Origin of the sequence: Novosphingobium sp., assembly GCF_041915465.1 — a bacterium.
Taxonomy (GTDB): domain Bacteria; phylum Pseudomonadota; class Alphaproteobacteria; order Sphingomonadales; family Sphingomonadaceae; genus Novosphingobium.
In genome coordinates, this window is sequence record NZ_JAYSBK010000004.1 from 1 (window position 1) to 55,194 (window position 55,194).

At 64.8% G+C, this 55,194-nt stretch carries 56 protein-coding genes, 1 tRNA gene and 1 pseudogene (1 of these 58 only partly in view); 31 read left to right on the plus strand and 27 right to left on the minus strand.

Annotated elements, in window-relative coordinates:
* Positions 1-126 precede the first annotated feature (126 nt).
* Positions 127-1,089, plus strand: coding sequence for a PEP-CTERM sorting domain-containing protein (locus ACE3SN_RS01510; RefSeq protein WP_374526971.1), 963 nt, complete (start codon positions 127-129; stop codon positions 1,087-1,089).
* 147 nt (positions 1,090-1,236) lie between these two features.
* Here ACE3SN_RS01510 and acnA read toward each other — a convergent pair whose 3' ends face one another.
* The 8 genes and pseudogenes from acnA to ACE3SN_RS01550 all read right to left on the minus strand — a co-directional run bounded on the left by acnA (position 1,237) and on the right by ACE3SN_RS01550 (position 10,832).
* Positions 1,237-3,912 carry an aconitate hydratase AcnA gene (gene acnA / locus ACE3SN_RS01515; RefSeq protein ID WP_374526972.1) on the minus strand — a complete coding sequence of 892 codons (2,676 nt, stop codon included), beginning with the start codon at positions 3,910-3,912 and terminating at the stop codon, positions 1,237-1,239.
* Positions 3,913-4,051: 139 nt separating this feature from the next.
* Positions 4,052-4,960 (minus strand): DMT family transporter, encoded by a 909-nt coding sequence (locus ACE3SN_RS01520; protein ID WP_374526973.1) that lies wholly within the window; start codon positions 4,958-4,960, stop codon positions 4,052-4,054.
* Between the two features lie 40 nt (positions 4,961-5,000).
* Positions 5,001-5,876 (minus strand): annotated as a pseudogene (mmsB, locus tag ACE3SN_RS01525) (3-hydroxyisobutyrate dehydrogenase); the annotation flags it as partial.
* Positions 5,875-6,657: an enoyl-CoA hydratase-related protein gene (locus ACE3SN_RS01530; RefSeq protein WP_374526974.1), complete on the minus strand. Its 783-nt coding sequence runs from the start codon at positions 6,655-6,657 to the stop codon at positions 5,875-5,877. The gene ACE3SN_RS01530 and the pseudogene mmsB, both read right to left, overlap by 2 nt.
* Positions 6,654-7,721 (minus strand): enoyl-CoA hydratase/isomerase family protein, encoded by a 1,068-nt coding sequence (locus ACE3SN_RS01535; protein WP_374526975.1) that lies wholly within the window; start codon positions 7,719-7,721, stop codon positions 6,654-6,656. The genes ACE3SN_RS01530 and ACE3SN_RS01535 overlap by 4 nt, the downstream gene beginning before the upstream one ends.
* Entirely contained in the window at positions 7,718-8,863 is a 1,146-nt protein-coding gene (locus ACE3SN_RS01540; RefSeq protein WP_374526976.1) for an acyl-CoA dehydrogenase family protein, read from the minus strand. The genes ACE3SN_RS01535 and ACE3SN_RS01540 overlap by 4 nt, the downstream gene beginning before the upstream one ends.
* Before the next feature lie 3 nt (positions 8,864-8,866).
* Positions 8,867-9,328 (minus strand): hypothetical protein, encoded by a 462-nt coding sequence (locus tag ACE3SN_RS01545; protein ID WP_374526977.1) that lies wholly within the window; start codon positions 9,326-9,328, stop codon positions 8,867-8,869.
* A 4-nt stretch (positions 9,329-9,332) separates the two neighbouring features.
* On the minus strand, positions 9,333-10,832 hold the full coding sequence (locus ACE3SN_RS01550) for a CoA-acylating methylmalonate-semialdehyde dehydrogenase (protein ID WP_374526978.1): 1,500 nt from the start codon (positions 10,830-10,832) through the stop codon (positions 9,333-9,335).
* A gap of 92 nt (positions 10,833-10,924) precedes the next feature.
* Here ACE3SN_RS01550 and ACE3SN_RS01555 point away from each other — a divergent pair, with 92 nt between their 5' ends.
* The 3 genes from ACE3SN_RS01555 to ACE3SN_RS01565 are packed head-to-tail and all read left to right on the plus strand — an operon-like array spanning position 10,925 to position 13,382.
* Positions 10,925-11,824, plus strand: a complete 900-nt coding sequence (locus tag ACE3SN_RS01555) for a LysR substrate-binding domain-containing protein (protein WP_374526979.1) — start codon at positions 10,925-10,927, stop codon at positions 11,822-11,824.
* 38 nt (positions 11,825-11,862) lie between these two features.
* Positions 11,863-12,627, plus strand: coding sequence for a cytochrome b/b6 domain-containing protein (locus ACE3SN_RS01560; protein ID WP_374526980.1), 765 nt, complete (start codon positions 11,863-11,865; stop codon positions 12,625-12,627).
* The gene (locus tag ACE3SN_RS01565; protein ID WP_374526981.1) at positions 12,627-13,382 is read left to right on the plus strand and encodes a molybdopterin-dependent oxidoreductase; all 756 of its coding nucleotides are present in this window, start codon (positions 12,627-12,629) and stop codon (positions 13,380-13,382) included. Before ACE3SN_RS01560 ends, ACE3SN_RS01565 begins: the two co-directional genes overlap by 1 nt.
* Positions 13,383-13,397: 15 nt before the next feature.
* Here ACE3SN_RS01565 and ACE3SN_RS01570 read toward each other — a convergent pair whose 3' ends face one another.
* From ACE3SN_RS01570 to ACE3SN_RS01580, 3 genes are all read right to left on the minus strand, one after another.
* The gene (locus tag ACE3SN_RS01570; RefSeq protein ID WP_374526982.1) at positions 13,398-13,700 is read right to left on the minus strand and encodes a putative quinol monooxygenase; all 303 of its coding nucleotides are present in this window, start codon (positions 13,698-13,700) and stop codon (positions 13,398-13,400) included.
* Positions 13,701-13,753: 53 nt separating this feature from the next.
* Positions 13,754-14,143 (minus strand): thermonuclease family protein, encoded by a 390-nt coding sequence (locus ACE3SN_RS01575; protein WP_374526983.1) that lies wholly within the window; start codon positions 14,141-14,143, stop codon positions 13,754-13,756.
* Between the two features lie 94 nt (positions 14,144-14,237).
* Positions 14,238-15,473 (minus strand): NupC/NupG family nucleoside CNT transporter, encoded by a 1,236-nt coding sequence (locus ACE3SN_RS01580; protein ID WP_374526984.1) that lies wholly within the window; start codon positions 15,471-15,473, stop codon positions 14,238-14,240.
* A gap of 128 nt (positions 15,474-15,601) precedes the next feature.
* Here ACE3SN_RS01580 and ACE3SN_RS01585 point away from each other — a divergent pair, with 128 nt between their 5' ends.
* The 7 genes from ACE3SN_RS01585 (at position 15,602) to ACE3SN_RS01615 (ending at position 20,351) form a co-directional block, all read left to right on the plus strand.
* A complete protein-coding gene (locus ACE3SN_RS01585; RefSeq protein WP_374526985.1) occupies positions 15,602-16,273 on the plus strand; it encodes a queuosine precursor transporter in 672 nt (223 codons plus the stop codon).
* A gap of 43 nt (positions 16,274-16,316) precedes the next feature.
* Complete coding sequence (argB, locus tag ACE3SN_RS01590; protein ID WP_374526986.1) at positions 16,317-17,213, plus strand: acetylglutamate kinase; 897 nt, start codon at positions 16,317-16,319, stop codon at positions 17,211-17,213.
* Positions 17,210-17,713, plus strand: a complete 504-nt coding sequence (locus tag ACE3SN_RS01595; protein ID WP_374526987.1) for a hypothetical protein — start codon at positions 17,210-17,212, stop codon at positions 17,711-17,713. Before argB ends, ACE3SN_RS01595 begins: the two co-directional genes overlap by 4 nt.
* Positions 17,714-17,844: 131 nt before the next feature.
* A complete protein-coding gene (locus ACE3SN_RS01600) occupies positions 17,845-18,141 on the plus strand; it encodes a YggT family protein (RefSeq protein ID WP_374526988.1) in 297 nt (98 codons plus the stop codon).
* Positions 18,138-19,034, plus strand: coding sequence for a bifunctional methylenetetrahydrofolate dehydrogenase/methenyltetrahydrofolate cyclohydrolase FolD (gene folD / locus ACE3SN_RS01605; RefSeq protein ID WP_374526989.1), 897 nt, complete (start codon positions 18,138-18,140; stop codon positions 19,032-19,034). The genes ACE3SN_RS01600 and folD overlap by 4 nt, the downstream gene beginning before the upstream one ends.
* Before the next feature lie 10 nt (positions 19,035-19,044).
* A complete protein-coding gene (locus ACE3SN_RS01610) occupies positions 19,045-19,731 on the plus strand; it encodes a hypothetical protein (protein WP_374526990.1) in 687 nt (228 codons plus the stop codon).
* The gene (locus tag ACE3SN_RS01615) at positions 19,728-20,351 is read left to right on the plus strand and encodes a MarC family protein (RefSeq protein ID WP_374526991.1); all 624 of its coding nucleotides are present in this window, start codon (positions 19,728-19,730) and stop codon (positions 20,349-20,351) included. The genes ACE3SN_RS01610 and ACE3SN_RS01615 overlap by 4 nt, the downstream gene beginning before the upstream one ends.
* Before the next feature lie 3 nt (positions 20,352-20,354).
* Here ACE3SN_RS01615 and ACE3SN_RS01620 read toward each other — a convergent pair whose 3' ends face one another.
* Positions 20,355-20,960 (minus strand): LON peptidase substrate-binding domain-containing protein, encoded by a 606-nt coding sequence (locus ACE3SN_RS01620; protein ID WP_374526992.1) that lies wholly within the window; start codon positions 20,958-20,960, stop codon positions 20,355-20,357.
* Positions 20,961-20,977: 17 nt separating this feature from the next.
* Positions 20,978-21,877 carry a tetratricopeptide repeat protein gene (locus tag ACE3SN_RS01625; RefSeq protein ID WP_374527049.1) on the minus strand — a complete coding sequence of 300 codons (900 nt, stop codon included), beginning with the start codon at positions 21,875-21,877 and terminating at the stop codon, positions 20,978-20,980.
* A gap of 192 nt (positions 21,878-22,069) precedes the next feature.
* Here ACE3SN_RS01625 and ACE3SN_RS01630 point away from each other — a divergent pair.
* From ACE3SN_RS01630 to ACE3SN_RS01695, 14 genes are all read left to right on the plus strand, one after another.
* A tRNA-Gly gene (locus ACE3SN_RS01630) sits at positions 22,070-22,144 on the plus strand.
* A gap of 687 nt (positions 22,145-22,831) precedes the next feature.
* A complete protein-coding gene (locus ACE3SN_RS01635) occupies positions 22,832-24,544 on the plus strand; it encodes an FAD-dependent oxidoreductase (RefSeq protein WP_374526993.1) in 1,713 nt (570 codons plus the stop codon).
* A gap of 14 nt (positions 24,545-24,558) precedes the next feature.
* The gene (locus ACE3SN_RS01640) at positions 24,559-25,569 is read left to right on the plus strand and encodes a dihydrodipicolinate synthase family protein (RefSeq protein ID WP_374526994.1); all 1,011 of its coding nucleotides are present in this window, start codon (positions 24,559-24,561) and stop codon (positions 25,567-25,569) included.
* Positions 25,570-25,632: 63 nt separating this feature from the next.
* Positions 25,633-26,685: a gentisate 1,2-dioxygenase gene (gene gtdA / locus ACE3SN_RS01645; RefSeq protein ID WP_374526995.1), complete on the plus strand. Its 1,053-nt coding sequence runs from the start codon at positions 25,633-25,635 to the stop codon at positions 26,683-26,685.
* Positions 26,682-27,377 carry a fumarylacetoacetate hydrolase family protein gene (locus tag ACE3SN_RS01650; protein ID WP_374526996.1) on the plus strand — a complete coding sequence of 232 codons (696 nt, stop codon included), beginning with the start codon at positions 26,682-26,684 and terminating at the stop codon, positions 27,375-27,377. Before gtdA ends, ACE3SN_RS01650 begins: the two co-directional genes overlap by 4 nt.
* Positions 27,374-28,027 carry a maleylacetoacetate isomerase gene (maiA, locus tag ACE3SN_RS01655; RefSeq protein WP_374526997.1) on the plus strand — a complete coding sequence of 218 codons (654 nt, stop codon included), beginning with the start codon at positions 27,374-27,376 and terminating at the stop codon, positions 28,025-28,027. Before ACE3SN_RS01650 ends, maiA begins: the two co-directional genes overlap by 4 nt.
* Before the next feature lie 199 nt (positions 28,028-28,226).
* Positions 28,227-28,514: a hypothetical protein gene (locus ACE3SN_RS01660; protein ID WP_374526998.1), complete on the plus strand. Its 288-nt coding sequence runs from the start codon at positions 28,227-28,229 to the stop codon at positions 28,512-28,514.
* Positions 28,515-28,540: 26 nt separating this feature from the next.
* A complete protein-coding gene (locus ACE3SN_RS01665) occupies positions 28,541-29,374 on the plus strand; it encodes a protocatechuate 3,4-dioxygenase (RefSeq protein WP_374526999.1) in 834 nt (277 codons plus the stop codon).
* Positions 29,371-29,985, plus strand: a complete 615-nt coding sequence (locus ACE3SN_RS01670; RefSeq protein WP_374527000.1) for a 2-hydroxychromene-2-carboxylate isomerase — start codon at positions 29,371-29,373, stop codon at positions 29,983-29,985. Before ACE3SN_RS01665 ends, ACE3SN_RS01670 begins: the two co-directional genes overlap by 4 nt.
* 16 nt (positions 29,986-30,001) lie before the next feature.
* Positions 30,002-31,006 carry a dihydrodipicolinate synthase family protein gene (locus ACE3SN_RS01675; protein WP_374527001.1) on the plus strand — a complete coding sequence of 335 codons (1,005 nt, stop codon included), beginning with the start codon at positions 30,002-30,004 and terminating at the stop codon, positions 31,004-31,006.
* Between the two features lie 19 nt (positions 31,007-31,025).
* A complete protein-coding gene (locus ACE3SN_RS01680; RefSeq protein WP_374527002.1) occupies positions 31,026-32,540 on the plus strand; it encodes an aldehyde dehydrogenase in 1,515 nt (504 codons plus the stop codon).
* 30 nt (positions 32,541-32,570) lie between these two features.
* The gene (locus ACE3SN_RS01685; protein WP_374527003.1) at positions 32,571-33,611 is read left to right on the plus strand and encodes a Rieske 2Fe-2S domain-containing protein; all 1,041 of its coding nucleotides are present in this window, start codon (positions 32,571-32,573) and stop codon (positions 33,609-33,611) included.
* 80 nt (positions 33,612-33,691) lie between these two features.
* Positions 33,692-36,160, plus strand: a complete 2,469-nt coding sequence (locus tag ACE3SN_RS01690) for a TonB-dependent receptor (protein WP_374527004.1) — start codon at positions 33,692-33,694, stop codon at positions 36,158-36,160.
* A gap of 124 nt (positions 36,161-36,284) precedes the next feature.
* Complete coding sequence (locus ACE3SN_RS01695; RefSeq protein WP_374527005.1) at positions 36,285-36,773, plus strand: MarR family winged helix-turn-helix transcriptional regulator; 489 nt, start codon at positions 36,285-36,287, stop codon at positions 36,771-36,773.
* Positions 36,774-36,882: 109 nt separating this feature from the next.
* Here ACE3SN_RS01695 and ACE3SN_RS01700 read toward each other — a convergent pair whose 3' ends face one another.
* Positions 36,883-37,983, minus strand: coding sequence for an NAD(P)-dependent alcohol dehydrogenase (locus ACE3SN_RS01700; RefSeq protein WP_374527006.1), 1,101 nt, complete (start codon positions 37,981-37,983; stop codon positions 36,883-36,885).
* Positions 37,984-38,052: 69 nt separating this feature from the next.
* Positions 38,053-38,406: a non-heme iron oxygenase ferredoxin subunit gene (locus tag ACE3SN_RS01705; protein WP_374527007.1), complete on the minus strand. Its 354-nt coding sequence runs from the start codon at positions 38,404-38,406 to the stop codon at positions 38,053-38,055.
* 211 nt (positions 38,407-38,617) lie between these two features.
* On the opposite strand from ACE3SN_RS01705, the gene ACE3SN_RS01710 reads away from it, so the two are divergent.
* The 6 genes from ACE3SN_RS01710 (at position 38,618) to ACE3SN_RS01735 (ending at position 44,297) form a co-directional block, all read left to right on the plus strand.
* On the plus strand, positions 38,618-40,015 hold the full coding sequence (locus tag ACE3SN_RS01710) for a Rieske 2Fe-2S domain-containing protein (RefSeq protein ID WP_374527008.1): 1,398 nt from the start codon (positions 38,618-38,620) through the stop codon (positions 40,013-40,015).
* Complete coding sequence (locus ACE3SN_RS01715) at positions 40,012-40,506, plus strand: aromatic-ring-hydroxylating dioxygenase subunit beta (RefSeq protein WP_374527009.1); 495 nt, start codon at positions 40,012-40,014, stop codon at positions 40,504-40,506. Before ACE3SN_RS01710 ends, ACE3SN_RS01715 begins: the two co-directional genes overlap by 4 nt.
* Before the next feature lie 9 nt (positions 40,507-40,515).
* Positions 40,516-41,502, plus strand: a complete 987-nt coding sequence (locus tag ACE3SN_RS01720) for a PdxA family protein (RefSeq protein ID WP_374527010.1) — start codon at positions 40,516-40,518, stop codon at positions 41,500-41,502.
* Complete coding sequence (locus ACE3SN_RS01725; protein WP_374527011.1) at positions 41,495-42,739, plus strand: NAD(P)/FAD-dependent oxidoreductase; 1,245 nt, start codon at positions 41,495-41,497, stop codon at positions 42,737-42,739. Before ACE3SN_RS01720 ends, ACE3SN_RS01725 begins: the two co-directional genes overlap by 8 nt.
* Positions 42,736-43,191, plus strand: coding sequence for a hypothetical protein (locus ACE3SN_RS01730; RefSeq protein ID WP_374527012.1), 456 nt, complete (start codon positions 42,736-42,738; stop codon positions 43,189-43,191). Before ACE3SN_RS01725 ends, ACE3SN_RS01730 begins: the two co-directional genes overlap by 4 nt.
* Before the next feature lie 215 nt (positions 43,192-43,406).
* Positions 43,407-44,297, plus strand: a complete 891-nt coding sequence (locus ACE3SN_RS01735) for a LysR family transcriptional regulator (RefSeq protein ID WP_374527013.1) — start codon at positions 43,407-43,409, stop codon at positions 44,295-44,297.
* On the opposite strand, the gene ACE3SN_RS01740 is transcribed toward ACE3SN_RS01735, so the two are convergent.
* From ACE3SN_RS01740 to ACE3SN_RS01795, 12 genes are all read right to left on the minus strand, one after another.
* Entirely contained in the window at positions 44,285-44,512 is a 228-nt protein-coding gene (locus tag ACE3SN_RS01740) for a DUF2274 domain-containing protein (RefSeq protein WP_374527014.1), read from the minus strand. The genes ACE3SN_RS01735 and ACE3SN_RS01740 overlap by 13 nt on opposite strands.
* A complete protein-coding gene (locus ACE3SN_RS01745) occupies positions 44,509-45,714 on the minus strand; it encodes a TrbI/VirB10 family protein (protein WP_374527015.1) in 1,206 nt (401 codons plus the stop codon). The genes ACE3SN_RS01740 and ACE3SN_RS01745 overlap by 4 nt, the downstream gene beginning before the upstream one ends.
* Positions 45,711-46,745 (minus strand): P-type conjugative transfer protein TrbG, encoded by a 1,035-nt coding sequence (trbG, locus tag ACE3SN_RS01750; protein WP_374527017.1) that lies wholly within the window; start codon positions 46,743-46,745, stop codon positions 45,711-45,713. Before trbG ends, ACE3SN_RS01745 begins: the two co-directional genes overlap by 4 nt.
* The gene (gene trbF, locus ACE3SN_RS01755; protein ID WP_374527018.1) at positions 46,742-47,425 is read right to left on the minus strand and encodes a conjugal transfer protein TrbF; all 684 of its coding nucleotides are present in this window, start codon (positions 47,423-47,425) and stop codon (positions 46,742-46,744) included. Before trbF ends, trbG begins: the two co-directional genes overlap by 4 nt.
* Positions 47,426-47,428: 3 nt before the next feature.
* Positions 47,429-48,745, minus strand: a complete 1,317-nt coding sequence (gene trbL, locus ACE3SN_RS01760; protein ID WP_374527019.1) for a P-type conjugative transfer protein TrbL — start codon at positions 48,743-48,745, stop codon at positions 47,429-47,431.
* Between the two features lies 1 nt (position 48,746).
* Entirely contained in the window at positions 48,747-49,103 is a 357-nt protein-coding gene (gene trbK-alt / locus ACE3SN_RS01765) for a putative entry exclusion protein TrbK-alt (protein ID WP_374527020.1), read from the minus strand.
* A gap of 4 nt (positions 49,104-49,107) precedes the next feature.
* Positions 49,108-49,881, minus strand: coding sequence for a P-type conjugative transfer protein TrbJ (gene trbJ / locus ACE3SN_RS01770; RefSeq protein ID WP_374527021.1), 774 nt, complete (start codon positions 49,879-49,881; stop codon positions 49,108-49,110).
* Between the two features lie 4 nt (positions 49,882-49,885).
* Positions 49,886-52,342 carry a conjugal transfer protein TrbE gene (gene trbE, locus ACE3SN_RS01775; protein ID WP_374527022.1) on the minus strand — a complete coding sequence of 819 codons (2,457 nt, stop codon included), beginning with the start codon at positions 52,340-52,342 and terminating at the stop codon, positions 49,886-49,888.
* 4 nt (positions 52,343-52,346) lie between these two features.
* Positions 52,347-52,622, minus strand: coding sequence for a VirB3 family type IV secretion system protein (locus ACE3SN_RS01780; RefSeq protein WP_374527023.1), 276 nt, complete (start codon positions 52,620-52,622; stop codon positions 52,347-52,349).
* Complete coding sequence (locus ACE3SN_RS01785) at positions 52,622-52,942, minus strand: TrbC/VirB2 family protein (RefSeq protein WP_374527050.1); 321 nt, start codon at positions 52,940-52,942, stop codon at positions 52,622-52,624. The genes ACE3SN_RS01780 and ACE3SN_RS01785 overlap by 1 nt, the downstream gene beginning before the upstream one ends.
* A gap of 16 nt (positions 52,943-52,958) precedes the next feature.
* Positions 52,959-53,936 (minus strand): P-type conjugative transfer ATPase TrbB, encoded by a 978-nt coding sequence (gene trbB, locus ACE3SN_RS01790; protein ID WP_374527024.1) that lies wholly within the window; start codon positions 53,934-53,936, stop codon positions 52,959-52,961.
* Between the two features lie 287 nt (positions 53,937-54,223).
* Positions 54,224-55,194, minus strand: partial view of a hypothetical protein gene (locus ACE3SN_RS01795; RefSeq protein WP_374527025.1) — the final stretch only. 2,020 nt of this gene lie beyond the right edge of the window; only the last 971 of its 2,991 coding nucleotides appear in the window; its start codon lies beyond the right edge, outside the window — the gene reads right to left on this strand; its stop codon occupies positions 54,224-54,226.

Here is a 55,194-nt window from a genome sequence, read left to right on the forward strand (position 1 = left end):
GCAGCAGTTGCGCGCGATTTCCCCCAGGGAACAACAGAGAGCAAAGCTATGTCGGTTCGGATGGCCCTCACGAAACTTGCAGCCTTCGCTGCGGGCGGTGCTGTGATTGGCGGCGGCGCGGTTCACGTGGCCGAGACCCCGGCCAAGCAGGTCACCTACGTCAAGCATGCCAAGCCGGCGGCCAAGCCGCACAAGGCCAAGCGCGTCGTTGCGGCCAAGCCGCGCAAGGTGAAGCGCATCCGCCGCGTCGTGACCAAGACCTATACTTGCGAGCAGCCGGCCCAGCCGCAGTTCGCCGTGATGCCGGCCTACGCGCCGCCGCTTCCGCCCCAACCGATGCCCGAAAGCGGCAGCAGCAGCGGCACGGTCGTGATCGGCGGTTCGGGCGGCTTCGGCTTTGGCGGCGGCTTCTTTGGCGGCTTCTTCGGCGGCAGCTCGGGCGGATCCAGCGGCAGCGTCGTGATCACCTCGACCAGCACCGGTTCGACTTCCAGCTCGACCTCCGGCGGTTCGACTTCGACTTCGGGCGGCTCGACATCGTCGTCGACCGGCGGCCTGACCAGCACGACCACGACCGGCGGGATCTCGTCGAGCTCGACCACTTCGACCGGCGGCGTTTCGACTTCGACCGGCGGCGTTTCGACCTCCACTGGCGGTGTCTCGACCTCGAGCGGCGCGGTCAGTTCCAGCTCGTCGACTTCGACCAGCTCGGGCAACGTCTCGACCTCGTCGGGCAACTACAGCTCGTCTTCGTCGTCGACCTCGGGTAACGTCTCGTCCTCGACCTCTTCGTCGACCTCGTCGTCGTCCTCGACTTCGGGCAACGTGTCTTCGTCGACGTCGACCTCCTCGTCGACCTCGGGCAACATCACCTCGTCCACTTCGTCGAGCACTTCGAGCAGCGGCTCCTCGTCGACCTCGTCGTCGACCTCGACCAGTTCGGGCACCACCAGCGGGACGACGAGCGGCACCACCAGCGGCACCACCAGCGGTACCGAAGTTCCCGCCCCGCCGATGCTGCTGCTGTTCGGCGCAGCTGCCGCCGCCACCTTCAGCCGCCGCCGCAAGAAGGTGGCAGCGCAAGACTGATCAGTTCAGGGGCAGCGCCGGTTCCCGATCCGGCGCTGAAAACGAGACAGGCCCGGAAAACCACCGTGGGTTTTCCGGGCCTGTCTTGTCTTGCGCCTGTGCCGGGCGGATCGGGGCGGACCGCGGCCCGCCCCCTCCGCTGGCCGATCAGGCGGCCAGCTTGCGCAGCACGTACTGCAGGATGCCGCCGTTCATGAAGTATTCGACCTCGTTGGCGGTATCGATGCGGCACAGCGCGGTGAAGCTGAACTTCGAGCCGTCCTTGCGGGTCACTTCCACGGTCACGTCCTGACGCGGGGTCAGGTTCGCAACGCCGGTGATGGTGAAAGTGCAATCGCCATCGAGGCCCAGGCTCTGGCGGGTGTCGCCATCCTTGAACTGCAGCGGCAGCACGCCCATGCCGACCAGGTTCGAGCGGTGGATGCGCTCGAAGCTTTCGACGATCACGGCGCGCACGCCGAGCAGGTTGGTGCCCTTGGCCGCCCAGTCGCGCGACGAGCCGGTGCCGTATTCCTTGCCCGCGACGACGACCATCGGGGTGCCATCGGCCTTGTGCTTCATCGCCGCGTCATAGACCGGCATGACTTCGCCGTTGTAGCGGCTCATGCCGCCTTCGACGCCGGGGACCATTTCGTTTTTGATGCGGATGTTGGCAAAGGTGCCGCGCATCATCACTTCGTGGTGGCCGCGGCGCGCGCCGTAGGAGTTGAAGTCCGCCTTGGCGACCTGGTGCTCCATCAGCCACTGGCCAGCCGGGCTGTCAGCCTTGATGTTGCCGGCCGGGCTGATGTGGTCGGTGGTGATCGAATCGCCCAGGATCAGCAGCGGCTTGGCTTCGACGATGTCCTGCACCGGGGCCGGCTGCATGGTCATGCCTTCGAAGTAAGGCGGGTTGGCGACATAGGTCGACCCGGCGCGCCACGAATAGGTTTCGCTACCGGTGACGTTGATCGCCTGCCAGTGCTTGTCTCCCTTGTAGACGTCGGCATAGCGGGCCTGGAACATCGCGCGGTCCATGCACGAGGCCATGGTCGAGGCGACTTCCTGGTTGGTCGGCCAGATGTCCTTGAGGAACACGTCCTGGCCATCCTTGCCCTTGCCGATGGGGGTGGTGACGAAGTCGTCGATCACGGTGCCCTTGAGCGCATAGGCGACGACCAGCGGGGGCGAGGCCAGGAAGTTGGCGCGCACGTCGGGCGAAACGCGGCCTTCGAAGTTGCGGTTGCCCGAGATCACGGCCGCGGCGACGAGGCCGTTTTCGTTGATCGCCTTCGAGATCGGTTCGGCGAGCGGACCCGAGTTGCCGATGCAGGTGGTGCAGCCATAGCCGACCAGGTTGAAGCCGACATTGTCGAGGTGCGGCTGGAGGCCGGCCTTTTCGAGGTAGTCGGTGACGACCTGCGAGCCCGGGGCCAGCGAGGTCTTGACCCACGGCTTGGGCTTGAGGCCCAGCTCGTCGGCCTTCTTGGCGACGAGGCCAGCGGCAACCAGCACGCCCGGGTTCGAGGTGTTGGTGCAGCTGGTGATCGCCGCGATCATCACGTCGCCGTCGCCGATGTCGAAGTCCTTGCCTTCAACCGGAACGCGGGTGTTCGCCTTCTTGTAGGTTTCGGCCATGTCCTTGGCGAAGACATCGTCGACGTCTTCAAGGTTGACGCGATCCTGCGGACGCTTCGGACCCGCGAGCGAAGGCACCACGGTGCCCATGTCGAGTTCGAGGGTCGAGGAGAACACGGCGTCGGGCGCGGTCGGATCGATCCAGAAGCCCTGTTCCTTGGCATAGGCTTCGACGAGAGCCAGGGTGGCTTCGTCGCGGCCGGTCAGGCGCATATAGTCGAGCGTCTTGTCGTCGATCCCGAAGAAGCCGCAGGTCGCGCCGTATTCGGGGGCCATGTTGGCTAGCGTCGCGCGGTCGGCAAGGCTGAGCGAGGCAAGGCCCGGGCCGAAGTATTCGACGAAGCGGCCCACCACGCCGTGCTTGCGCAGCATGTTGGTGCAGGTCAGCACCAGGTCGGTCGCGGTCACGCCTTCGCGCAGGGCGCCGGTCAGCTTGAAGCCGACGACTTCGGGGATCAGCATCGAGACCGGCTGGCCAAGCATCGCGGCTTCGGCTTCGATCCCGCCGACGCCCCAGCCCAGCACGCCCAGGCCGTTGATCATCGTGGTGTGGCTGTCGGTGCCGACGCAGGTGTCGGGATAGGCCACGGTCGCGCCGCTCTGGTCCTGCGAGGTCCACACCGCCTGGGCGATGTTTTCGAGGTTCACCTGGTGGCAGATGCCGGTGCCTGGGGGCACGGCGTAGAAGTTGTTGAGCGACTTGGAACCCCACTTGAGGAAGTCATAGCGTTCCATGTTGCGGTGGTATTCGATCTCGACGTTTTCCTCGAAGGCCTTGGGGTGGCCGAATTCGTCGACCATCACCGAGTGGTCGATCACGAGGTTCACGGGAACCAGCGGGTTGATCTTGCTGGTGTCGCCGCCAAGCTTGGCGATGGCATCGCGCATCGCGGCAAGATCGACGACGCAGGGCACGCCGGTGAAGTCCTGCAGCAGCACGCGCGCGGGGCGATACTGGATTTCGTTGGTCGATTCGGTGGGGTTCTTCTGCCAGTCGACCAGCGCCTGGGCGTCGGCGGTCGAAACGGTGAAGCCGCCGTCTTCGAAGCGGAGCAGGTTTTCGAGCAGGACCTTCATGCTGAAGGGCAGGCGGCTGATGTCGCCCAGCTTGGCCGCGGCCTTCTTGAGCGAGTAGTACGCGTAATCCTTGCCGCCGACGGTAAGCGTGCTGCGCGTGCCGAGCGAGTCCTGTCCGACCTGGGTCATCCCTGCTGATCTCCTGAGTTTAGAAACCCTGCCCCGCGCGCCCTTTTCGCGAGTGCAGCAGGGCAAGTTGTCGGCGCCGCCGATGCGCGCGAATCCCCTTTACGTCAAGGGGGCGGGGCTGGATTGAGGCCGGATTCGACTAAAGTGCAGTCTGTTCGATGTGGCTTTTCCGCGGTGCGGCGATCCAGCAGCCGATCACGATCAGCGCCACGCCGATCACCGTGGGCAGGGTCAGCGCCTCGCCGAACATCAGCCAGCCCATTATCGCCGCCCAGATGAAGGCGGTATATTCGATCGGCAGCAGGGCCTGGGCCTCGGCCCGGCCATAGCCCCACGAGATCACCATCAGCGAAAGCATCGCCAGCACGGCCCCGGCAAAGATGTCGCGCAGGGCGGCGGGCGGCGGCATCACGGCCAGCCATGGCGCGGCCAGCCCGAGGAACAGCGCGACGAACACGGTCTGGAAGAAGGCCACTTCCGCGGGGCCTGCCAGCAGCGCCTGGCGCCGCTGCAGGATCAGGTTCCAGGCATAGAGCACGGCCGAGAACAGGATCATGCCGATGCCCCAGGCGGCATTGTCGCCCAGTTCGGCATCGCCCAGCCGGGCCGCGGCAATGACCGCCACCCCGGCGAGGCCCAGCACCGAGGCCAGGATCGCCCGCCCGCCGATCTTCTCGCCCAGCATCACGGCGGCGAGGTACAGCGCGATCAGCGGGGCGATGAACGACAGCGCGATGCCTTCGGCCATTGGCAGGTAGACAAGGCCCGCAAAAAAACTGGTGGCCATCGCCCCGCTCACCGCGCCGCGCAGTGCGTGCAGTTTCATCAGGGAGCGACTGGGCCAGGTGCCCTCGCGCCACTTCCAGACCGGATACATCAGCGCCGTGCCAAAGATGGAGCGCAGCAGCATTGCGCTATAGGCGCCGGCTGCCAGCGAGGCGCTTTTCATCAGCCCGTCCATCACGCTGAACAGCGCTATGCCGAGGGTGACCGCGATGAACGGGGCGAGGTGATGTTCGCGGTGGAGGGCGGAGGCAGGCTGTGACACCCGCCCCCCTTAGCCACTCGCCAGGGCCTTGTCGAAGGGCCTAGAGCGTCTTGATGATGCCTGAGAAGTCCATGCCGCCGTTCCCGGCCGCATTGAAGGCTGCATAGAGTTCTTCGGCGCGGCTGCCCATCGGCACCTGCGCGCCGGCGGTTTGGGCCGCTTCCATCGCCAGCTTGAGATCCTTCAGCATCAGCGCCGCGGCAAAGCCGCCCTGATAGCCGTTGTCCGCCGGGCTGGCCGGGCCGACGCCGGGGACCGGGCAGTACGAGGTCATCGACCACGACTGGCCCGAAGCCTTGCTGGAGATGTCGTAGAAGGTCTGGAGGTCCAGCCCCAGCTTCTCCGCCAGCGCAAAGGCCTCGCAGGTGGCGATCATCGTCGCGCCCAGGATCATGTTGTTGCAGATCTTGGCGGCCTGGCCCGCACCGGAGGCTCCGGCATGGATCACGGCCTTGCCCATTGCCGACAGGATCGGCTCGGCGCGGGCAAAGGCTTCGTCCGTGCCGCCGACCATGAAGGTCAGCGTTCCGCCATTGGCTGCCGCGATCCCGCCGGAGACGGGGGCGTCGACCATGGCATAGCCGGCCGCGCTGGCAGCCTCGGCCACCTTGCGCGCCGTCGCCACGTCGATGGTCGAGCAATCGAGCAGCAGGGCCGAGGTTGGCGCATGGCCGATCACGTCGGCACCATAGACGCTCTCCACGATCTTGCCGTTGGGCAGCATCGAGACGACCGCTTCGGCCCCAACTACGGCCTCGCGCACCGAGGTGTAGGCGGCGCAGCCGTTGTCCTTCGCGCGGGCGAGCGCTTCGGGCGAAAGGTCGAAGGCGTGGACGTCATGCCCGGCCTTCACCAGGTTCGCGGCCATCCCGCCGCCCATGTTGCCAAGGCCGATGAAAGCGATTTTCATGGGCTTACTTCCCCGTCCAGACGCCGGGGCGCTTTTCGATGAAGGCGGCCATGCCTTCCGCCTTGTCTTCGGTCGCGGTCAGGACCTGGAAGATGCGGCGTTCCATCAACAGGCCCTGGTCGAGCGTGGTTTCGAACGCGGCGTTGACCATTTCCTTGTTGGCGATGGCGGCCAGCGGCGGCATCGCGGCGATTTCGGTGGCGGTCTTGACCGCCTCCTCGATCAGCGAAGCCAGCGGCACGATGCGGGCGACGAGGCCGCTGCGTTCGGCCTCTTCGGCGCCCATCATGCGGCCGGTCAGGCACATTTCCATCGCCTTGGCCTTGCCGATCGCGCGGGTCAGGCGCTGGCTGCCGCCCATGCCGGGACCGACGCCGAGCTTGATCTCCGGCTGGCCGAACTTGGCGTTTTCGGACGCGATGATGAAGTCCGCCATCATCGCGAGTTCGCACCCGCCACCCAGCGCAAAGCCGTTGACCGCCGCGATCCACGGCTTGCGGGTGGTCTTGACGACATGGCTGGTCCAGCGGCTGAAGAAGTCCTGGGCATAGAATTCCGCCGCCGGCTTTTCAGCCATTTCCTTGATATCGGCGCCCGCGGCAAAGGCCTTTTCGCCAGCCCCGGTCAGCACCGCGCAGCGCTGCGCGGGATCGGCTTCGAACGCGGCGAATGCGGTGATGAGCTCTTCCAGCACGGCCGCGTTGAGCGCGTTCAGCGCCTGCGGACGGTTGAGCGTGATCAGGGTGACGGCGCCCCGCTGTTCGACGAGGATGTTTTCGAAGCTCATAGGGGTTTCCATTCTTCGTTATCAGGCAGCGGCGCGAAGATGCTGTCGAGCAGGGCATCGGTCACGCCTTCGGGAGTGGCAGGGTTCCACTGGGGATCGCCTGTCTTGTCGACGATCACCGCGCGCACGCCCTCGGCAAAGTCGGGCAGGGTCAGGACGCGGCTGGCGATGCGGTATTCCATCACCATGTTCGCGGCAAAGTCCACGCAGTCGAGGCTTTCCGTCAACTGCCGCAGCGCAACCTTGCAGGTCTGGGGCGACTTGGTGCGGAGCGTCGCCAGTTCCTTGGCCGCCCATTCGCTGTCATCGGCGGCCAGACTGGCGAGGATTTCCTCAAAGGTATCGTGGGTGAAATGCCGCGCGATGGCGCCGGAATTGGCGGTGAGCCTGGCCTCATCGGTCTTGTCGGCCAGCGCGGCGAGCACGGCGCCCGGCTCTTCGCCGCTGATCAGCCGGGCCTTGGCCTCGGCCAAGCTCGCGGAACGCAGGAAATGCGTGGCAAGCCCGGCCCAGAAACACTCGGACCCGTCGAGCCGCGCGCCGGTCAGCGCGAGGAACTGGCCAATCCCGCCCGGCAGGCGCGATAGATACCAGCCGCCGCCCACATCGGGGAACAGGCCGATCCCGGTTTCCGGCATGGCGAGACGGGTGTTCTCGGTCGCCACGTGGAAGCGCGCGGGCTGCGAAATGCCGACCCCGCCGCCCATGGTGATCCCGTCCATGAAAGCCACGATCGGCTTGGCATAGGTGAAGATCAGGTGGTTGAGCTGGTATTCGTCGTGGAAAAACTGGCGGCCTGAAACGCCGCCGTCGTTCAGCGCCGAATTGCGCAGGAAGGCGATGTCCCCGCCCGAACAGAACCCGCGCGACAGCTTGGGATCGCCGCCCGGATCGACCGCGTGGTCGATGATCACGGTCTGCACCTGCGGATCATCGCGCCAGGCCAGCAGCGCCTCGGTCATCGCGTGGACCATCGGCAGAGTCAGCGCGTGGATCGCCTTGGGGCGATTGAGCGAGAGGAACCCGGCGGCCCCGTCGCGGCGGATGATAACGTCTTCGGTCATTGGCGCAGCAGGTCCCGTCCCACGATCATCCGCATCACCTGGTTGGTCCCTTCGAGGATCGAATGGACCCGCAGGTCGCGCCAGAAGCGCTCGATCGGATAGTCCTTCAGATAGCCGTAACCGCCAAACAGCTGGAGCGCATCGTTGACGATTCTACTGCCGTTGTCGGTGGCGAGCCGCTTGGCCATGGCCGAAAAGCGCGACTTGTCAGGCGCGTTCGCGGAGACCTTGCAGGCGGCAAGGTACAGCAGCGCGCGCGCGGCTTCGAGATCGGTCGCCATGTCGGCCAGCATGAACTGGGTGTTCTGGAAATCGGCCACCGGCTGGCCGAACTGCTGGCGGTCCTTGGTATAGGCGATCGCTTCATCGAGGCAGCGCTGCGCCCCGCCAAGCGAGCAGGCCCCGATGTTGAGCCGGCCGCCATCAAGCCCCGCCATGGCGAAGCGGAACCCATCGCCTTCCGCGCCGACGCGGTTGGCCACCGGCACGCGGCAATCCTCGAAGATCACCTGCGCGGTCGGGCTGGCGTTCCAGCCAAGCTTCTTTTCGGGCGCGCCGAACGAAAGGCCGGGGGTGTCCTTGTCGACCACCAGGCAGGTGATGCCCTTGGACTTGTGATCGCCGGTGCGCACCATCACGACATAGACGTCGTTATAGCCCGAGCCCGAAATGAACTGCTTGGTGCCGTTGAGCACGTAGTGATCGCCGTCGAGGCGCGCCGTCGTCTTGAGCGCCGCGGCATCCGAACCCGAACCGGGTTCGGTCAGGCAATAGCTGGCGATCTTTTCCATGCTGACCAGCTCGGGCAGGTAGCGTTCCTTGAGGTCCGCCCCGCCGAAGGTGTCGATCATCCACGCGGCCATGTTGTGGATCGAGATGTAGGCCGAGGTCGCCGGGCAGCCATAAGCCATGGCTTCCATGATCAGCGCGGCTTCGAGCCGGCCAAGCCCGATCCCGCCGCTCTCTTCCGAAACATAGATCGCGCCAAAGCCCAGTTCGCCCGCAGCCTTCCAGACATCGACGGGGTAGTGATGCTCTTCGTCCCACTGGGCGGCGAAGGGCGTGATCCGGTCGGCGGTGAACTTGCGCGCCATGTCCTGGATGGCGAGCTGGTCAGCGGTGAGAGAGAACTGGTCGATCATAAACTACGCCTTGAACTCGTTCCTTGAGGGAAGGATCGATTTGCTGGATTGTTTGAAGCGAACGGCACCAAGAATGGCTGCCAAACCCAGTGAAACAAGCCAAAGATAAAATCCAGCGTACCAATGCGTGATTGGCTCCGTGCTGCCTGCTTCGTTGGCGAGTATCTCGCTTCGAGTCAGGTTTGCAATGACCGTCAGAAACAGAAAAACGATCATAGCGAGCCCAATGGTTCGATGGAGACCGCCAATCCATACCCACATCAGCACCACAAGAAGGATCGGATTCGCGAGCCAATCAAGGTAACCCGCCAAAAGCCCGGTCCACCCCCATTCAAGCAGTGTCCAGCCAAGCGGCGCGTCACCATTCTGACTGAAAAAGCTGGTTGTCAGGGTTTGAAAGCACAAGGAGGCGATCCAGACCGCAAGGGTCAGCAAGACCAGCAGTCTTTGGGTCGCCGCCTTCATGTGCCTACCCCATCGTCGGGATGACGAACGCGTTTGATCCATCGCCGCCGCCATCGGGCCAGCGGGCTGTGACCTTCTTCTTCTTGGTCCAGAAGCCGATGCCGTCCATGCCGTACTGGTCGGTGTCGCCAAAGCCCGAACGCTTCCACCCGCCGAACGAGTGATAGGCCACCGGCACCGGGATCGGCACGTTGATGCCGACCATGCCGACATTCACGCGGCTGGCGAATTCGCGCGCGGCGTGGCCGTTGCGGGTAAAGATCGCCACGCCATTGCCATACTGGTGCTTGCTCGGCAGGCTCAGCGCCTCTTCAAAGTCCTTTGCGCGGACGATCTGCAGCACCGGGCCGAAGATCTCGTTGTGATAGGACTGCATTTCGGGCGTGACATTGTCGAGCAGCGTCGGGCCGAGGAAATAGCCTTCCTCATGCCCCTGCATGGTATAGCCGCGCCCGTCGATCACCAGTTCGCTGCCTTCGTCGATCGCGGTCTGGATCCAGCGTTCGATGTTGGCCTTGTGCATCGCGGTGACGACGGGGCCATACTGCGCGTCGGGATCGGTCGAGATGCCGACCTTCAGTGCCTCGATCGCAGGGATCAGCTTGGCCTTGAGGCGCTCGGCGGTGTCTTCGCCCACCGGCACCACCACCGGCAGCGCCATGCAGCGTTCGCCCGCCGAACCGAAGGCCGCGCCGGTGAGGTCGTTCACCACCTGGTCAAGGTCCGCATCGGGCATGACGATGCCGTGGTTCTTGGCCCCGCCCATCGCCTGCACACGCTTTCCGGCGGCCACGCCGCGGTTGTAGACATAGTGCGCGATGTCGGATGAGCCGACGAAGCTGACCGCGCTGATCGCCGGGTGATCGAGGATCAGGTCGACCATTTCCTTGTCGCCGTGGACGACCTGGAAGATTCCTGCGGGTAGGCCCGCTTCGAGGAACAGTTCGGCCAGGCGCACCGGAACCGAGGGGTCGCGCTCGCTGGGCTTGAGGATGAAGGCATTGCCGACGCTGGTCGCCACCGCGCCCATCCACAGCGGGATCATCGCGGGGAAGTTGAACGGGGTGATGCCAGCACCGATGCCAAGCGGCTGGCGGAACGAGGTGACGTCGATGCCGGGACCGGCGCCCTGGGTATATTCACCCTTCAGCACGTGCGGCAGGCCGCAGCAGAATTCCACGACCTCAAGCCCGCGCTGGATGTCGCCCTTGGAATCGGCGATCACCTTGCCGTGTTCCGACGAGAGCATGTGGGCCAGCTCGTCCATGTGCTTTTCGACCAGCGCCTTGAAGTCGAACATCACGCGGGCGCGGCGCTGCGGGTTCATCGCGGCCCAGGCTGGCTGCGCGGCCTGGGCTGCGGCCACGGCGCGTTCCAGCGCATCGGCCCCGCCGAGCACGACTTCGGCCTGCTGGCCGCCGTTGTTGGGGTCCATCACCGCGCCCTTGCGGGTGGAGTTGAGGCCGGCGGTGCCGCCGACGATGAAGTGATCGATACTGCGCATGGGAATGGATCCTCTCGAGTCCTCTTGCAGCCAGCCCTGCACCTGCAAGGCAATGCAGACAAGGCGCAATTTTGCGGCTATGACCTGCAAATATGCAGGCAAACGACTGGAGCGACTTACAAGCCTTCCTCGCCATCGCCCGCGCGGGCCAGCTGGCGCGTGCGGCGGCCGCGATGAAGGTCGATGCAACCACGATGGGTCGGCGTCTGCGCCGGCTCGAGGCGCGGCTCGGCGCGACCCTGTTCGAGCAGACGCGCGAGGGCCAGGTGCTGACCGAGGCGGGCGAGGCGCTGCTCGCCCAGGTCGAGGCGATGGCCATTGCGGCCGCCGGGATTGGCGAAGGGGCCGGGGCGGGCGGAGGCCTGTCCGGAACGCTCCGGATCAGCGTCTCGGAAGGCTTCGGCAGCGCTTTCCTGCCTCGCCATATTCCCGCCTTTGCCGAAGCACACCCACGCCTGACGCTTGATCTGGTGGCCTCAAGCGGGTTCCTCTCGCTGTCCAAGCGCGAGGCGGACATTGCCGTAACCCTCTCGCGCCCCAAGGCCGGGCCGGTGATCGCGCGCAAGCTGTCGGACTATGCGCTGCGGCTTTATGCCAGCCCCGCTTATCTCGCCGAAGCGGGCCAGCCCGAGCGGCCCGCCGATCTGGCGCAGGGACACCGCCTCGTCGGGTACATCCCCGACCTGCTCTACGATCCGGTGCTGCGCTATCTGGATGAGGTCCATCCCGGCCTCACCGCCACGCTGCGCTCTTCCAGCATCAATGCCCAGCACCGCCTGATCACCGCGGGCGGGGGGATCGGGGTGCTGCCCTGCTTTATCGGCGATGGCGATCCGGGTCTGGTCCCGCTGCTGCCCGAACGGCGGATCCTGCGCAGCTTCTGGCTGGTGACGCACAAGGACACCCACAACCTTGCCCGGGTGCGCGCGGGCAAGGACTGGCTGGCCGATGCCGTCCAACGCCACCGCGAGGTGCTGTTGCCGCCCGCCTGATAGCGGCCTATCGTGCTCCCTGCTTAGGAGCCGCGCCGATGAGCGATCCCGTTGGAGCCAGTGTCGATCCCCAGCCGCCACGCGGCGGCGATCTGGTGCGTCGGCATCGCTGGCCCACGCGGCTGTGGCATTGGCTTAACGCGGGCACCCTGGCCGTGATGCTGATGAGCGGGTTGATGATCTTCAACGCCCACCCCCGGCTCTACTGGGGCGAATACGGCGCGAACCCGGACCCGGCCTGGCTCGACCTGTGGGGCGATGACGGGATTCCCTTTCCCGGCTGGATCACGATTCCCTCGGACTACAACCTGTCGGATGCGCGGCTGTGGCATTTCGGCTTTGCCTGGGTGCTGGTGGGGCTGAGCGCCGCCTATGGGCTGTGGTCGCTGCTGTCGGGCCATCTGCGCCGCGATCTGGCCCCGCGCCTTGGTGAGCTGGCCCCGGCACATCTTGCGCATGAAGTGGCCAGCCATGCCCGCCTGCAATTCCCGACTGGCGCAGCGGCGGCGCGGTATAACAGCCTGCAGAAATTGGCCTATTGCGCCGTGCTGCTAGGGCTGCTGCCGCTGGTGATCCTGACCGGCATGACCATGTCGCCAGCGCTCGATGCCGCATTCCCGGTGCTGCTCGACCTGTTCGGCGGACGGCAATCCGCGCGCTCGCTGCACTTTCTTGCGGCGGGAGGGCTGGTGGCCTTCTTCCTTATCCATATTGCGATGGTGCTGCTGGCCGGGCCGGTGAACGAAGTGCGCTCGATGCTGACGGGCTGGTACCGCCTGCCGCGCGAGCGGGAGGAGCGCTGATGGACCTGACCCGCCGCCGCCTGCTGGGCATGACCGCCGCCGGGGCCGGCGGGCTGCTGCTTTCGGGCTGCGACCGGCTCAATTCGTCGGAGCCGTTCCGCGCGGCGCTCGGCAGCGCCGAGGGGCTGAACCAGCGCGCCCAGCGCCTGCTGATGGGCGATGCCCTGGCGCGCGAATTTTCCGAGGCGGAGATGTCGCCGGTGTTCCGCGCCAATGGCAGCACCAAGGTGGCCGATCCGGTCTATCAGCGTCACCTTTCCAGCGGTTTCGCCCAGTGGCGGCTCGCGGTCGGCGGGCTGGTCCAGCGCCCGCTCTCCCTGCCGCTCTCCGCTTTGCAGGCCATGCCCCAGCGCACCCAGATCACCCGGCACGACTGCGTCGAGGGATGGAGCGCGATCGGCAAGTGGCAAGGGCCGCAACTTGGCAGGATTCTGGCGCAGGCGGGGCTGCTGCCCGAGGCGCGCTTCGCGGTGTTCCACTGCGCCGACACGATCGGCGGCGCGCCCTATTACGAATCGATCGACCTGATCGACGCCTTCCACGCCCAGACGATCCTTGCCTGGCGGATGAACGATGCGCCGCTCAGCGTGGCCCACGGCGCGCCGCTGCGCCTGCGGGTCGAGCGCCAATTGGGCTACAAGCAGGCCAAGTTCGTGATGCGGATCGAACTGGTATCGAGCCTTGCCGCGATCTTCGGCGGCAAGGGCGGGTTCTGGGAGGATAACCACGGCTACCAGTGGTACGCCGGGATCTGATCCTCCCAGTTCGCATTACATCAGCTTGCTGACTTCCTCGGCGTTATAGAGCCGCAGGTCCGCCCCTTCGACCTTCAAGGTCGCCATGGTCTTCTGGAATTCGGCCATGTGGGCGCTGGCCGAATGGGCGCCGAGCGCCGCCTGATCGCGCCAGCGTTCGGAAATGCGGATCAGGTCTGGATCGGCAATGTCCTGCGCGAAGGAATAGTGAATGCAGCCATCCTCGGCCAGCGTGGTGGCGACCATGACCTTGGCCTGATCGGCCAGTTTTGCGAATTCACCCGTTGCCAGCTTCAGCCAGCCTTCAATCAGCAGCATAGTTTTGTCCTCTCTCATGGCGCGAATCGCGCCGCGCTGGATCGGTAGCGCGCTCACTCGCGGCTTGCCAGCATCGCGCACCAGTTGCTGCGCCTGCCGTGCCAGGGTTCGGCCAGGCCTTCATCCACGAGCTGCGTCCCGATGCTCCGCCCGCCGCGCTCGACCACGCGCAAGGAGCGACCATAACGGTCGGTGGTGCGGCTGCCGCTGACTTTGAGCTCGAACGGCCCGGCGTTGAGCAGCACGATCAGCCGCCTGGTCGCGCGGTCGCCCAGTGCCTGTTCGGAAGCGCAGCCGGCGCCGTGGGTTTCGGGCGCGTTGATATCGGCAATGCGCACCTTTTCGCCATTGAGCCAGAAGGTATCGCCATCGACGACGCAGGTGGTGCGAGGCCCCTCGGCGCAGAGCGCAAAGGTGGCGGCGGCAAGCATGATGATGTCCATCCCCCTGCCAGACGGCAAACGGGGGCGGAAATGTATTCGGGAAACTACCTGGTTTTGCTCGATTCCGGAGGTTTAAATGCCGGAATTCCGCGCCTTAGGCGAGGGAGAGGAACAGCCCCGCCAGCGCCGCGCTCATCAGGTTAGAAAGGCTGCCAGCGGCTAGCGCCTTCAGCCCGAGCCGCGCGATCACCGGGCGCTGGTTGGGTGCAAGGCCCCCCGTCACCGCCATCTGGATCGCGATCGAGCTGAAGTTGGCAAAGCCGCACAGCGCGAAAGTGACGATCCCCATGGTCTGCGGCGAAAGGTCCTTGGCCGCGCCAAGGTCGATGAAGGCGACGAATTCGTTCAGCACCACTTTCGAGCCGAAAAAGCCGCCCGCGCGCATCGCTTCGGCCCAGTCGGGCGCGCCCAGCAGCAGGAACACCGGTGCGAAGACATAGCCCAGCACCATCTGGAACGAGAGGTCGGGATAGCCGGCGAGGCCGCCGAGCCAGCCCAGCACGCCGTTCGCCAGCGCCACCAGCGCCACGAAGGCCAGCACCATCGCGCCAACCGCAACGGCCAGCTTCACGCCGGTCTGCGCGCCCTGCGAAGCGGCCATGATGATGTTGGCGGGGCGTTCCTCGTCGAGGCTCTGCACCGGCACGTCGTCGGGCTCGATCAGCACTTCGCCTTTGGGATCGGGCATGATGATCTTGGCCATCAGGATCCCACCCGGGGCCGACATGAAGGCGGCAGCCACAAGGTAATCGATGCGGATGCCCATCGAGGCATAGGCCGCCAGAATCGTGCCCGCGACGCCCGCCATGCCCACGGTCATCAGGCAGAACAACTGGCTGGGCGTAAGCGCGGCAAGATAAGGCCGGATCACCAGCGGGCTTTCCGACTGGCCGACAAAGATATTCGATGCCGCCGACAGGCTTTCGACCTTGGTGATCCCGGTGATCTTTTCCAGGCCCCCGCCAATCCACTTGATCACCAGCTGCATGATCCCGAGGTAGTAAAGCACGGAAATCAGCGCGGCGAAGAAGATGATCACCGGCAGTGCCGAAATGGCGAAGCTCTTGCCGCCAATTTCGGGCGAGGCGAGCGGGCCGAACAGGAATTCGATCCCCGCATGGGCATATCCGAGCAGGCTTTCCACGCCGTGCGCCGCGCCCTGCAACATCGCATTGCCCCAGGGCACGTAGAGCACCAGCGCCGCGAACCCGGCCTGCAGCGCAAAGGCTGCGCCAACCACGCGCAGGCGGATCGCCTTGCGATCGGAGGAAAGCAGGAAGGCGACGGCAAGGATCAGCGCCATGCCGATCAGGCTCTTGACGATATGCATGGGTAGGAGGGTTCCCCGAGGAGTTGCTGACCCCAGAGGTAGCGCCTTTCCAAATTCAGTCAATTTCCCGGGCATTCCCGGCTGTTGAGGACTTGCCCGCGTCCAGCCGCGCGCTAATCCTTTTGCCCATGGAAACCCGCACCATCGCCATGCCGCGCTCGCTCTTCGCTTTTTCGCTGCTTTACGGGGGGCTGGCCGTGCTCGCCGGGGTGCTCGGCACCAAGCTGGCATCGCTTGGCCATTGGCCGCTGCTGGGCGATCTGGCGGTGGAAAGCGGGATCTTCGCCTTCCTGCTGCTGGTGGTGATGTCGAGCGCGGTGGCCGAACTGTTCGGGCAGGACATGGCGAACAAGCTGGTGCGCTTTGGCTTCGTGCCGCTGATCGTTTCGATGATCATGCTCACGCTGGTGATCCACGCCGTGCCGCCAGCGCCGTTCTGGCAGGATCAGGAAGCCTTTGCCCGGCTGCTGGGGCAGGGGGCGCGGATGCAGTTCGCGGGGCTGATTTCCTATGGCACTTCACAGACGCTCAACGTCTACCTGTTCAGCCGGATAGCGGGCGGGCAGGGCAAGGCACTGGTTTTGCGCGCTTGGATCGCCAGCCTGCTGTCGCAGATCGTCGACACGATCCTGTTCATCACGATCAGCTTCTATGGCCAGGACATGCCGCTGATGCAGATCATGGAAGGCCAGATCATTTCCAAGCTGGTGCTTTCCACCATCATGGTCCCGCCGCTGATCGTGGTGTTCGTGCGCCTGGGCAACTGGCTCGACCGCGCCCCCCTGCAGGCGAGGGCCTAAAAAAACTTCAATTCCGCGCGGAGGGGTCTAAAGGGCGCGCATTATGTCAAACTCACACGATCCCGCTCTGCTGGCCAAGGCCGAAACGCTGGTCGAGGCGCTGCCTTATCTCCAGCGCTATGCCGGGCGCACCTTCGTGGTGAAGTATGGCGGCCACGCAATGGGCGATCCCGACCTCGCGCACGACTTTGCCGAAGACGTGGTGCTGATGAAGGCCGTGGGGATCAACCCGGTGGTGGTCCATGGCGGCGGTCCGCAGATCGGCGCGATGCTCAAGAAGCTGGGCGTCGAAAGCCGCTTCGTCGATGGCCTGCGGGTGACCGATAAGGCCACGGCGGAAGTCGCCGAAATGGTCCTCTCGGGCGCGATCAATAAGGAAATCGTGCGCTGGATCGCGGGTGCGGGCGGCAAGGCGCTGGGCATTTCGGGCAAGGACGGCGGGCTCGTCACCGCGCGCAAGGTGCAGCGCACCACCCGCGATCCGGGCAGCCAGATCGAACAGGTGGTCGACCTCGGCTTCGTGGGCGAACCGCAAACGGTCGATGCCAAGGTGATCAAGACCATTTCCGATGCCGGGATGATTCCCGTCATTGCGCCGATCGCGGTGGGCGAGGACGGCGAGACCTACAACATCAACGCCGATACCATGGCGGGTGCGATTGCGGCGGCGCTCGGTGCGGCGCGGCTGTTCCTGCTGACCGACGTTTCAGGCGTGCTCGACAAGAACAAGCAGCTCCTCACCGACCTGCGCCCGGCCGACATCGAAAAGCTGCAGCAGGACGGCACGATCAGCGGGGGCATGATCCCCAAGCTGGAAACCTGCGTTCACGCGGTCGAGGCCGGGTGCGAGGCGGCGGTGGTGCTCGACGGGCGCGTGCCGCACGCAATGCTGCTCGAAATCTTCACCTCGCGCGGCGCGGGCACCCTGATCCGCGCATGATCCGGCGGGCCATCCCCGCGCTGGCGCTGCTCGTGCTGGCGGCCTGCGGGGACAAGGCCGAACAAGCGCCTTCGGCTCCCGCCACCACGGCGGCTGCGCCAGTTCCGGCACCGCCCGTTCCGGCACCGACCCCCAGCGCTGTGCCGCTTCCGTCCGAATCGCGCGATCCGCGCAAGGTGCTGCTCGAATGGGCCAAGGCCGTTTCGCTCAAGGACTGGGACGCGGCCTATCTCTATTGGGGCGAGCACGGCACGCGCAGCGGACAGAGCCTTGCCCAGTTCAAGGCGCGCTGGGGCAAGCTCAATGCCCCCGAACTCGAAGTGCGCGAAGGTCAGGCCGAAGGCGCGGCGGGATCGCTGTTCTATACCGCGCCGGTCACGATCATCGATGGCAAGCGGCGCATCATTGGCGAGGTCGTGCTGCGGCGGGTCAACAACGTGCCGGGCGCCAGCGCGGAGCAACTGCGCTGGCACATCGAAAGCGACAGTTTCGCATTCTGATTGCCGGCGCCAACGAGGACTGGACAAATTAGTAAGTGGTGCTTACAAAATTGTGCAGGGAACTCCGGTTGCCGGTGCGCATGCCCTTGGGCTATCAGCGCAGCCTTGCAAACCGGAACGAGGATAGGCCTGTGCTCGCTTACACACTGATCGACATTATCGGTTATCTGATCTCGATCATCGTCACGCTGGTCATCATCCAGTTCGTGATGTCACTACTGTTGCAGTTCAACGTCATCAATTATCACAACAATTTCGTGAATGCGGCCTGGCAGGCAATCAACGCGCTGCTGGAGCCGATCCTTGCCCCTGTTCGCCGGATCATGCCCGATACCGGCGCCATCGACTTTTCGCCGATGGTGCTGATCGTTGGCCTGACCATCCTTCAGAAAGTCCTATACGGACTTGCGATTGCGAGTGTGCAATGACGGCTTCGATTATCGACGGGAAAGCTTTTGCAGCCGGGCTTCGTGCCCGTGTGGCGGACTATGCCGCCACCTTTGAACAGGCCGCTGGCCGCAAGGCGGGCCTCGCCGTGGTGCTGGTGGGCGAAGACCCGGCCAGCCAGGTCTATGTTGCCTCCAAGGGCAAGGCCACGGTCGAATGCGGCATGGCCAGCTTCGAACACAAGCTGCCCGAAAGCACGACCCAGGAAGACCTGATCGCGCTGGTCGACCAGCTGAATGCCGATCCGATGGTCGACGGCATCCTCGTCCAGCTGCCGCTGCCAAAGCACCTCGACGAACAGGCCGTGGTCGAACGGATCAGCCCCGACAAGGACGTCGATGGCTTGACGCCGACCAGCACCGGCCGTCTCGCGCTGGGCCTGCCGGGTCTCGTACCCTGTACGCCGCTCGGCAGCCTGATGCTGCTGAAGGATCAGCTCGGCAGCCTTTCGGGCCTCGATGCGGTGGTGATCGGCCGTTCGATCCTGGTCGGCAAGCCGATGGCGCAGTTGCTGCTCGCCGAAAGCTGCACCGTTACCATCGCGCACAGCCGCACGAAGAACCTGCCCGACGTGGTCCGCCGCGCCGACATCGTCGTGGCCGCGGTCGGCCGGCCGGAAATGGTCAAGGGCGATTGGCTCAAGCCCGGCGCGACCGTGATCGACGTCGGTATCAACCGCCTGCCGCCTGCCGAGGGCAAGACCAAGGGGCGCCTGGTGGGCGACGTCGATTATGCCGAGGCGCGCGAAGTCGCTTCTGCCGTTACCCCGGTGCCGGGCGGCGTGGGGCCGATGACCATCGCCGTGCTGCTGCGCAATGCGCTGGTTGCCGCGCACCGCAATGCGGGGGTGGCGCTCGCCGAAGGGGCGCTCTAAACAGGCGCGCATGAAGCGTCTGTCTATAGCACTCGCCCTGGTTGCCCTATCGGGTGCCGCGATCGCCAAGGATCGCGGCCCGCAGGTCAATTATGCCAACCCCAGCGCCGCGATCGCGGCCGAGATCGCTTTTGCCCAGCTCGCGCAGGACAAGGGCCAGTGGACGGCGTTTCGCGCCACCGCGACCAAGGACGCGGTGATGTTCGCGCCGCAGCTGGTCTATGCGCAGGACTTCCTCAAGGACAAGCCTGACCCTGCCGTTGCCGTGAAGTGGCAGCCGCATCAGGTCTGGTCGAGCTGCGACGGTTCGATCGCAGTGACGCGCGGGGCCTGGCAGCGCCCCGATTCGACCGGCTATTTCACCACTGTCTGGCAGCGCCAGAACGACGGGACCTACAAGTGGGTGATGGATCAGGGCGATAACCTCGCCATGCCGCTCGACGCGCCGGAAATGATTGTCGCCAAGGTCGCCGATTGCCCCAAGGGCAAGCCTTCGCGTCCCATGAAGCGCGCCAAGATCAAGAAACTGCCACCGCTCGATCCCGCCCACCTCGCCGGTCAGTCGGATGACGGCACGCTGACCTATGAAGTCAACGTCCAGCCCAATGGCGCGCGTCAGTTCACCGTCAGCCTGATGCTGGGCGGGCAGCTTGCGCCGGTCCAGATGGTCGAAGTCGCCGCGCCCGAAGGCAAATGATCGACCTGTTCCTCTCGGCCTTCGTCACCCTGTTCGTGGTGATCGATCCACCCGGCTGCGCCCCGATCTATGCCGGTCTGGTCAGCGGTGCGAGCCACCGCCAGGCCGTGTCGATGGCAGTGCGGGCCTGCTTTATCGCGGCGCTGATCCTGCTGGTCTTTGCCTTGTTCGGCGAGAATCTGCTGGGTGCGCTGCACATCGAGCTCAATTCCTTCCGCATCGCGGGCGGCATCATGCTGTTCGTGATCGCGCTCGACATGGTCTTCGAAAAGCGCACCCAGCGCCGCGAGGAACGCGCCGACAAGATCCGCGAGGAGCATGTCGAGGACGTGTCGGTTTTTCCGATGGCCATGCCGATGATCGCCGGGCCCGGATCGATCGCGACGGTCATGCTGCTCACCGCGCGCGCTCACGGGACCGAGGAAACGCTGGTCGTGCTGGCCGCGCTTGGCGCGGTGCTGCTGCTGACGCTTGCCGCCCTCGCCGCGGCGGGGCCGTTGATGCGGCTGCTCGGCACGCGGGTCGAAGCGGTGATCACGCGCCTGCTGGGCGTGCTGCTGGCCGCGCTTGCCGCGCAATACGTGATCGACGGCGTCAAGGCCGTGCTGACCGCGGTTTGAACCTTACTGCAAGGTAACCCGGTCGTCGTCGCTGTCGCGCCGGCCGAAGAACTGCATCAGCTGGATCAGCAATTCGCAGCGCTCCGTCAACGTCCGGGTCTCCAGCAGCGCCTGCTTTGACGCGGGATCGAACGGCACGATCTGGCTGGTGCCGTCGATCAGCGATTCGTCGTCAAGCCGCGTCACCGCGTCCCAGTCCACCGAATAGCCCTGCATATCGGCAAAGCGGCGCGCCTCGCGCTCAAACCCGGCGCGTTCGATCGCGGAGAGGGAGGCTCCTTCCTCGTCCTCGATCAGTTCGGCCTCGACCTGCCGGAAGGGCGTGGTGACATCGAGCTCGCGAATGATGCGAAAACGCGCCTCGCCTTCCAGGATCAGGTTGAAGCGGCCATCCTCCAGCGCCTCGACCTCGTCGATCCGGCCAAGGCAGCCCACGGCATAGAGCGGCGCGCCTTCTGCCGCGCGCTGCGGCTGGATCATCCCGATCCGCCGATCGCGCGCCAGCGCATCCTTCACCAGAGCGCGGTAACGCGGCTCGAAGATGTGCAAGGGCAGCTGCAATCCCGGAAACAGGATCGCGCCCGGCAAGGGGAAGATCGAGATGCGCACGGCCCGCGCCCCCGGGCCTATCCGAACAGGATCAGCGACAGGCGGCGGCGCTGGGCAGCGACCCATGGATCCTCAAGGCCGACGACCTCGAAGATCTGCAGCAGCTTGGCCCGCGCCGCACCATCATTCCACGCTCGGTCGGCGCCGATCATGGCAAGCAAGGTGTCGGCGGCAGCATCGCGATTGCCTGCCGCAAAGGCGGCGTTGGCAAAGGCCAACTGCGCCTCCATGTCGGCCGGGCTTGCCTCGGCGGCAAGACGCAGCGCGGCAAGTTCGCTGTCCTCGGGCTTGTCCTTGGCAAGATCGAGCGCGGCCTTGGCGCGGGCGATTTCGGCGTCTGCGGCCATTTCGGGCGCGACGGCGCCCAGCATGGCCTCGGCGTGTTCGATTTCGCCGGCAGCCACCAGCGCGCGAATCAGGCCCGCCTGCGCTGCCGGATTGGTCGGCGCGGCTTCGGCGATCTGGGCGAACATGCCCGCCGCCTGCCCGGCATCGCCGCCGGCCAGCACTTCCTCGGCCATGGCAAGCAACTGGCTGACGTCTTCCTCGATCCCGCCGCCCGGCTGGACCGGCAGCTTGGCGAGCAACTGATCCAGCATCGACTTCAGTTGCGATTCGCTGCGCGCGTTGGTCAGGTCGGCAATCGGCTGGCCCTGGAACAGCGCATAGACCGTGGGGATCGAGCGCACCTGGAACTGCGCGGCAATGAACTGTTCCTCATCGACGTTGACCTTGGCCAGGACCACGCCCTTGTCGGCATATTCGGCCGCAACCTTTTCCAGCACCGGGGCCAGCGCCTTGCACGGTCCGCACCATTCAGCCCAGAAATCGAGGATGACGAGATTCGTCATCGAAGGTTCGACCACGTTCTTGCGGAATCGGTCGACCGCCTTCTGTTCGTCGAGGTTGAGGCCCATGCTTGCCAAGGGAAACTCCATCAGGATTTGGATGTCGGTCCCCAATGTGGGCCTTTGTGCGGGTTTGTGAAGGGAGAAAGCACTTCTTGCGCTTTCAGGCAATTTTCCCCTTGGCAAGCACGAACCCCGATGCTAACCGCGCGCCTCACCCCGGCCCACCAGCCACAAGGCAGGCGGGCCGCGAACGTCAGAGCGGGCGTAGCTCAGGGGTAGAGCACAACCTTGCCAAGGTTGGGGTCGAGGGTTCGAATCCCTTCGCCCGCTCCAGTTTTCTTCCACAATATCAGTAATTTAAACTCAGGAACGGGCTTCCGTCTTCGCTTACAGTCATGCAGCAGAACTGCGGTGTAACCAGAATGTAAGCGCGACAAAATGTGCTGATTAAGCGGCGGATTGCTGCGAAGCTTTGGCAACATCCCGCATGCCAAAGCCGAAGAGCGATACTACGGGATGCTGGACGACACACCCATGGCCGCATAATTTGAACCAAATGGCCTCCGGCAATCCCGGGGAGTGTGTGGATGCTCCTAGTTTAGCAAGATGATTTTCTGACGTAATGACGGCGTGGCGCTTCTATCGCTCGTGTGTCAGGCCCCTTGTTGTGGCCTGAAGGTTGCCACGGGCCGGTATGCAGTCCGAAGATCGCGGTCCACATCGGTTCAGCGAGCTTTTATGCTCGAGCCCCGGGACTGGTTTCCAGGTCCTGAACATTGAAGTCCTTGCCGCATAATCGTCAGTCGATCCCCTTGCGAGGGCTGCAAAGCCCTCAGGCGCGTAGCCCAATGGTTCGACCGCGAGGCGCACGGCCCCTGGCGGCAAGGCTGGTGAACGCCGACCTCGTCGAGGCGGACGTTCCGACTTCAGGCGTTATCACATTGCGCCTTGCCAATTAAGTCAGGCTAACTTACCATAAGGCATCTTGACGATAATGAGTCTTTTTCCGTGAGGGGAGCGATGGAGCAGGGAATGATTGAAGATCGGCACTCAGCGCAGGTGCTGATCGTTGGCGGTGGCATGGTGGGTATGATCGCGGCGCTGGATCTGGCGCAACGCGGGGTGGATGTCATACTCGCCGAGCAGGACTCCTCCGAGCCACCCATGGTCCCGCGCGCAAATCACTTGTCGGCGCGGACAATGGAGATTTTCCGTGGTCTCGGTATCGCGGACAAGGTTCGCAGCCAGGGTCTGCCGGACGGCTTCGCCAATGATGTGGCGTTTGTGACGACCCTAACCGGATACGAGCTTGCACGCCTTCGCATTCCCAGTCGGCGCAAGCGCTTTAACAGCATCGGCTATATTGATTCCGACTGGCCGACATCCGAACCGGCGCATCGTTGCAACCAGATGTATTTCGAGCCGACGGTTCGCCAGGAAGTCATCGGCAATCCCCGAATTCGCACGCTCTTTGGGACACGAATCGATAACTTCGAACAGGACGCCGCGGCGGTGTTCGCAACGGGGCGCAATGATGCTGAGAGGAAGGCGGTTAGCATCCGCGCCGACTACGTGATCGGATGCGATGGTGGCAGCTCGACGGTGCGCAAGAAGATCGGAGGGGTCTTCGAAGGCGTTGACGTCATTTCCCGCAATCGCATGGCCTTGGTGCGTTCGCCCGAGTTGCTTGGGCGGCTTACTATGGAGCCGGCCTGGATGACTTGGTTCATCCTGCCCGAGGGGCATGGTTCGGTTCACGCCATCGACGGTAAGGAACTGTGGTGCTTCCACTGCACGCTGCCCGAAGGCGAAGAGGACTTCGAGAAGCTGGATCGCGACAAGGTGATCCGGGCGGCGATGGGGCAGGACATACCCTATGAAATCGTTCATACTGAGGACTGGTTCGGCCGCCGCCTGATTTCGGACAGGTTTTCCGATGGTCGCATTTTCCTGAGCGGCGATGCCTCGCATATCTGGATCCCCATGGCGGGCTACGGCATGAATGCCGGCGTTTCCGACGTCACCAACCTGACGTGGAAGCTGGCGGCCGTGCTCGATGGCTGGGCCGATCCGGCGATCCTCGACAGCTATGCGGTCGAGCGTCGGCCAGTTACCGAGCAGGTCTCAAAGTTCGTGGCCAACATCGCCTACGAGAATTACGACGTGGACTTGCGGCAGAACCCGCCGCCGGAACTCTATGAGGACAGTGTCGAGGGTGAAGCAGTGCGCGCCGAGGCGTCGCGCTTCCTGACCGACGCAAACATGGGCCAGTTCAACTGTCCGGGGCTCAATTTCGGCGCGGTTTACGAAGGATCGTCGATCATCGTCCCCGACGGCGAGGCCCCGCCGCCGTTCGAGCTGGGCACCTACACGCCCACGACCATCCCCGGATGCCGCACGCCCCATTTTACGCTGGCCGACGGCACGCCGCTCTATGACCGGATGGGGCCGGGCTATACGCTGCTGCGAACCGATCCCGCCATTGACGTCGCAGCGCTTGTTGCTGCGGCCGAGGCGCGGAGCGTTCCGCTGACCGTGCTGGATATTTCCGCTGGTGCCGCCGATGGTGCCTATGCGCACAAGCTCGTCCTTTCACGGCCGGACCAATACGTCGCCTGGCGTGGCAATGCCCTGCCCGACGACGTGATGGCGCTCGTCGATGTCGTTCGCGGCGTCGTTCCGGCCAATGGCGGAGCCGGACGCAAAGCGGCCCTGGTGGCCACGGCTGGCTGAAGCGGAGAAAAGCAATGGGCAACAATCCCAAACTTCGGATCGAGGCCGAGGGCATCAACGGTCTCTGGCCGATCCTGTGCACGCCGGCGAAGGACAATGCGCCGGACTGGTCGCAGAGCGATACGGTCGACCTCGACGAGACGGCCCGCGTGGTCGAGGCGCTGATCGAAGCGGGCGTCGACGGGCTGCTGAGTCTCGGCACCTACGGCGAAGCGCACAGCCTCCTCTGGGAGGAAAAGAAGGCCCTTGTCGGCTGCATCCTGGAGACGATCCGGGGGCGCATTCCCTTCTTTGCCGGATCGACGGCGCTCAACACGCGCGAAGTGGTCGCCCAGACGCGTGCGTTCCACGACATGGGCGTCACCGGGACCATGCTCGGCGTGCCGATGTGGTGCAAGGCCGACGTGCCGACCGCCGTGCGCTTCTATCGGGACGTGACCGAGGCCTGCCCGGATACCGCGTTGGCGATCTATGCGAACAGCGAGGCGTTCAAGTTCGAGTTCGGCCGGCCGTTCTGGGCCGAGATCGGCAAACTGCCACAGGCAGTCGCGACCAAGTATCTCGGCATCGGGATGCTCGCGACCGATCTCGAACTCGCACCGCGCCTGCGCTTCCTACCGACCGAAGCCGATTACTATGCCGCCGCGCGGATTGATCCCGAACGGATCACGGCGTTCTGGTCGAGTGGCGCGTTGTGCGGTCCGGCGACGCAACTGGCGCTGCGCGACCGCGTCGCGGATGCCAGGCGCACTGGCGACTGGGCACCGGCCAAGGCCGTGGCGGACAAGATCCGCGCGGCCGACGACGGCCTGTTCCCGAACGGCAGCTTCGCGGACTTTTCCAAGTACAATGTCGGGCTCGAGAAGGGGCGGATGAACGCTGCCGGCTGGATGAAGGCCGGTCCCTCGCGCCCGCCCTATCATGTCGTACCCGAAGCTTATCTGGAAGGCGCGCAGCGCTCGGGGCGGGCCTTCGCGGCGTTGCACGCGGAGTTCTCGGCGCAAACGGCGGCCGAACTGGCATGAAGACGAAAGATCGCACGGGCGCGGTTGTGCCCTGGCGGGGTGTCGCGGGGAGGGGAAAGAGGAATGTCCGCAGTTCTCGATAACGACCGCAAGGCGCAACTGGCCGGGCTGTATGAAGAAATGCAGCCCGACCATCTCTTCCCCCTGTGGGAAGTGCTGGCGAAGCTGGTCGTCCCCGAGCCGCAATCGCCGGCCATGCCGGCCCGGTGGTCCTATGAAACGATCAGGCGCTTCCTGCTGCGTTCGGGCGACCTGATTTCGGCCGAGGAGGCCGAACGGCGCGTGTTGATCCTCGAGAATCCGGGGCTGCCGGGGCAGTCGGCGATCACGCCGCGACTCTATGCCGGCCTGCAACTGATCCTGCCCGGCGAAATCGCGCCCTGCCACCGGCACAGCCAGTCGGCGCTGCGCTTCGTGATGGAAGGCGAGGGCGCCTATACGGCCGTGGACGGCGAGAAGGCGTTCATGAATCGCTTCGACCTGATCCTCACGCCCAACGGCCGCTGGCACGACCATGGGCACCCCGGCAACAAGCCGATGATCTGGCTCGACGGGCTCGACATCCCGATCGTGCGCTACCTCGACGCCGGCTTTTCCGATCGTCTCGACCAGCCGAGCTTTCCCGAAAGCGCGCCGCCCGCGAGCACGCAGATGCACTATGGCCGCAACATGCGCCCGGTTCGCTCGATGGCCGCCGCCGACAAAGCGCCCGACGTGCCCTTGTTCCACTATCCTTACGCGCAATGGTCCGAGGCGCTTGCCGCCGTCTCGGCGCATGACGCACCCGATCCTTGGCTCGGCCACGCGCTCGAATTTCTCAACCCGGCCGATGGCGGACCGGTGATGGCGACCGTCTCGGTCGGTGTGCGGCTGATCCCGGCGGGCTTCGAGACCGGCCTGCGGCGCTCGACCGAAGGCGCCGTCTACGTCGTGGTCGAGGGGGCGGGACAGGTCGAGGTGGACGGCACGGCCATCGAACTGGCCGCTGGCGACATCGTCGTCGTGCCGAGCTGGTGCGCCGCGCGCTGGCAGGCGCGCCAGCAGCTCGTGCTGTTCACCTATTCCGATCGCGGCGTGCTGGAAAAGCTCAAACTCTACAAGGAAGCCCTTGCATGACCCTTCTGTTCGCGCCGCCGCCGCCGGTTCTCGTGCCGACCTCCGACGGGCATGACTATCCCGTTCGGCGCATATTCTGCGTAGGCCGCAACTATGCGGAGCACGCCCGCGAGATGGGATTCGATCCCGATCGCGAGCCGCCGTTCTTCTTCACCAAGTGGGCCGAGACCGTGGTCCTGTCGGACGCTGCCGTGCCCTATCCGCAGGCGACGTCGGACTTCCAGCACGAAGTCGAACTGGTGGTGGCGATCGGGAGCAGCGGTCGCGACATTCCCGTCGATGCGGCGCTCGACCACGTCTGGGGCTATGCCGTCGGGCTCGACATGACCCGGCGCGATCTGCAGATGGCCGCGCGCGCCAAGGGGCGGCCCTGGGATACCGGCAAGAACGTCGAGGCGTCCTCGCCGATCGGCACGCTACATCCGCGCGCCGCGCTCGGCGATGCGGCGAGCGGCACCATTGGCTTGACTGTCAACGGTGCGGTCCGCCAGAGAGCCGATCTTTCCATGCTGATCTGGAGCGTGCCCGAGGTCGTGGCCTTCCTGTCCGGCCTGTACCGGCTCGAGCCGGGAGACCTGATCTATACCGGTACGCCCGCCGGTGTCGCGCCGGTGGTTGCCGGCGACGTGCTCGAAGCCAGCATTGCCGGCCTTGCACCGTTGCGCGTCACGATAGCCCCCCCCGCGCCATGACAGGGCCAGTCGCCAACGGCGCCTTGACGCTGCACGGCTATTTCCGGTCGAGCGCTTCGTGGCGCGTGCGGATCGCGCTGGGCCTGAAGGGGCTGGCCTACGAGCAGCGGACATATCGGTTGCGCGAAGACGATCACCGCAGCGCGGAATTCCTCTCGATCAACCCGCAAGGGCTTGTGCCGGCCCTTGAGGTTGGTGGGATGGTGCTGACCCAGTCGCTCGCGATTTGCGAATATCTGGATGAGGCGGTGCCCGAACCGCCGCTGCTTCCTGACGGACTCGTCGAGCGAGCGCTGGTGCGGGCCTTCGCCCAGGTGATCGCATGCGACATTCATCCGGTGCAGAATCTCAAAATTCTGCGCCGACTCAGTTCGCTCTGCGTTGACGATGCGGCGGTGCAGGGCTGGGCGCGCGACGTCATCGGCGACGGACTGGAGGTTTGCCTGCGCCTTCTGCCCCGGGAACGCGGGCGCTTCTGCTTCGGCGACTCGCCAACGCTCGCGGACATCTGCCTAATTCCGCAGATGGCAAATGCACGGCGCTTTGGTGTCGAAATGATCTGGCCCGCTCTCGAGAGCATCGAACAGCATTGCATGGCGCTGCCTGCCTTCGCCGATGCCGTTCCCGGTCAACAACCAGATTGCGAATAATATCAAGCCATAACGATATATTACGAATCTGTCGGGGCAGCTGGGCATCGAGAAAAATATGTCAGGAAACCATATGGTCAGGTAACCTTTCTATATTGACGAAAGGACCGGAACTGGGGTAATCTTGAACAGTAGGAAAGCCGCCCTGGCTCGCATTGGAGCCGACAAGAACAAGGGCGGACGCTGGAGGAGGATGGCTGTGAGCAGCTATACGATTGAGAGCATTCTCTTTTCCCTGCAGTCGGATCCAGACTTCATGGCGCGGTTCAAGGCCGATCCTGAAGCCTCGATTCGCGACTATCCGCTGCGCGACGACGAAAGACAGGCGATCCTCGATTGGGACGTGCGGGCGATGTCGGATGCCGGCGTCAGCGCCATGTTGCTGATGGTCGCCTTTACCGCGCTCAACGGCCAGCAGGCGATGCCTGACTACATGCGGCGCATGAACATGCCCCCCTTGCGGCAGATCGCCAGCGTAACGGCATAAGAATAAGGCGGAGAAGGAAACGGGAAATGGCTCAGATCGTCGGTGGCTTCATTATGCCGCATGCACCCCACTCGGTGGCGACGCCACCGGCCCCGCCGCCGCAAGATAAGTTGGAAGCGTGCCAAGCGGCATTCGATCGGGTCAAGGAGCGCATACGGGAACTGGAGGTCGATACCGTCATCGTCATCGGTGATGACCATTACACTTTGCATGGCCCACACTGCATTCCGTCGGTCCTGATCGGGATTGGCGACGTATCTGGGCCGGTTGAACCATGGCTCGATGTACCGCGCGTACCGATCGTGAACAACGAACCGCTGGCGCGTCACATCATGAGTCATGGCCACAATCATGGTGTGGACTGGGCCTACGCGAAGTCGATGGTTCTTGATCACAGTTGCTATGTTCCATGGCATCACGCGATCCGCGGACTGGACGGCATCAGCATGATCCCAGTCTATCTAAACGCGGGCGTCGATCCGCTGATCCCGACGCGCCGGTGCTACGAAGTCGGTCAGGCAGTTGCTCGCGCTGTTGCCGAATATGAAGGCGCGGACCGGGTCGCGATCTACGGTACTGGCGGCATGAGCCACTGGCCAGGAATGGCGCGGATGGGGCAAGTCAACGAGGAATGGGATCGCCATCTCGTCGAATTGATCCGGGGCGGCGACGTCGAGGCGCTGATCGCACTGTCCGATCAGGCAATCCTTGCCGACGGCGGCAACGGCGGGCTCGAGCTGAAGAACTGGGTTTGTGCGATGGGCGCCTTCGGCGAATGCACCGGCGACATCATCGCCTATCAGGCGATGTATGAATGGGTGTGCGGTTGCGCCTGGGCGGAACTGAAGGAGGCCGCATGACCGACATTGTCTTCTATTTCGATTTCGGCAGTCCCTACGCCTATTTCGCCCGGCACAAGCTGGTCGAGATCGCCGCGCGGCATGGCTGCGGGATCGACTATCGTCCGATCGACCTGAAGCGCGCGAAGCTGGAGAGCGGTAACAATGGCCCGCCGACGGTGGCAATCCCCAACAAGCTGGCTTTCGCGAACAGGGATTTCGCGCGCTGGGCCGAACGGTATGGGGTGCCGTTCAAGTCGATCGGCGGGATCGAGGGCGTGCGCGAGCTCAATATCGGCGCGCTTTATGCGCTGAACCGGGGGCAGGGCGCGGCCTATATCGAACGTGTATTCGATCATTGCTGGGGCCATGGCGGCCGGCCGGACGACCAGGCATTCGTGGCCGGGCTGATCGCCGACATGGGCTGGGATGCCGACGATTTCCGCGCTTTCGTGGCCAGCGACGCGGCTGCCGCGAAGTACGAGAGCGTATTCCAGCTTGCCGTGGCCGATCACGTGTTCGGCGTGCCCGCTTTCGTGATCGGCGACGAGCTGTGGTGGGGCAACGACCGGCTGTTCATGGTCGACGAATACCTCGCCGAACGGGCGCCAGCGGTTCAGGCCGCCGGGTAACATTCTGGAGAATGCAATGACGAAGCGCCTTCGCGCCCCTGCCGACATCAATGGCGTCTGGGCCATCATTCCGACGCCGGCCACGCCCGATGCGGGGGATTGGCGCGCGACCGACACGGTCGACGTCGACGAGACCGCGCGCATTGTCGAACTGCTGATCGAGGGCGGCATCAGCGGCATCCTCTCGATGGGAACGCTCGGCGAGTGCGCGACGCTGACCTGGCCGGAAAAGCAGAAGTTCATGGCGGCGCTGGTGGAATCGGCGCGCGGACGCGTGCCGGTCTTTGTCGGCACGACCGCGAGCAATACGCGCGATACGATCGAGCAGTCGCGCTATGCCTATGACCTTGGCGCCGATGGCACGATGCTGGGCCTGCCGCATTGGTGTGCGATCTCGTTGCCCAACGCCGTGCAGTTCTATCGCGACGTTGCCGAGGGCGTTCCCGACCTCAACATCGCCGTCTACGCCAATGTCGAGGCGTTCAAGTTCGACTTCCCGACGCACTTCTGGGCGCAGATCGCCGACATCCCGCAAGTCGTGACGGCCAAGTACAGCGGCCCCGCCACCCTGCTGCAGGATCTCCACGCGGTGCAGGGCAAGATCAAGTTCCTGCCCAACGAATACGCCTATTACGGTTGCGCGCGCATGGACGACCGGATCGACTCGTTCTGGTCGAGCGGCGCGGTCTGCGGTCCCAACGTCGCGATCAGGCTCTACGATCTTGTCGCCGAAGCGCGGCGCACGGGCGACTGGAGCGCGGCGCAGGCCTTCGCCGGACGGCTGGGGCCTTCGGGAGCAGTGCTGTTCCCCGAAGGCAGCTTCAAGATCTTCTCGACCTACAACATCGCGCTCGAGAAGGTCCGCATGGCGGCGGGCGGGCTGATCAATCCCGGCCCGGTGCGCCCGCCCTATCGCATCACGCCCGAGCCCTATCTGCAGGGCGCGCGCCGCTCCGGCGAAATGTGGGCGGAAATCTCGAAGAGTCTGATTGCCGACGAACAGACCGTCGCGGCTGAGTGAAGCACAGGAAAGGCAGATCATGTCCGAAGTCATGGAACAGAAGGCCCCGGCCGCAGCGAACCCCTTCCAGGCCGAATACGGCCACCTGATCGGCGGCCAGTGGGTCGGTGGTTCGAGCGGCAAGCTGATCGACCAGTTCAACCCGGCGACCGGGCAGTTGCTCGGCCGGATCCAGGCGGGCAGCGTCGAGGATGCCCGCCGAGCGGTCCAGGCGGCAGCCGATGCCTTCCCGGCATGGTCGAAGACCTCGGCGGCGGAACGCCAGGCGATCCTGTTCGAAATGCTCCGCCGGCTGAAGGCGCGGGAAGCCGATTTCGCGCGCATGGAAACGCTCGGCAATGGCAAGCACATCGTCGAATCGACGCACTTCGACCTGGCGATGACCATCGACACGTTCGAATATTTCGCCGGTACGCCGTTCCTTGCCAACAGCGGCGACCTCGAGGCGACGAAGGACTACACGGCGATGATCTTCCGCCAGCCGATTGGCGTGTGCGCGCAGATCATCCCCTGGAACGTCCCGCTGCTGATGATGTCGATGAAGATCGCTCCGGCGCTGGCCTGCGGCAACACCGTGGTGCTCAAGCCTGCCGAAACGACCTCGCTGTCGGTGCTCGAGTTCTTCCGCGAAATGGAGGATCTCATCCCGCCCGGCGTGATCAACGTGCTGACCGGTTACGGCTCGGAGATCGGCGAGGCGCTGGTCACCAATCCGACGGTGCGCAAGGTTGCATTCACCGGCTCGACCATGACCGGCCGCAAGATCATCGAATACGCTTCGAAGAACATCATTCCCCAGACGCTCGAGCTAGGCGGGAAGTCGGCGCAGATCGTCTGCAAGTCGGCCAATATCGACGCCGCCGTCGAAGGCGTGACGGCCTCGACGGTGTTCAACAAGGGCGAGGTGTGCCTGGCTGGGTCGCGCGTTTTCGTGCACGAGGCGGTGCGCGACGAGTTCGTCGAGAAGCTGGTCGCGCAGATCCGCAAGATCCGCATCGGCGATCCGCTCGAGTGGAGTACGCAGCTTGGCGCGATGGCCTCGAAGGCCCAGTTCGAAAAGGTCAGTTCCTACCTCGACCTGGCGCAGGAGGAAGGCGCGGTGGCGCTGACCGGCGGCAGGCCCGCAGCGGTCGAGGGGCAGGAGCAGGGCTATTTCATCGAGCCGACCATCCTCGACAACGTCAACAACCAGATGCGCGTCGCGCGCGAGGAGATCTTCGGCCCCGTCACCAGCCTGCTGACCTGGTCGGACGAGGGCGACGTCGTGCGTCAGGCCAACGATTCGCCGTTCGGTCTGGGCGGCGGCGTGTGGAGCCGCGACATCACCGAGGCCAATCGCATTGCGCGCGGGCTCGACACCGGCTGCGTCTGGATCAACCGCTACTACAACATGAAGTCGGGCATCCCGATCGGCGGTTTCAAGATGAGCGGCTTCGGACGCGAAGGATCGCGCGAAGTGCTGCAGCACTACACCATTTGCAAGTCCGTCGTGATGAGCACGGACGACGAACCCATGGGTATTTTCGCTCACTGAACCGCGGGTTCCATCGAAAGGATCTGATTGATGCCCTTTGTCCAGAACGCCTGGTACGTGGCCGGCTGGAGCAACGAGGTCGGCAAGGAAGCACCCTGGGGGCGTGTGATCGCTGGTCGGCCGATTGTCTTCTATCGTGGCGAGGACGGTTCCGTGGTCGCATTGGAGGACCGCTGCAGCCACCGCTGCGCGCCGCTGTCGAAGGGGCGCGTGGAAGGCGACGCGGTACGCTGCTGGTATCACGGGCTGCTCTTCGGGAACAACGGAGCCTGTCTCGAAATGCCGGGGCAGGACCGGGTGCCGTCGGGCTTCGGGATTCACGCCTATCCGGCCGTCGAGAAAGAAGGCTGGATATGGGTCTGGCTTGGCAGTGCCGCAGCGGCCGACGAGGCGCTGATTCCCGCCTGCGGCCTGGATGAGGGCGGGATCGACTATCGGACCGGTCATCTCGACTACGCGGCGAACTACGAACTCATCAACGACAATCTGTGCGACCTCTCGCACGTCGCTTACGTGCACGAGCAGACGTTGGCCCGCGATGCGACGGACTGGGTGCAGCGCGAAGCGACCTACACCAACATCGACAATGGCGTGGGCGTGGCCCGGTGGATTCCCGGCTCGCAGCCGCTGCCATTGCCCGGACTGCCCGAACGGGTCGACATCCGGTCGAGCTATTCGTTCTACGTTCCCGGCGCGATGTCGCTGCTCATCGCCTACTATCCGGTCGGCACTGCCGCCGCTGTGGAATACGGCGAGCCGCACGATGCGCCGCTGTTCGCGCTGCGCAACGTTCATGGTATCACGCCGACCGACGAGAAGTCGTCGCGCTATCATTTCGGGGTGTCGCTGCCGGTCAATCCCTGTCCGCCCGAAGCGCTCGATGCGGCGATCGCGATGGTCACCTTTGCCTTTGGCGAGGACAAGCAGACGATCGAGGACCAGCAGCGCGCGCTTGACCTGTTTCCCGACGTGGTCCTGCGCAACACGGTTCACGATACCGCGCTCATGCGCATTCGCCGGCTGATTGCCAACCAGATCAAACGGGAGACGACGATATCGTCGGAAGTCTGACTGGGGCTGCGGCGATACGGGTTCTCGACTTTATTCGTCAATATAGACAGGCAGCATGATCATCTGGCTATCTTCCAGAATTGGCGGGAGCCGCGATCGGAACGAAGCAGACATTCCAAGCAAGTGACATTGGGGAGGAAAACGTGGGAAAGTCGATAACAAGTAAGGCATCTTTGACCACCATTGCGATCGCCCTGCTGGCGTGCACGGGGACACCCGCTTTTGCAGAACGGGCCGATGACCAGGCGCCCGTCGATCAGGGTGATCAGAAGATCGAGGAGATCGTCGTGACGGCGCAGCACCGAACGGAGTCTCTGCAGAAGAGTTCGGTCGACCTCGACGTGCTTTCCTCTCGGGATCTTGACCGGGCCGGCATTTCCAGTCCCGATGACCTGACGCGTATTGCGCCGACGCTGACCATCGGCACTGCGGCGGTGTCGCCGCAGATCTATGTGCGCGGCGTCGGCGATTTCGCGGCTACGCAGGTCAACAACCCGGCGATCGCGGTCAACGTCGACGGTGTCTATGTCGCGCGCACGGCGTCGCTCTCGACGCAGATGTACGATCTTGAGCGCGTCGAGGTGCTCAAGGGGCCGCAGGGCACGCTCTATGGGCGCAATGCATCCGGCGGCGCCGTCAACCTCATCACGCGCGGACCCAGGCTGGGCGTTTTCGAAGGCGACGCGAGCGTCGAGATCGGCAATCTCAACGCGCTCAACCTGACGGCCGCGATCAATATCCCGATTTCCAGCGACCTTGCGGTGCGCATTGCCGGCAATCATGTACGCCGGGACGGCTACACGTCGGTGGGTCGCGGTGACGCGCAAACCGACGGCGCGCGCGTGCGCGTGCTGTGGGAGCCGTCGTCGTCGGTGTCGCTGACGGTCAACGGCAGCTATGGCCATGTCGGCGGGCGCGGCCCGGGCAGCGTGATCATCAACGGCCCGCAGGGACTCGATCCCTATACCGACAACACCAGCCCGGCGGGCATCGCCTATGTCGATTCCAAGGTCTATGTCGGTTCGGGCGTGGACCTGCGCCCGCTGGTGACCTCGCCGAATTCCGACGACGCCTTCACCGACATGACCTTCTGGACCGCGTCCGCGAAACTTGTCGCGAACCTTGGTTTCGCCGACCTGACGATCATCCCGTCGTACCAGAACATGTCGGCGAGTTCGTTTGCCTATCCCTTCCTGAAGGTCGGTTTTGGCGCTGGCTTCGGCAGTTTCCCGGCAAAACCGGAGACGTCTGATGCCTATACGCTCGAGGTTCGCCTGTCGCGCGATACCGATCACCTGAAGTGGGTCGTCGGCGGCTATTTCTATGACGAGACCCAGCACCTCCAGTATACCGCGAACGCCGGTCTGCTGCAGAACACGGGCCGCCTGGCGAATTTCGCCACGCGCGCCTACGCGGTCTTCGGCCAGACCACCGTCAGCCTCACCGACACGCTGCGCCTGATCGGGGGCCTGCGCTACACGACCGACCGGCGCGAGATGACGGACGGTGCGACCTATTTCCTCAATCCGTCCTATCTCGGCCTGATTCCGCTGGATCCGACGCAGCCGGTGGGCCCCACCAATCCGCTCGTCCCGAACATCTTCGCCAGCCCGGATCCGAATGCGACGATCCTTGCAGAGACCTATTCGGGGAAGAAGACCTTCAACAATACCTCGTGGAAGGTCGGCGTCGAGTTCGACGCCGCGCCGGAAGTGATGCTGTTCGCAACCGCGAGTTCGGGTTTCAAGGCGGGCGGCTTCAATACCCAGCAGAAGCTCGGTGCGCCCGCCGGCAGCGACGAAGCCTCCTATTTCGAACCGGAAAAGCTCTATTCCTACGATTTCGGGTTCAGGAGCCGAATGTTCGGGGATCACCTTCAGGTCAATGGCGGCATCTACTACTGGAACTACAAGAACCAGCAGTTCAACCTGTTCGCCATCGGCAACCGGGGCAACCTGAGCGTGATTTTCGCCAATGCGCAGAAATCGCGCATGTATGGCGCCTACATCGATGTGGAAGCGCACCCGTGGCGCAACGGCGCTTTCAATTTCAGCGTTGAGTACGACAACGCCAAGTACCTTCAGTTCACCTACCAGACCGCGCAGTTGCTGCCGGGCGCCACGGGCTGCGTCGCGGCGCCGGCCCAGCCGGTCGTGATCGGCCCTTCGGGACCGATCATGGCGGTCGACTGCACGGGCAAGCCGGTTCCGCGGGCACCGCGCTGGGCCGGAGCCGCCGGCTACACGCACACGCTCGACCTGGCCACCGGCGGCTCGGTCGCGCTGCACGGGGACATGACGTTCGCGTCCGCGCGGGAGCTGACGACCGACTTCATCGCGGCCTCGCGTGTCGGCGGCTATGCGCTGTTCAACGCGAACGTCAGTTATACCAGTCCCGACGGACATTTCTCGTTGATGGCCTTCGTGCGCAACATCACCGACCAGGCGCTTTACAACGACGGTGCGGAGCCCAACTATGCGCCGGGCGTCGTCATCGGTTCGATCGGACTGCCGCGCACCTACGGCGCGCGGTTGAGCGTGAAGTTCTAGATGGCGTGTCTATGACGGCACGCTTGTCCGGGGCAAATTGCGCAAGCGGGTGTCCCAGGTTGACCAAAAGCCTGGGACAACGCAGTCTGGCGCTCGTTCGCATTCAGCTAATGATCATGATGTAATGAGCAAGACGGAAAAACCAGCCACTCCAGCCCTTTCGGTCGGCGATCTGGCATGGCGTCATCGCAGTATGGCGCGCCTGATGAACCTGGCCGTCCAGCGCCAGCAGGAGCGCGTGATCGCGCTGATGGTCAGCGCGGGTTACACCAAGATGCGGCTTGCCCACGTCAACCTGACGCGCAACCTCGATCTGGAAGGGAACACGATCACCGAACTGGCGTTGCGCGCGGCGATGACCAAGCAGGCGATGGGCGAACTGGTCGATCAGTGCGAGAAGATCAGGATCGTCGAACGGACGGCCGATCCTAAGGATCGGCGCGTCTGGATCGTCAAGTTCACCGATCGCGGCCTTGACTGGCTGAACGAGCTCAAGAAGGCGGTCGACCGAGTCGAGGCCGAAATGGTCGGCGTCGTCGGCGCGGAGGACTTCCACACGATCGCCGCAGCGCTGATGACCTACAATCGCACCGAGCTTCCGCCGATCGAATAGCGACGGCACGGATGTGAGGCATTGCCAACGTCGCGACCGGACCCGCAGGCGGCTCGCCTGCACCGATCCGGTCGCGACGCCGCTTTCCGCTTCAGTCCCCGCTTTCGCTTCAGTCCATGCGCAGGACGGGCTTGACCGCCGTGCCCTTCTCGGCATCGGCGATCGCATCGTTGATCGCCGCGAAGGAATAGTAGCTGATCAGCCGGTCGAACGGGAATCGGCCTTCGCGCCACAGGCCGATCAGGCGGGGAATGAGCTGCTGTGGATCAGCGCTGCCTTCGACGATGCCCATGACCGCGCGCCCGCCCGACATCAGATAGGTCGTATCGAGATCGAGCTTGCTGCCCGGCGGCATCGCTCCGATCAGGCCGCACTTGCCGCGCGGTGCAAGTGCCGCGACCGCCGTGTGAATCACCCCGAGATTGCCGGTCGTGTCGAGCACGTAGTCGACGCCGACGGGCGAGATCGCGTTGATCGCTTCGAGCACGTCCGACGTGCCGGCATTGATGGTGTGCGTCGCGCCAAGGCTGGTGGCCAGCTCCAGGCGATCCGCGTTGAGGTCCACGGCCATGATCGCCGCCGCGCCCACGACCCTGGCGGCCATGATCGCGCTGAGACCGACCGCGCCGACCCCGAACACCGCGATCGAACGCCCTGCGCGCAATTCGAGGCTGTTGAACACCGATCCGGCGCCGGTCAGCACGCCGCAACCCAGCGGGCCGAGCATGTGAAGGTCGAGATCCTTGTCGACCTTCACGACGTTGCGTTCGTTGCACAACGCGTGGGTCGCGAACGACGACTGGCCGAAGATGTTACCGTGCACCGGACCAGAGGCACCCGAAAGCGGCGTCGAGCCGTCGAGCCGCGCTCCAAGGATGTTGAGCGGAAAGAAGGCGTGGCAATAGCTCGGCGCGCCATCGACGCAGGCGGGACAGCGCCCGCAGCTATTGAACGACATGACCACGTGATCACCCGGTTCGACCGACGTCACCGCCGCGCCGACTCGCTCGACGATGCCGGCGCCTTCGTGGCCGAGGACGGCGGGATGTGGCGTAGGCAGGGCATGGTCGCGCATCACCACGTCGGTGTGGCAGATGCCGGTGCCGACCACGCGCACGAGGATCTCGTCCGCGCGGGGGTCCTCCAGCTCAAGCTCCTCGATGTCCATCGGCGCGTGTGCCGCATGCGTGACGGCAGCCTGAATTTTCATAGCCTTGAGCCTCTTCCAAGTATCCTGGGGAACTGTCGTGTCGGGACCGGACGCCCGCCCGCCTTGTGGTCAGCCGTCCGGCCGGCCCGCGGATCCATCAGGCGAGGCGATGGTAATCCATCCATCCTCGATCTCGACCGGGTAGGTGCGCACGGGCGTCTGGCAGGGAAACACCATCGCTTCGCCGGTACGGATATTGAACGCGCCGCCGTGGAACGGGCACTCGATCTGGCCGCCGTCCTGAAAACCCTCGCTCAGCAATCCGTTGCCGTGGGTGCATTGGTTGTCGGTCACGAAATAGTCGCCGTCGATCTCGTAAACCGCCAGCGACGGAAAACCGTCGAGGTCGATCGCGACGGGCGCGCCTTCCTCCACGTCGGTTGCCGGGCAGAGCCGGACACGATCTGCGGTCGAATTGTGCAAATGCAGGCCTCTGTCTCGCCATGGGCCGGCCTTGCTGGCCGATGCCCTTCGGAACGAGCAATGATGGACTCGGAAATTTTTGTCAAGCCGTAGGATAGTCAGGCAACCTTTCTATACTTGACATAGCTTCAGCGCCTTGGCAGGTTTCGGTTCGGATCGGGGAAAGCCCCGGCGTTGGCCGGGCCTGTCGTCGGCCGTCAAGGTTGAGGAGATGGAGCAGGTGAGCGCTGATATGAATGGCCGGTCCGGTCCGCTTGACCGGATCAGGGACGGGCTGGACGCCTGGCTGCTGAAGGACGAGGCATCGGGCCGCTATCGGCTCGATCGCGAAGTCTTTACCGACCCGGACCTGTTCGAGCTCGAGATGAAATACATCTTCGAGCGCAACTGGGTCTTTGTCGCGCACGAGAGCCAGCTTCCCCATACCAATGACTTCCTGGCGACCTATGTCGGCCGGCAGGCGGTGTTGCTGACGCGCGACCGGCAGGGCAAGCTCGGCTGCTTCATCAATGCCTGTGCGCATCGCGGCGCGCGCGTCTGTCGCCAGCGTCGCGGCAACAGCCGCAACTTCACCTGTCCATTCCATGGCTGGACCTACGGTAGCAACGGCGCGCTGCTCGACGTGACGGACGAGGCGGAAGGCGGTTACGCTCAAGGGTTCGACCGCAAGGATCTGGGGCTCGAACCGGTGGCGCGGCTGGAATCCTATCGCGGCTTCCTTTTCGCCAGCCTTTCGCCCGATGTGCCGCCGCTCACCGATTATCTCGCGGGGGCGACGACATTCATCGACCTGCTGATTGACCAATCCCCGACCGGCGAGCTGGAAGTGCTGCGCGGTTCCACGCGCTATACCTACAACGGGAACTGGAAACTGCAGGCCGAGAACGGGCTCGATGGCTATCACGTGGGCTCAGTTCACGGCAACTACGTGATGACGGTGATGCGCCGGGTCAGCGGCGATTCGTCGAATGACACGCGCACATTCGACTTCACCAAGGTGCCGCAGGCAGAAGGCGGCTTCTTCTCCTTCGACCATGGCCATGCGGTGCTGTGGGTCGACTATGCCAATTACCGCGACCGGCCGAATTTCGAGCTGCTCGAGGTGCTGCGCGAAAAGCGGGGCGAGCAGAAGGCGAAGTGGATGACCGAGCGGCTGCGCAACCTGCTGCTGTTCCCCAACCTGTTCCTCATGGACCAGACCAGCACGCAGTTGCGCATCATCCGGCCGATCTCGGTCGACGAGACCGAAGTGACGACCTATTGCATCGCGCCGGTCGGCGAGAGCGCCAGGGCGCGGGCAATCCGCATCCGCCAGTACGAGGATTTCTTCAACGCCAGCGGCATGGCGACGCCGGACGATCTGGCCGAGTTCAACAACTGCCAGATCGGCTTCGGCCGTGGCGGGGGGCGTTACAACGACATGTCGCGCGGTGCTGTGCGCTGGGTGCAGGGGGCGGGCAAGTATGGCGCGGACCTGAACGTCAACGCGGTGATGAGCAGTTCGGCGCCGGCGGACGAGGGCCTCTACATCTCGATCCACGACGACTGGGCGAACCGGATGAAGGCCGCCGTCGACCGGGAAATGCTCGACCGGGAGGACGCGGAATGAGTGTCGACGATGCCGGCTGGTTGTCGGTGCAGCGGTTTCTGGCGCGCGAGGCGCTGGCGCTCGATGACAAGGACTGGGACGCCTGGCTGGCGCTCTACCTGCCCGAAGCGGAATACTGGGTGCCCGCCTGGGACGATCTCGGTGGGCTCACCACCGATCCGCAGACCGAGATCTCGCTCATCTACTACCCCAATCGCGGCGGCCTGGAAGATCGGGTCTTCCGCATCCGCACCGGCCGGTCTTCCGCGACCATGCCGCTGATGCGGACCTGCCACACGTTCACTCTGCTCGATGTCGAACAGCGTGACGGTGGGGTGCGCGCCCGGACGTCATGGACCGTGCAGTCGTTCCGCGAGACGGACACGCTCACCTACTTCGGGCATGCGGATTATGATCTGGCGAAGCACGACGAGGGATGGCGGATTGCGCGCAAGAAGACGATCGTCCTCAACGACATCGCCCGCTCGCTGCTCGACATCTACAGCATCTAGGCGGCTGGCATGATGGACCCGCATCGTCCGGTCGTGGGGACGGTCATCGGCGATCCCGCCGGTATCGGGCCGGAAGTCGTCGCCATGGCGCTGACCAGCGGCCGCGTGCACGCCTGCTCGGTCCCGCTGCTGATCGGAAGCGCCGCCGCGATGGAGCGCGCGGTCATGGCGACCGGCGGCACTGCGCGGGTCCGCGCGATGCGCAGCGTCGAGCCGCTGAGCGACGATCCCGCGATCATCGACATCCTCGATACCGGCGCGCTGCCGGACGATGATCTGCCGCTGGGCGAAGACACCGCGCGTGGTGGCGAGGCGACGGCGCAGTGGCTCGACGAGATGGACCGGCTAGCGCGCGACGGGACCATCGCGGCCACCGTGCTTGCCCCTATCAGTACCGGATCGCTCAAGCAGGTCGGCAAGCTTTCCAAGGTCATCAGTCCGGCGCCGGGCGAGACCTATCTGGTGCTCGTCACCGGGCCGTTGCGTGTCGCGCACCTGACCGACCACATGCCGCTGCGGCAGGTCTGCGAGATCATCACCCCCGACCTGATCCTGCGCGCGTTGCGTGCGCTTGATGCGGCGATGCGCGGTTGGGGACTACCACGGCGACGAATCGCGGTTGCGGGACTCAATCCACACGCCGCGGGCAGCGAGGAGCTTGACGGCATTGCGCCCGGCATCGAACGCGCGCGCGCCGAGGGGATCGACGCCATTGGCCCGGAGAGCCCCGACGCGGTGTTCCGCCAGTGCATCGAGGGCCGGTATGACATGGTGCTCGCGATGTATCACGACCAGGGACACATCGCGGTCAAGACTTGGGGCTTTTCCGGCAACAGCGTGATCATGGTCGGCGCGCCCTACATCCATGTCTCCGTCGCGCACGGCACCGCCTACGACATCGTCGGAACGGGCAAGGCCGATCCGGCGATGATGCTCAATGCGATGCGCATCGGCGGCACGCTCGCGAGCGGCGCGGGCTTCCCGGACGATGTCTGACAGCGTTCCCGAAAGCATCGCGATCGTCGGCGCCAACCTTGCCGGCGGCCGTGCCGCGGAGGAGCTGCGACGGTCTGGGTACGAAGGCAGGCTGGTGCTGATCGGGGAAGAACCCTGGCCGCCCTACGAACGCCCGCCGTTGTCCAAGGAATTCCTGTGGAACGGCGGCGTGCCGCCCGACCCCTTCTTCCTGCACGACGAGGCTTGGTATCGCAACAATGCCATCGACGTGCGGCTTGGCATGCGGGCCGACGCGCTCGATCTGGCCGGCGGCGGCGTGCAGCTCGCATCGGGAGAACTGGTCCGCGCCGATCGCATCATGCTGGCGACCGGTGCAAGCGCGCGGCGCTTGCCTGTTGCCGGTGCTGAGGCCGAAAACGTTCATCACCTGCGTACCCGAAGCGATGCCGAAGGACTGGTCGCCGCGCTGAGGCCCGGCGCGCGCATCGTCGTCGTCGGGATGGGTGTCATCGGTGCCGAAATCGCCGCGAGTGCGCGCAAGCTCGGCTGCGAGGTCACTGCTATCGAGCCGGGGGCTGCACCGATGGCGCGGATGCTGGGCGCGCGCTTCGGGACCTGGCTGGCCGGGCTGCACGAAGCACAGGGTGTGTCGCTGCGGCTGGGCGTCGTGCCCGAGGCACTGGTGGTCGACGACGGCTGGGTGCGGGCGGTCGATTGCTCGGACGGCAGCCGCGTGGACTGCGACGCGGTCGTGGTCGGCATCGGCGTCGCGCCGCGCGTGGAACTGGCGCGCGCCGCGGGCATCGCGACCGGCAACGGGATCATCGTCGACCGGGCCTGTCGCACCAGCCACCCCGCTGTCTTCGCCGCGGGCGACGTTGCCGATCAGCCCGGCTTCTTCGGCGGACGGGCGCGGCTCGAAACCTTTCAGAACGCATCCGATCAGGCGACGGCGGCGGCGCAGGCGATGCTGGGCCGTCCGGTCGAATACGTGAGCTCGGGCTGGGCCTGGACCGACCAGTACGACGTCAATCTCCAGGTCGTCGGACGGGTCGGGGACGGTTTGTCCACGGTCATCAGGGGCTCTGCCGAAGCGCGCGATTTCTCGGTCTTCTGCCTTGAAGGAAATGTCGTGGTAGGCGCGTTGACGGTCAATCGCCCGCGCGACATGAGCGCCGGCCGCCGTATGGTTGAGCGCCGTCATGTCGTGGACCGGGCGATGCTGGCGGACGAGGCGGTTCCTCTCATGCAGGTGCTCAAGGCGGCCCGCGGGTGATGCCGCCCGAACGAACGATCCTCGCGCTGCTGCTTGAGCCGCTTGCGGTTCGCGGCAAGACCTTGCCCAATCGAATCATCATGTCGCCGATGTCGCGCACGATTTCGCCCGATGATGTGCCGGGGGCAGGCCTAGCCGATTTCTATGCCAAGCTCGCCGAAGGCGGCGTTGGCACGATATTCACTGAAGCCGCGCGAATCGAACACATCGGTGCGATCGGTTACATCGGGCTCAGCGACAACATTGCGCCGTACACTGGGCAGCACCTGCATGATAGCGAGCATCATCGAGAGGTGCTCGCTGTGTTTTCTGGCCCGGCCACAACCGATGGCCAAGCAGCTACTGAAACCGGTGAACCGACACCGCGAAGTGCTGAGGCTACGGTTTCGTCGAAGCCAGCCATCGAGGTCTGGTACAATGAAACGACACTCAGCCCGACACAAGCAGCCTAGTCGACATCCTCGAAGAACTACGACGTCACGATCATTGCAGTCGCGCGATCGTTCACACCGCCGGCATTACGTGAAGCGGCATTCTGCGGACGCGTGGCTTACTGTGCGATGGCAGTGCCAGACCTGCATTGAGCGATTGCGCCGGCTTCTATTGCGGCAACGATTGCGTTGTTGACGCGGGTATGAGTGTTACGAGCCATTGGTAGGGTATGTGCATGGAACTTCGGCAACTGCGATATGCCGTGACAACTGCCGATACGCAGAGCTTTTCGCGGGCGGCTGACATGCTCAAAGTGAAGCAATCAACTTTGAGCCGACGAGTCATGCAATTGGAGCACAGGCTGGGAATAAAGCTGTTCGAACGGACTACGCGTGGTGCAGAGCCGACCGAGACGGGACGAGTCTTCCTGGAGGCTGCGCGTCGCATCCTGATCGACGTAGAGGACCTCCAAACGACTGCTCGCGCGGTAAACAGTGGCGAACATGGGCGACTTACGATCGGGTATTGCTCGTCGCTCATGGCCGGCCCGTTGAGACTTGCGTTCTCAGACTATTTGACGCGATATCCCGACGTCCAGTTCGATGGAATCGAAGCTGGAACAGAGAAACTCTTGAACGGCCTGCAAGCGCGTACGATCGATGTTGTGATTGCGCCGGCGGGAAATGAACAAAGCGATGTTCAGACGCGCCCGCTTTGGTCCGAGCGCCTGATGGCCGTCCTGACCGGCGAAAACCGGCTGCACGAGAACAAACGCATCTATTGGCAGGATCTCCGCCGCGAAGTGTTCGTTGTGCCGTCGAACGGCATTGGCCCGAACCTCGCCAACCTGCTTTCCGCACGTTTGTCTGAGCAGGGCTATCGCCCCAAGATCGTCATCCAGGACACCAGTCTCGAAAGCGCGATCAGCATGGTCGCAGTCAATCGTTACATCACAATCGCGACCGAGGCCTCGCAGGGCGTGACCTGGCCCAACCTCCACTTCCGCGAAATCTATGATCCCAGCGGTCCGGCGCGCCTCGAATTCGCGCTCTATTGGCGCGAGGGCAACCAAAATCCCGCGCTCCTGCGCTTCTTCGAACTGATTGAGGAACGCTACCCGGGCTGAGCGGCGCGCCGGGCCTTGGCAAAGCTGCGATCGGTGGCGATGAACCGCTCTATCATTGGCGGAATCAACCTTTCTGGCGTGGGAGCTCCCTTAGCTTCTCCGCAATTGAGAACCGTGCCATAGGCGAGCAGCTCCCGGTTCAACCGCGCTGAGACCTCCACCGTGAGGCGCACGGGCTTCTCGTCTGCAAGATCGGCCAGCTTCAATCGAGTCATTGCCTGCCTCCCAGAGCCAGGTCGCGGGTCACCAGCACGCGGACCGGATAACCGGGGCGAATCGTGATTGTCGGCCTGACTTGCAGCTCGCGGCTTACAATCTGCTCGCCGGCCCGGTTGGCGCTGTCCTGGCTCCCTCGGCGCAAGGCGCGCGTCAGACTGCTATCGCTGCCCGAGCCAAGTTCCGATCCGACACCGAGCAAGGTAGAGACCAGCGCCGCCTTGAGCACACCGCCCCAATGATAGTCTGTGCCGTCCTGCAAGCCGGCATAGCCGCGCGGGTCGGACGCGGGCTGGCGTTCGAGCACGATAGAGCGGCCATCGGGGAAGATTAGCCGGTTCCAGGCGAGCAGGATCCGGCTTTGCCCGAACGCGACATCGGCATCATAATCGCCGATCAGCCGCGAGCCCTGTGGAATGAGCAGGATGCGCCCGGTCGGGCTGTCATAGACATTCTGGGTGACCTGTGCGGTCACCAGGCCCGGCAGGTCGGAGCGGATGCCGGTGATCAGCGCTGCCGGAATGACCGAACCCGCCTGCAGGATCGAAGGCGATGCCAGCCCAGTCAGCCGCTCGGCCGACACGGTGCGCCGGTCGCTGGCCCGTTCCAGAAACGCCTGCTTGCGGGCAGCATCGGACTGCGACGCATCGGACGGCGTTGCAGGTGGGGCCTCAGCGGGCGGCGGAAGTCCGACCAGTCCACCACTCCCACTTCCCGGCGACCCGCCGCCGAAGAACAGGCGACTGCTGCGCGCGGCTTCACGTTCCTGTTCGGCACGCTGGCGGGCAGCATCGGCGGCAGTGGCTGCGGGGCCCGCCGGAGCCAGAGGTGGTTGCGCTCCGATCGGCGGCAGGGCTGCTACGTCCCCGCGTCGCTGGGCATCGAGGATCGGTTTACCGAGATCGCCGGGTAGAGGCGGCCCAAGCTTGGGTACCTGGCCGTAATCCTTGGGTGCACCCGCGAGGTTGTCGGCCACCGCAACGCCATCGGTGTTGTAGAGTTCCTCCGCGTTCTTCCGGCCTGCAGGCTGGAGCGCATAGATCAGCGCACCGCCGACCAGTGCAAAGCCACAAGCTGAGGCGATGCCGATGGCTTTCCTCGATAGCCGCATCACGCGCGGCGGATCGCCGCGCAGCTTGACCGCTGCATCGGGATCGACGGACACTGGCTCGGCGCGTTCGTCCTGGTCCTCGCCCGTCATGCCCGCCCCCGCCGATTGGAGACGATTCGTACCGTCTGCTGGCCCTTGCGTCCGCCAAGGCGCAGTTCGGCGCGGGCGAACAGCCGATCGACGATCATGTAGCGGCCAGAGACGCGATAGTTGACCAGTTCAGCTTCGCCTTTGGCGCCGATCACGAACAGCGGCGGCAGTTCGCCTTGGGCGATGCTCTCGGGGAACTCGACGAACACGCGCACCCCGTCGTCGAAGGCGCGCAGCGGTCGCCATTCGGGCCGGTCACCCTCGATCGCATAGCGGAAATTGAGCAGCGACAAGTCCATGCCTGCCGCCACCGGTGCCGCGCGTTCGGCTTCGGCGCGCACCTGGCGCAAGGCAATCAGTTGATCCTGCGGGTAGGTCCAGGAGACCGACGCCATGTAGACCGACGGGTTTGCGCGCAGCTCGAGGTGGTAGGTCCGCCGGTCGGTGTTGATTACAAGGTTGGTCGCTATGTCGGGCCGGATGGGCTTGACCAGAATGTGGACCCGGGCGGCGGGGCCGATGCCGCTCACCGTATCGCCGATCATCCAGCGAACCGTATCCCCGGCCGCGACCGGGCCGGAACCAACCAGCTGCTCTCCTTCTTGCAGCGCGATGTCGCTGACCTGTCCGGGCTTGGCGTAGATCTGGTAGAGCGCGCCTTCTGTGAAGGGGAAGACCTGGATCGCGTTGATAAACCCTGTGCGCTCGGGCTGGATGCGTGCCGCCTCCATCGCCGCTCCCACCCTGTCCTGGAGAGTGGGGCGACTCTGGGACGGGCGGGAGCGGCCCGCAGCGTGGGGAGGGGTGCGCTGCGGAAACGCTTTGAGCTGACCGGGAAGTGGCAGCGGCACGGGGATCGCAACCACATCGGGCTTGGGATAGGTCGCCTGCGGTGCCTCATTGGGAGCCGCAGGCGATGCAGGCTGGTGCGTTGTTCGATCTTGGGCCTGCGTAGGGGAAGCAAGCGCCGTGCTTGCGGCAAGCACGGCGGCGGCGACGCGGCGGTTCGCCGCAAAAAGTTTGCTGATCATGATCCGAGTTCCTTCGACCAGTTGATGGCGTTGACGAAAATGCCGAGCGGGTTCTTGCGCAGGGCATCGGGAGTGCGGGGGACCTGAACGACGATCGTCAGGATCGCGGTCCAGCGGCTCGTTTCGGCAAGGCTGCCGTCGCGGTAGCGGCGTTCGACCCAGGCGACACGGAAGCTCGTCGGCGAGGCGCGGATAACGCTCGTCACGTCCACTCCGACCTGTTCCCGCCCGATCAGGGCGAACGGATCGTTGGTCCGCGCATAGTCGTTGAGCGCGAGCGCGCCCTTGTCGGTGGCGAAGTCATAGGCGCGCAACCAGTTCTGCCGGACGATGATCGGATCGTCGGGCACGGCCCGGACCTGCTCGATGAACCGCGCCAGATGGAACGCGACCTGCGGGTCCGAGGGCGTGTAGCCGACATCAGCGGGGGCGACGGCCTGCGCCTCGCCGAGCTTGTCTACCTGGACCACCCAGGGCACGATCAATCCGCGCGCGCCCTGCCAGATGATCCCGACGGTGAGGAGGCCCGTGAGCCCGAGCGCACCGAAGAAGGCAAGCCGCCAGCTGCGCGCCTGGACGCGGGCCGAGCCAATCCGGTCATCCCAGACCTGTGCAGCGCGCTGGTAGGGTGTTTCGGGTTCGGGGGTCTTGCCGTAGCGGATCGAGGGTCGTCGAAACATGCGTCAGTCCTTTTCGGAAGTGTCGATGGAAGCCCCGCCGCCATGGCTGTCGCCGGACTTGAGCGTGTGGGCGGCGATGGTGGCGCCGTGCGCGATGGTCTGCCGGTCCTTCATCGCCTTGGCCCATGCAGGCTTGCCTTGATCGGCATCGGCGGGCGGCTTGGGCGGCGTATTGCGTCCGGGCGTAATCGTGCCGCCGGTGTTGGTTATCGCGGCGCGGCTGCCTTCGCGGAACGACTGTTTCATGCCGTCACCTGCCTTGCGCAGCGGTGAGGTCGCCACACCGACGGCGGCGTCGCCGACCGCAGTCATGCCAGAGCCGACTGCAGCTGCGCCTGATTTACCTGCCGAGCCCAGTGCATAGGCCATGGTGGCCCCGCCCGCGGCGCGCGAAGTGCCGTGCGCCACGTTGGATGCGGCACTGGCGACCGCGCCGCCGGCCATCCGCGCGCCGGCAACCGCACCGGCTGCGGCACCGCCAGCAAGCAGCGCGGTTCCTGCGGCAGCACCTGCTCCCAGCTGCGGTCCGCCCGAGACGATGCCATTGGCAATGCCGGGGCCGAAGATGCCGAGACCGAGCAGCGACAGGCTGGCGAGCACGATCGACAGCGCATCCTCGATGGTGGGTTCGGCGCCGATCGCGCTGGTAAATTCGGTGAAGATGGTCGAACCGATGCCGACGATCACCGCGAGGACGAGCACCTTGATGCCGGATGAGACGACATTGCCGAGCACCCGTTCGGCCATGAACGCGGTCTTGCCGAACAACCCGAACGGGATCAGCACAAAGCCGCAAAGCGTTGTCAGCTTGAACTCGATCAGGGTGATGAACAGCTGGATTGCAAGGATGAAGAAGGCGATGATCACGATCGCCCAGGCGAGCAGCAGGATCACAATCTGCAGGAAGTTCTCGAAGAAGCTGACGAACCCCATCAAGTCCGAGATCGCGTCGATCAACGGGCGGGCGGCATCCATTCCGACCTGCGCCACCCGGCCCGGTTGTAGCAGCTCGGCAGCGGTAAAGCCGGTGCCGCTGGCCTTGAGGCCCAATCCGGCGAAGCTCTCGAACACGATGCGTGCAAGGTTGTTCCAGTTGCCGATGATGTAAGCGAACACGCCGACAAACAGTGTCTTCTTGACGAGGCGCGCGAGCACGTCGTCCGTCTCGCCCCAGGACCAGAACAGGGCGGCGAGCGTCACGTCGATGACGATCAGCGTGGTCGCGATAAACGCGACCTCCCCCGACAGGAGCCCGAACCCACTGTCGATATAGCGTGAGAAGATGTCGAGGAAGTGGTCGACGACGCCGGTGCCACCCATGTCAACGGCCTCCGGTTCCGGACGGCACGACGACCGGTTGTGACTGGGATGGCCGCCCGGAATTGCCGATCATCGGACTGGCTTGCGGGAATCGTTCCATGGGTCGCGCGCCGGGAGCCAGAAAACGGTGCCGATTCTCGGCCCAGGCCAGACGGCATTCGTTAGTTGTTTCGGCAAGCTGACCGAGTTCGGAGCAAAGCCGCAGCATTTCCGGCAATGGATCGCCATCGGGTTCGTTGACGGTGACTGCCTCGGTGAGCTCAGGCTTGCGCTCTTCGCGCAGCTGGAGCGCGGTCGTTGTCAGCGCAATGGCAACGAAGGCTACCGCCCCGATCCGCGCGAAGAGCTTGGTGTCCATCGTCTCAGTTCCGGAACATCTGAGCGGTGGTCGGGACATAGCCCCGTCCTGGCGCAAGGAAGCGGCGGAGTTGCTCGCGCGCCTGCGCCTTGGCGGCGGCATCGTTGGCGGCATCGAGTGTCTGTGCCCGGCCCATTGCCGTGACACTGGCGATGAGGTCGGTGAGCTGCTGCGACTGGACGGCGAGCAACTGATTGCCGGCTTGTGCTGCCTGCAGCGCGCCCGTTGCCGATTGGCTCGCGGTGACGATATCGTTCACCGCGCTCCGGGTGCCTTCGATGTTGGCGACGGCGCCGGCCTGCACCTTCAGCGCATCTTCGAAGGCGGCGACGCTGTTCTGCCAGCGCCCCTCCGCGCCATCGACCATCGCGCGTTGCGGCGCGGTCAGGTCCATCGACTTGTACTGCCGCAAGAACTCGGTCTGGATCTGCTGGACGTTGTAGGCCATCCGCTGCGCTTCACCGAGCAGTTGCTGGGTCTGCCGGATCTGCTGCTGGAGCGGCGCGAGTACGCTGGTCGGCAGGCTGGCGAGGTTGCGCGCCTCGTTGATCAGCGATGTCGCCTGGTTCTGCAGCTGCCGGATCTGGTTGTTGATCTGCTCGAGCGTGCGCGCGGCGGTCAGCACGTTCTGCGCGTAGTTCGAAGGATCGTAAACGATCCCGCCAAACTGGGCATAGGCCGGCGCAGGGACGAGCGCGGTGACGGTCATCGACAGCACGGCGGTGCCGGCGGCGAGCATCTGGCGGAAACCCAGAGACTTTTGGGGACGCGACTTCATGGCATTACTCCTTTGGTTGGCCCAATTGGGCGGGGACAATGGGATCGGGGTCTGGGAGCATGTCAGCGGCCCAGCCGAGGCCGCGATGGCGCAGCCAGGCGGCAGCGAAGCCTGCTGGCCCAAGCGCTTCGGTCAGTTCGGCAATCGCCAGCTGGTCGGTCTTCGACGAGGTGGCGGTGAAGGCGAGCGCAACTTCGCCCAGTCCCAGCTCGAACAGCCGGTTGCCGCGCGCCGACTGGCAGTAATAGTCGCGCTTGGGGGTCGCCCGTGCGACGATCTCGATCTGCCGGTCGTTGAGCCCGAAGCGACGATAGATGCTCAAGATTTGCGGCTCGACTGCGCGCTCATTGGGCAGGAAGATGCGGGTTGGGCAACTTTCGATGATGGCTGGCGCAATCGCCGAAGTCTCGACGTCAGCAAGGCTTTGGGTCGCAAAGACAACGCTTGCATTCTTCTTGCGCAGCGTCTTCAGCCATTCGCGCAACTGCGCGGCGAATGCGGGACTGTCGAGCACTAGCCAGCCCTCGTCGATGATGATCATCGTCGGCGAGCCGTCGAGCCTCCCCTCGATCCGGTGGAACAGGTAGGATAGCACGGCGGGCGCTGCCGCCGATCCGGTCAGGCCTTCGGTCTCGAAGGCCTGGAAGCTGGCTTCGCCCAGATGTTCGACTTCGGCATCAAGTAGCCGCCCGAAAGGACCGCCAATGCAATAGGGCGCGAGCGCCTGTTTCAGTGCCTGCGACTGGAGCAGCACCGCAAGGCCGGTCAGCGTGCGCTCGCCGATTGGTGCAGTTGCAAGCGAAGACAGCGCCGACCAGAGATGCTCCTTGGTGGCAGGATCGACCGTGACGCCCTCGGCGGCCAGGATCGCCTGCAGCCATTCGGCTGCCCAGTTGCGCTCGGCAGGTTCATTGATCCGTGCCAGCGGCTGCAACAGCACCGCGCCGACACCATCATCGGCCAGACTGGCTCCCAAATCCTGCCAGTCGCCGCCGCAGGCGAGAGCGGCCGCCCGGATCGAACCGCCGAAATCAAAGGCGAAAACCTGGGCGCGATCGTAGCGGCGGAACTGCAAGGCCATCAGCGCGAGCAGCACCGATTTGCCCGCTCCGGTTGGCCCGACGATTAGCGTATGGCCGACATCGCCGACATGGAGCGAAAACCGGAATGGGGTCGAACCTTCGGTCCGCGCATAGAAGAGCGGGGCGCTGCGGAAATGCTCATCCCATTCCGGCCCGGCCCACACCGCCGAGAGCGGGATCATGTGGGCAAGATTGAGCGTGGAGATCGGGGGCTGACGGACATTGGCATAGACATGGCCGGGGAGCGAGCCGAGCCAGGCCTCGACCGAGTTCATACCTTCGGCGATCACGGTGAAATCGCGGCCCTGGATGATCTTCTCGACGAGGCGCAGCTTCTCGGCGGCAAGCGCAGCGTCCTCGTCCCAGACGGTGACGGTCGCGGTGACATAGGCCTGGCCGACATGATCGGCGCCCAATTCTTGCAGCGCCGCGTCGGCATCGGCCGCCTTGTTCGAGGCATCGCTATCAACCAGGACCGAAGTCTCGTTGGTCATCACCTCCTTGATGATCGCGCCCAACGACTTGCGCTTGGCGAACCATTGCCGCCGGATCTTGCCGAGAAGCTGAGTCGCATCGGTCTTGTCGAGCATCACCGCGCGGGTCGACCAACGATAGGCGAAGGCGAGCCGATTGAGCTCGTCGAGCAGGCCCGGAAAGGTCGCGCTCGGAAACCCGACCACGGTGAGTGTGCGCAGATGCGCACGGCCCAGGCGCGGTTCGAGTCCGCCGGTGAGCGGCTCGTCAGTGAGCAGCGCGTCGAGATGCATCGGCGTTTCGGGCACGCGGACCCGATGGTTGCGGGTCGAGATGCAACTGTGAAGATAGGTCAGCGTCTCGCTGTCATCGAGCCAGGCGACCTCGGGAACGAAGCCTTCGACTAGGCGCAGCAGCCGGTCGGTGCGGTCGATGAAGAGGTCGAGCAGCTCCTTCGGGTTGATGCCCTTCTCGGCCTTGCCCTCGTAGAGCCAGCTCTCGGCGCGTGCGGCGTCTTCGGCGGGCGGCATCCATAGAAGGGTGAGAAAATACCGGCTCTCAAAATGCGCACCTTCCTCGGCGAACTGCGCAGCGCGTTCGCGCTCGACCAGCGCCGAGGCCGGATCGGGAAAGTCGCTTTCCGGATAGTCCTGCGCTGGGCGGCGCACCGCCTCGACGAAGATTGCCCAACCCGAGCCCAGACGCCGCAGTGCGCTGTTGAGCCGGGCCGTCGTCGCGATCAGTTCGGCAGGCGTGGCGCTGTCGAGGTCCGGCCCCCGGAAGCGCGCCGAACGCTGGAAGCTACCGTCCTTGTTGAGCACGACGCCCGGTGCGACCAGCGCCGCCCAGGGCAGGAAGTCTGCAAGCCGGTCGGCCTTGTCTCTGTATTCGCGAAGCGAGAGCATTGGCTCAGACCCTCAGATAGGTTGGAAAGCGCAGATGCCGCCGAGCGACATCGACGAACTGGGGATCGCGCCGCGCCGCCCAGACCGAGACCGCATGGCCAAGCGCGAAGATCACCACGCCCGCGATCCACAGCCGCAGGCCCAGCCCGATCGCGGCGGCCAGCGTCGCATTCGCGATCGCAAGGCCCCGCGGTGCGCCGCCGAGCAGGATATGCTCGGTCAGCGCGCGGTGAACCGGGACGACAAAGCCGGGCACAGCTTCGGGCGGCGCGGTTTCCATCAGACGAGCGCTCCGCCGCCGAACGAGAAGAACGACAGGAAGAAGGACGAGGCGGCGAAGGCGATCGACAGGCCGAACACGATCTGGATCATCCGGCGCGCACCGCCCGAGGTGTCGCCGAACGCGAGCGCAAGGCCGGTGGCGATGATGATCATGACCGCGACGATCTTGGCGACCGGTCCCTGGATCGATTCGAGGATCGACTGGAGCGGCGCTTCCCACGGCATTGACGAACCCGCCGCATGGGCGGGCGTCGCCACGGAAAGGGCAATGAAGCCGCCGAGCATGGCAGCGGACAGGCGGTCACGGGCGCGCGAAATGGTCTGGAACACGAGTTCAATCTCCTTGGGCTTGGGGGGTGACGGGAAGGATGCGGTAGTCGCCTCGGCTATCGAGCCCGGTGACCTCGGCGAGTTCGGCGAGCCGCCGCCCGGTTCCGTCGCGGACCAGCACGGCGATGACGTCGATGGTCTCGGCAATGAGCGCGCGCGGCACGGTCACCACGCTTTCCTGGATCAGCTGTTCCATGCGCCGCAGGGTGCCGAGCGCTGATCCGGCATGGATCGTTCCAACCCCGCCGGGATGGCCGGTGCCCCAGGCTTTGAGCAGGTCGAGCGCTTCAGCGCCGCGCACCTCGCCGATGGGGATACGGTCGGGCCGCAGGCGCAGGGCGGAGCGGACCAGGTCGGAGAGGGTGGCAACGCCGTCCTTGGTGCGCAGCGATACGAGGTTAGGTGCGGCGCATTGCAGCTCGCGGGTATCCTCGATCAGGACCACCCGGTCGTCGGTCTTGGCAACTTCGGCGAGCAGCGCGTTGGTTAGTGTGGTCTTGCCGGTCGATGTGCCGCCGGCGACCAGAATGTTCTTGCGGCCCGCAACCGCGCGGGCCAGCGCGTCAGCCTGCCAACGATCCATGATCCCTGCGGCGACGTAGTCGGCGAGCGCGAACACCGCTACGGCGGGCTTACGGATGGCGAAGCTGGGCGCGGCCACGACCGGCGGCAACAGCCCCTCGAACCGCTCCCCCGTCTCGGGTAGCTCGGCCGAAACCCGCGGGGCTTTGGCATGGACCTCGGTCCCAACATGGTGCGCGACCAGGCGGATGATCCGCTCGCCATCGGCGGCGGACATTCCGCTCCCCGTATCGGCGATCCCGGTTCCCAGCCGGTCGATCCACAGCCGCCCGTCGGGATTGAGCATGACCTCGATGACCGAGGCGTCTTCAAGCCAGGCGGCAATCTCCGGCCCGAGCGCCGTGCGCAGCATACGCGCGCCGCGCGATGATGCTTGGCTTTGGATCGGGATGACGCTCATGAAATGCCTCGTGTGCGCGGAGCAACCGACCATCGGCTGCGCTCGCGAGGCAGATCAAAAGGGCATCAGAATGGGGGAATGCAACAGCTTGTTGCGGTCAGGGTAGTGTGGCGAAATGGGAGAAACGGACGGCGACGCTGTGAACTACCCAATGGTAGGTCCCGCCTGAACAGCAGCCATCGTGAAGCCGTTCGTATATCCCCGTTACCTGTCATAGGTTGACGCTTGCGCTGCTAGGGATTGGAGTAGACTTACGGGCGCGGACGCCTCGCATTTGCGCAGGCGCGTCAATGCTTGGTCTCGGGCCCACCCCATTCCCGTTTCATCTGCTCGAGTTCACGTTCTGCAATCCGCTGTTCCCATGCCATAGACTGCACCGCCGAGCGCGCCTGGGTTCTGGCGAACGCGGCAACCTTTTCGCGAGGGTCGTTGATCCAGGCTTGAAGGCGTCCGTGCTGTTCGACCTCAGCCTCGACCCGGCCGAACTGCCCCGTGACCACGCCCGTCTCGCCGAGTACGGCGATGACCCGCCCCAGCATGTCGTCGCCCTGCTCAAGACGGTCGACGACGTCCATGCAGACGGCGTAAACCTCTTCGGCACCTTCATAGGGCTGTAGCGTCGAGAGCACGAACGAAAGGTCGTCGCGATCGCCGTTCGCGACGAAACGTCTCAGAGGATCTGCAATTTCCGGTATGAGCTGGGGGAAGATGTTTGCCACCAGCTTGCCGCCGAGGAAACGGTGGAGCGAAGGCTTCAGGCCGTACATGCGGCGCGCGGATCGCAGCAGCGTCTCGGGATGGCGCGACAACGGCCGCGGAAGTTCGTGGAGCCTGAACGGAACGGCGTCGAAGTAGCCACCGTCGCCGCGTCCGCGACCGATCCGGAACTCGAAGAATTCGAGCACCTGCACTGGAAAATTATCAGCCGTCCGAGCAAGCGCATACTCGGCATTATGGTCTATCTTGGGCAGCTCGAGAAAAGACACCAAGAAGGCCGCGGTCTGGGCCTCATCCAAGGCCGCCACCATGCCGCTGTGGGACACCCACCATGCATTGACGATCCAGCCAGGCTGGCGCGCATCAGTAAACGAAGCGACTGCCGGCATCAGCACGTCGGCGATGAGTGATGGATCACCCTTCTTTTTGAAAGCCTGACCCGCAGCATTGACGAGCGCCAGTACTCCATCGTGCTCGCCAAGCTCACGCGCTCGCATCGAAAGGGAAGAAAGGCGCTCGGATCCATCACCGTCGCGCTCGC

What these genes read in the sequence shown, in the direction of transcription:
- acnA (WP_374526972.1), bottom strand. Translation starts at nt 3,912, where the DNA reads ATGACCCAGGTCGGACAGGACTCGCTCGGCACGCGCAGCACGCTTACC.
- ACE3SN_RS01530 (WP_374526974.1), bottom strand. Translation starts at nt 6,657, where the DNA reads ATGAGCTTCGAAAACATCCTCGTCGAACAGCGGGGCGCCGTCACCCTG.
- ACE3SN_RS01535 (WP_374526975.1), bottom strand. Translation starts at nt 7,721, where the DNA reads ATGACCGAAGACGTTATCATCCGCCGCGACGGGGCCGCCGGGTTCCTC.
- ACE3SN_RS01540 (WP_374526976.1), bottom strand. Translation starts at nt 8,863, where the DNA reads ATGATCGACCAGTTCTCTCTCACCGCTGACCAGCTCGCCATCCAGGAC.
- ACE3SN_RS01545 (WP_374526977.1), bottom strand. Translation starts at nt 9,328, where the DNA reads ATGAAGGCGGCGACCCAAAGACTGCTGGTCTTGCTGACCCTTGCGGTC.
- ACE3SN_RS01550 (WP_374526978.1), bottom strand. Translation starts at nt 10,832, where the DNA reads ATGCGCAGTATCGATCACTTCATCGTCGGCGGCACCGCCGGCCTCAAC.
- ACE3SN_RS01555 (WP_374526979.1), top strand. Translation starts at nt 10,925, where the DNA reads ATGCAGGCAAACGACTGGAGCGACTTACAAGCCTTCCTCGCCATCGCC.
- ACE3SN_RS01560 (WP_374526980.1), top strand. Translation starts at nt 11,863, where the DNA reads ATGAGCGATCCCGTTGGAGCCAGTGTCGATCCCCAGCCGCCACGCGGC.
- ACE3SN_RS01565 (WP_374526981.1), top strand. Translation starts at nt 12,627, where the DNA reads ATGGACCTGACCCGCCGCCGCCTGCTGGGCATGACCGCCGCCGGGGCC.
- ACE3SN_RS01570 (WP_374526982.1), bottom strand. Translation starts at nt 13,700, where the DNA reads ATGCTGCTGATTGAAGGCTGGCTGAAGCTGGCAACGGGTGAATTCGCA.
- ACE3SN_RS01575 (WP_374526983.1), bottom strand. Translation starts at nt 14,143, where the DNA reads ATGGACATCATCATGCTTGCCGCCGCCACCTTTGCGCTCTGCGCCGAG.
- ACE3SN_RS01580 (WP_374526984.1), bottom strand. Translation starts at nt 15,473, where the DNA reads ATGCATATCGTCAAGAGCCTGATCGGCATGGCGCTGATCCTTGCCGTC.
- ACE3SN_RS01585 (WP_374526985.1), top strand. Translation starts at nt 15,602, where the DNA reads ATGGAAACCCGCACCATCGCCATGCCGCGCTCGCTCTTCGCTTTTTCG.
- argB (WP_374526986.1), top strand. Translation starts at nt 16,317, where the DNA reads ATGTCAAACTCACACGATCCCGCTCTGCTGGCCAAGGCCGAAACGCTG.
- ACE3SN_RS01595 (WP_374526987.1), top strand. Translation starts at nt 17,210, where the DNA reads ATGATCCGGCGGGCCATCCCCGCGCTGGCGCTGCTCGTGCTGGCGGCC.
- folD (WP_374526989.1), top strand. Translation starts at nt 18,138, where the DNA reads ATGACGGCTTCGATTATCGACGGGAAAGCTTTTGCAGCCGGGCTTCGT.
- ACE3SN_RS01610 (WP_374526990.1), top strand. Translation starts at nt 19,045, where the DNA reads ATGAAGCGTCTGTCTATAGCACTCGCCCTGGTTGCCCTATCGGGTGCC.
- ACE3SN_RS01615 (WP_374526991.1), top strand. Translation starts at nt 19,728, where the DNA reads ATGATCGACCTGTTCCTCTCGGCCTTCGTCACCCTGTTCGTGGTGATC.
- ACE3SN_RS01625 (WP_374527049.1), bottom strand. Translation starts at nt 21,877, where the DNA reads ATGGGCCTCAACCTCGACGAACAGAAGGCGGTCGACCGATTCCGCAAG.
- ACE3SN_RS01635 (WP_374526993.1), top strand. Translation starts at nt 22,832, where the DNA reads ATGGAGCAGGGAATGATTGAAGATCGGCACTCAGCGCAGGTGCTGATC.
- ACE3SN_RS01640 (WP_374526994.1), top strand. Translation starts at nt 24,559, where the DNA reads ATGGGCAACAATCCCAAACTTCGGATCGAGGCCGAGGGCATCAACGGT.
- gtdA (WP_374526995.1), top strand. Translation starts at nt 25,633, where the DNA reads ATGTCCGCAGTTCTCGATAACGACCGCAAGGCGCAACTGGCCGGGCTG.
- ACE3SN_RS01650 (WP_374526996.1), top strand. Translation starts at nt 26,682, where the DNA reads ATGACCCTTCTGTTCGCGCCGCCGCCGCCGGTTCTCGTGCCGACCTCC.
- maiA (WP_374526997.1), top strand. Translation starts at nt 27,374, where the DNA reads ATGACAGGGCCAGTCGCCAACGGCGCCTTGACGCTGCACGGCTATTTC.
- ACE3SN_RS01665 (WP_374526999.1), top strand. Translation starts at nt 28,541, where the DNA reads ATGGCTCAGATCGTCGGTGGCTTCATTATGCCGCATGCACCCCACTCG.
- ACE3SN_RS01670 (WP_374527000.1), top strand. Translation starts at nt 29,371, where the DNA reads ATGACCGACATTGTCTTCTATTTCGATTTCGGCAGTCCCTACGCCTAT.
- ACE3SN_RS01675 (WP_374527001.1), top strand. Translation starts at nt 30,002, where the DNA reads ATGACGAAGCGCCTTCGCGCCCCTGCCGACATCAATGGCGTCTGGGCC.
- ACE3SN_RS01680 (WP_374527002.1), top strand. Translation starts at nt 31,026, where the DNA reads ATGTCCGAAGTCATGGAACAGAAGGCCCCGGCCGCAGCGAACCCCTTC.
- ACE3SN_RS01685 (WP_374527003.1), top strand. Translation starts at nt 32,571, where the DNA reads ATGCCCTTTGTCCAGAACGCCTGGTACGTGGCCGGCTGGAGCAACGAG.
- ACE3SN_RS01695 (WP_374527005.1), top strand. Translation starts at nt 36,285, where the DNA reads ATGAGCAAGACGGAAAAACCAGCCACTCCAGCCCTTTCGGTCGGCGAT.
- ACE3SN_RS01700 (WP_374527006.1), bottom strand. Translation starts at nt 37,983, where the DNA reads ATGAAAATTCAGGCTGCCGTCACGCATGCGGCACACGCGCCGATGGAC.
- ACE3SN_RS01710 (WP_374527008.1), top strand. Translation starts at nt 38,618, where the DNA reads ATGGAGCAGGTGAGCGCTGATATGAATGGCCGGTCCGGTCCGCTTGAC.
- ACE3SN_RS01715 (WP_374527009.1), top strand. Translation starts at nt 40,012, where the DNA reads ATGAGTGTCGACGATGCCGGCTGGTTGTCGGTGCAGCGGTTTCTGGCG.
- ACE3SN_RS01720 (WP_374527010.1), top strand. Translation starts at nt 40,516, where the DNA reads ATGATGGACCCGCATCGTCCGGTCGTGGGGACGGTCATCGGCGATCCC.
- ACE3SN_RS01725 (WP_374527011.1), top strand. Translation starts at nt 41,495, where the DNA reads ATGTCTGACAGCGTTCCCGAAAGCATCGCGATCGTCGGCGCCAACCTT.
- ACE3SN_RS01735 (WP_374527013.1), top strand. Translation starts at nt 43,407, where the DNA reads ATGGAACTTCGGCAACTGCGATATGCCGTGACAACTGCCGATACGCAG.
- ACE3SN_RS01740 (WP_374527014.1), bottom strand. Translation starts at nt 44,512, where the DNA reads ATGACTCGATTGAAGCTGGCCGATCTTGCAGACGAGAAGCCCGTGCGC.
- ACE3SN_RS01745 (WP_374527015.1), bottom strand. Translation starts at nt 45,714, where the DNA reads ATGACGGGCGAGGACCAGGACGAACGCGCCGAGCCAGTGTCCGTCGAT.
- trbG (WP_374527017.1), bottom strand. Translation starts at nt 46,745, where the DNA reads ATGATCAGCAAACTTTTTGCGGCGAACCGCCGCGTCGCCGCCGCCGTG.
- trbF (WP_374527018.1), bottom strand. Translation starts at nt 47,425, where the DNA reads ATGTTTCGACGACCCTCGATCCGCTACGGCAAGACCCCCGAACCCGAA.
- trbL (WP_374527019.1), bottom strand. Translation starts at nt 48,745, where the DNA reads ATGGGTGGCACCGGCGTCGTCGACCACTTCCTCGACATCTTCTCACGC.
- trbK-alt (WP_374527020.1), bottom strand. Translation starts at nt 49,103, where the DNA reads ATGGACACCAAGCTCTTCGCGCGGATCGGGGCGGTAGCCTTCGTTGCC.
- trbJ (WP_374527021.1), bottom strand. Translation starts at nt 49,881, where the DNA reads ATGAAGTCGCGTCCCCAAAAGTCTCTGGGTTTCCGCCAGATGCTCGCC.
- trbE (WP_374527022.1), bottom strand. Translation starts at nt 52,342, where the DNA reads ATGCTCTCGCTTCGCGAATACAGAGACAAGGCCGACCGGCTTGCAGAC.
- ACE3SN_RS01780 (WP_374527023.1), bottom strand. Translation starts at nt 52,622, where the DNA reads ATGGAAACCGCGCCGCCCGAAGCTGTGCCCGGCTTTGTCGTCCCGGTT.
- trbB (WP_374527024.1), bottom strand. Translation starts at nt 53,936, where the DNA reads ATGAGCGTCATCCCGATCCAAAGCCAAGCATCATCGCGCGGCGCGCGT.